This is a genomic window from Caulobacter sp. DWR2-3-1b2 (assembly GCF_049896345.1).
Lineage (GTDB): Bacteria > Pseudomonadota > Alphaproteobacteria > Caulobacterales > Caulobacteraceae > Caulobacter.
Map to the genome: position 1 here is coordinate 240,760 of NZ_JAFCUC010000002.1, position 56,568 is coordinate 297,327.

Annotated in this window: 50 protein-coding genes (2 of these 50 cut by a window edge); 22 read left to right on the top strand and 28 right to left on the bottom strand. The window is 66.6% G+C overall.

The window, feature by feature from the left end; genetic code table 11:
- Both ACP694_RS07520 and ACP694_RS07525 read left to right on the top strand, forming a co-directional pair.
- Window positions 1-128, top strand: the 3' portion of a protein-coding gene (locus tag ACP694_RS07520) for a DNA glycosylase AlkZ-like family protein (protein ID WP_426011515.1). The gene continues 583 nt to the left of window position 1, outside the view; the window shows 128 of its 711 coding nt (coding positions 584-711); the start codon falls outside the window, past its left edge; its stop codon occupies window positions 126-128.
- 109 nt (window positions 129-237) lie between these two features.
- On the top strand, window positions 238-2,337 hold the full coding sequence (locus ACP694_RS07525; protein WP_426011516.1) for a DEAD/DEAH box helicase: 2,100 nt from the start codon (window positions 238-240) through the stop codon (window positions 2,335-2,337).
- A gap of 1,109 nt (window positions 2,338-3,446) precedes the next feature.
- On the opposite strand, the gene ACP694_RS07530 is transcribed toward ACP694_RS07525, so the two are convergent.
- The gene (locus ACP694_RS07530) at window positions 3,447-4,904 is read right to left on the bottom strand and encodes a coniferyl aldehyde dehydrogenase (RefSeq protein ID WP_426011517.1); all 1,458 of its coding nucleotides are present in this window, start codon (window positions 4,902-4,904) and stop codon (window positions 3,447-3,449) included.
- Window positions 4,905-5,081: 177 nt separating this feature from the next.
- Between ACP694_RS07530 and ACP694_RS07535 the strand changes: the two genes are divergently transcribed.
- Together ACP694_RS07535 and ACP694_RS07540 are read left to right on the top strand one after the other, a co-directional pair.
- Window positions 5,082-6,143, top strand: coding sequence for a diguanylate cyclase domain-containing protein (locus ACP694_RS07535; RefSeq protein ID WP_426011518.1), 1,062 nt, complete (start codon window positions 5,082-5,084; stop codon window positions 6,141-6,143).
- 71 nt (window positions 6,144-6,214) lie between these two features.
- Entirely contained in the window at window positions 6,215-7,018 is an 804-nt protein-coding gene (locus ACP694_RS07540; protein WP_426011519.1) for an enoyl-CoA hydratase/isomerase, read from the top strand.
- A gap of 5 nt (window positions 7,019-7,023) precedes the next feature.
- On the opposite strand, the gene ACP694_RS07545 is transcribed toward ACP694_RS07540, so the two are convergent.
- Window positions 7,024-7,419 carry a DUF6165 family protein gene (locus ACP694_RS07545; RefSeq protein WP_426011520.1) on the bottom strand — a complete coding sequence of 132 codons (396 nt, stop codon included), beginning with the start codon at window positions 7,417-7,419 and terminating at the stop codon, window positions 7,024-7,026.
- Complete coding sequence (locus ACP694_RS07550) at window positions 7,419-8,396, bottom strand: glycosyltransferase family 9 protein (protein WP_426011521.1); 978 nt, start codon at window positions 8,394-8,396, stop codon at window positions 7,419-7,421. The genes ACP694_RS07545 and ACP694_RS07550 overlap by 1 nt, the downstream gene beginning before the upstream one ends.
- 95 nt (window positions 8,397-8,491) lie before the next feature.
- On the opposite strand from ACP694_RS07550, the gene ACP694_RS07555 reads away from it, so the two are divergent.
- The 3 genes from ACP694_RS07555 to ACP694_RS07565 are packed head-to-tail and all read left to right on the top strand — an operon-like array spanning window position 8,492 to window position 10,158.
- Entirely contained in the window at window positions 8,492-9,052 is a 561-nt protein-coding gene (locus tag ACP694_RS07555; RefSeq protein ID WP_426011522.1) for a TetR/AcrR family transcriptional regulator, read from the top strand.
- Between the two features lie 12 nt (window positions 9,053-9,064).
- The gene (locus ACP694_RS07560) at window positions 9,065-9,844 is read left to right on the top strand and encodes a lysophospholipid acyltransferase family protein (protein ID WP_426011523.1); all 780 of its coding nucleotides are present in this window, start codon (window positions 9,065-9,067) and stop codon (window positions 9,842-9,844) included.
- Window positions 9,841-10,158 carry a hypothetical protein gene (locus tag ACP694_RS07565; RefSeq protein ID WP_426011524.1) on the top strand — a complete coding sequence of 106 codons (318 nt, stop codon included), beginning with the start codon at window positions 9,841-9,843 and terminating at the stop codon, window positions 10,156-10,158. Before ACP694_RS07560 ends, ACP694_RS07565 begins: the two co-directional genes overlap by 4 nt.
- A gap of 203 nt (window positions 10,159-10,361) precedes the next feature.
- Here ACP694_RS07565 and ACP694_RS07570 read toward each other — a convergent pair whose 3' ends face one another.
- The 9 genes from ACP694_RS07570 to ACP694_RS07610 all read right to left on the bottom strand — a co-directional run bounded on the left by ACP694_RS07570 (window position 10,362) and on the right by ACP694_RS07610 (window position 17,833).
- Window positions 10,362-10,769 carry a HesB/IscA family protein gene (locus tag ACP694_RS07570; protein ID WP_426011525.1) on the bottom strand — a complete coding sequence of 136 codons (408 nt, stop codon included), beginning with the start codon at window positions 10,767-10,769 and terminating at the stop codon, window positions 10,362-10,364.
- A 160-nt stretch (window positions 10,770-10,929) separates the two neighbouring features.
- Window positions 10,930-11,274 (bottom strand): SUF system Fe-S cluster assembly protein, encoded by a 345-nt coding sequence (locus ACP694_RS07575; RefSeq protein ID WP_426011526.1) that lies wholly within the window; start codon window positions 11,272-11,274, stop codon window positions 10,930-10,932.
- Between the two features lie 5 nt (window positions 11,275-11,279).
- Window positions 11,280-12,494, bottom strand: a complete 1,215-nt coding sequence (locus ACP694_RS07580) for an aminotransferase class V-fold PLP-dependent enzyme (RefSeq protein WP_426011527.1) — start codon at window positions 12,492-12,494, stop codon at window positions 11,280-11,282.
- Window positions 12,494-13,522, bottom strand: coding sequence for a Fe-S cluster assembly protein SufD (sufD, locus tag ACP694_RS07585; RefSeq protein WP_426011528.1), 1,029 nt, complete (start codon window positions 13,520-13,522; stop codon window positions 12,494-12,496). Before sufD ends, ACP694_RS07580 begins: the two co-directional genes overlap by 1 nt.
- A gap of 148 nt (window positions 13,523-13,670) precedes the next feature.
- Window positions 13,671-14,417 (bottom strand): Fe-S cluster assembly ATPase SufC, encoded by a 747-nt coding sequence (sufC, locus tag ACP694_RS07590; RefSeq protein ID WP_426011529.1) that lies wholly within the window; start codon window positions 14,415-14,417, stop codon window positions 13,671-13,673.
- Window positions 14,417-14,737 carry a hypothetical protein gene (locus ACP694_RS07595; protein ID WP_426011530.1) on the bottom strand — a complete coding sequence of 107 codons (321 nt, stop codon included), beginning with the start codon at window positions 14,735-14,737 and terminating at the stop codon, window positions 14,417-14,419. Before ACP694_RS07595 ends, sufC begins: the two co-directional genes overlap by 1 nt.
- Complete coding sequence (gene sufB / locus ACP694_RS07600) at window positions 14,734-16,203, bottom strand: Fe-S cluster assembly protein SufB (RefSeq protein WP_426011531.1); 1,470 nt, start codon at window positions 16,201-16,203, stop codon at window positions 14,734-14,736. Before sufB ends, ACP694_RS07595 begins: the two co-directional genes overlap by 4 nt.
- Window positions 16,203-17,336 carry a cysteine desulfurase family protein gene (locus ACP694_RS07605; RefSeq protein ID WP_426011532.1) on the bottom strand — a complete coding sequence of 378 codons (1,134 nt, stop codon included), beginning with the start codon at window positions 17,334-17,336 and terminating at the stop codon, window positions 16,203-16,205. Before ACP694_RS07605 ends, sufB begins: the two co-directional genes overlap by 1 nt.
- Window positions 17,333-17,833, bottom strand: a complete 501-nt coding sequence (locus ACP694_RS07610; protein WP_426011533.1) for an Rrf2 family transcriptional regulator — start codon at window positions 17,831-17,833, stop codon at window positions 17,333-17,335. Before ACP694_RS07610 ends, ACP694_RS07605 begins: the two co-directional genes overlap by 4 nt.
- Window positions 17,834-18,034: 201 nt before the next feature.
- Between ACP694_RS07610 and ACP694_RS07615 the strand changes: the two genes are divergently transcribed.
- Window positions 18,035-18,688 (top strand): alpha/beta hydrolase, encoded by a 654-nt coding sequence (locus tag ACP694_RS07615; RefSeq protein ID WP_426011534.1) that lies wholly within the window; start codon window positions 18,035-18,037, stop codon window positions 18,686-18,688.
- 326 nt (window positions 18,689-19,014) lie between these two features.
- Window positions 19,015-20,295 carry an NAD(P)/FAD-dependent oxidoreductase gene (locus ACP694_RS07620; protein WP_426011535.1) on the top strand — a complete coding sequence of 427 codons (1,281 nt, stop codon included), beginning with the start codon at window positions 19,015-19,017 and terminating at the stop codon, window positions 20,293-20,295.
- Window positions 20,296-20,593: 298 nt separating this feature from the next.
- Here the strand turns inward: ACP694_RS07620 and ACP694_RS07625 are convergent, their stop codons facing one another.
- Complete coding sequence (locus ACP694_RS07625) at window positions 20,594-21,712, bottom strand: anhydro-N-acetylmuramic acid kinase (protein WP_426011536.1); 1,119 nt, start codon at window positions 21,710-21,712, stop codon at window positions 20,594-20,596.
- A 192-nt stretch (window positions 21,713-21,904) separates the two neighbouring features.
- Here ACP694_RS07625 and tyrS point away from each other — a divergent pair, with 192 nt between their 5' ends.
- The 4 genes from tyrS (at window position 21,905) to ACP694_RS07645 (ending at window position 25,579) form a co-directional block, all read left to right on the top strand.
- A complete protein-coding gene (gene tyrS / locus ACP694_RS07630; RefSeq protein ID WP_426011537.1) occupies window positions 21,905-23,233 on the top strand; it encodes a tyrosine--tRNA ligase in 1,329 nt (442 codons plus the stop codon).
- A 54-nt stretch (window positions 23,234-23,287) separates the two neighbouring features.
- Complete coding sequence (locus tag ACP694_RS07635) at window positions 23,288-23,749, top strand: peroxiredoxin (protein ID WP_426011538.1); 462 nt, start codon at window positions 23,288-23,290, stop codon at window positions 23,747-23,749.
- A 203-nt stretch (window positions 23,750-23,952) separates the two neighbouring features.
- Window positions 23,953-25,107 (top strand): peptidoglycan DD-metalloendopeptidase family protein, encoded by a 1,155-nt coding sequence (locus ACP694_RS07640; RefSeq protein WP_426011539.1) that lies wholly within the window; start codon window positions 23,953-23,955, stop codon window positions 25,105-25,107.
- Window positions 25,088-25,579, top strand: a complete 492-nt coding sequence (locus tag ACP694_RS07645) for a bactofilin family protein (protein ID WP_426011540.1) — start codon at window positions 25,088-25,090, stop codon at window positions 25,577-25,579. The genes ACP694_RS07640 and ACP694_RS07645 overlap by 20 nt, the downstream gene beginning before the upstream one ends.
- Before the next feature lie 36 nt (window positions 25,580-25,615).
- Here ACP694_RS07645 and ACP694_RS07650 read toward each other — a convergent pair whose 3' ends face one another.
- From ACP694_RS07650 to ACP694_RS07665, 4 genes are all read right to left on the bottom strand, one after another.
- Window positions 25,616-26,005 carry a VOC family protein gene (locus ACP694_RS07650; RefSeq protein WP_426011541.1) on the bottom strand — a complete coding sequence of 130 codons (390 nt, stop codon included), beginning with the start codon at window positions 26,003-26,005 and terminating at the stop codon, window positions 25,616-25,618.
- A gap of 73 nt (window positions 26,006-26,078) precedes the next feature.
- Window positions 26,079-27,192, bottom strand: a protein-coding gene (gene prfB / locus ACP694_RS07655) for a peptide chain release factor 2 (RefSeq protein WP_426011542.1) whose coding sequence is annotated in 2 segments (ribosomal slippage) — window positions 26,079-27,122 and window positions 27,124-27,192 — 1,113 coding nt in all. Because the reading frame shifts where the segments join, the coding sequence is not laid out codon by codon here.
- Between the two features lie 75 nt (window positions 27,193-27,267).
- Window positions 27,268-29,637: a penicillin-binding protein 1A gene (locus ACP694_RS07660; RefSeq protein ID WP_426011543.1), complete on the bottom strand. Its 2,370-nt coding sequence runs from the start codon at window positions 29,635-29,637 to the stop codon at window positions 27,268-27,270.
- A 182-nt stretch (window positions 29,638-29,819) separates the two neighbouring features.
- Window positions 29,820-31,019 carry an N-acetylmuramoyl-L-alanine amidase family protein gene (locus ACP694_RS07665; protein WP_426011544.1) on the bottom strand — a complete coding sequence of 400 codons (1,200 nt, stop codon included), beginning with the start codon at window positions 31,017-31,019 and terminating at the stop codon, window positions 29,820-29,822.
- A 417-nt stretch (window positions 31,020-31,436) separates the two neighbouring features.
- Between ACP694_RS07665 and ACP694_RS07670 the strand changes: the two genes are divergently transcribed.
- From ACP694_RS07670 to ACP694_RS07685, 4 genes are all read left to right on the top strand, one after another.
- Complete coding sequence (locus ACP694_RS07670) at window positions 31,437-31,655, top strand: hypothetical protein (RefSeq protein WP_426011545.1); 219 nt, start codon at window positions 31,437-31,439, stop codon at window positions 31,653-31,655.
- Window positions 31,579-34,293, top strand: coding sequence for an Rne/Rng family ribonuclease (locus ACP694_RS07675; RefSeq protein WP_426011546.1), 2,715 nt, complete (start codon window positions 31,579-31,581; stop codon window positions 34,291-34,293). The genes ACP694_RS07670 and ACP694_RS07675 overlap by 77 nt, the downstream gene beginning before the upstream one ends.
- A 147-nt stretch (window positions 34,294-34,440) precedes the next feature.
- A complete protein-coding gene (locus ACP694_RS07680; protein WP_426011547.1) occupies window positions 34,441-35,871 on the top strand; it encodes a M48 family metalloprotease in 1,431 nt (476 codons plus the stop codon).
- Between the two features lie 24 nt (window positions 35,872-35,895).
- The gene (locus ACP694_RS07685; RefSeq protein ID WP_426011548.1) at window positions 35,896-36,630 is read left to right on the top strand and encodes a DsbA family protein; all 735 of its coding nucleotides are present in this window, start codon (window positions 35,896-35,898) and stop codon (window positions 36,628-36,630) included.
- A 682-nt stretch (window positions 36,631-37,312) separates the two neighbouring features.
- Here ACP694_RS07685 and mfd read toward each other — a convergent pair.
- The 3 genes from mfd to ACP694_RS07700 form a co-directional block, all read right to left on the bottom strand.
- Window positions 37,313-40,780, bottom strand: coding sequence for a transcription-repair coupling factor (gene mfd / locus ACP694_RS07690; protein ID WP_426011549.1), 3,468 nt, complete (start codon window positions 40,778-40,780; stop codon window positions 37,313-37,315).
- 164 nt (window positions 40,781-40,944) lie between these two features.
- Window positions 40,945-41,238: a succinate dehydrogenase assembly factor 2 gene (locus ACP694_RS07695; protein ID WP_426011550.1), complete on the bottom strand. Its 294-nt coding sequence runs from the start codon at window positions 41,236-41,238 to the stop codon at window positions 40,945-40,947.
- Window positions 41,239-41,283: 45 nt separating this feature from the next.
- On the bottom strand, window positions 41,284-41,955 hold the full coding sequence (locus tag ACP694_RS07700) for a hypothetical protein (protein WP_426011551.1): 672 nt from the start codon (window positions 41,953-41,955) through the stop codon (window positions 41,284-41,286).
- A 122-nt stretch (window positions 41,956-42,077) separates the two neighbouring features.
- On the opposite strand from ACP694_RS07700, the gene ACP694_RS07705 reads away from it, so the two are divergent.
- The 4 genes from ACP694_RS07705 (at window position 42,078) to mazG (ending at window position 47,300) form a co-directional block, all read left to right on the top strand.
- The gene (locus ACP694_RS07705; RefSeq protein WP_426011552.1) at window positions 42,078-43,538 is read left to right on the top strand and encodes a cobyric acid synthase; all 1,461 of its coding nucleotides are present in this window, start codon (window positions 42,078-42,080) and stop codon (window positions 43,536-43,538) included.
- Window positions 43,539-43,616: 78 nt separating this feature from the next.
- Complete coding sequence (gene nhaA / locus ACP694_RS07710; protein ID WP_426011553.1) at window positions 43,617-44,813, top strand: Na+/H+ antiporter NhaA; 1,197 nt, start codon at window positions 43,617-43,619, stop codon at window positions 44,811-44,813.
- A gap of 272 nt (window positions 44,814-45,085) precedes the next feature.
- Complete coding sequence (locus tag ACP694_RS07715) at window positions 45,086-46,477, top strand: MFS transporter (RefSeq protein WP_426011554.1); 1,392 nt, start codon at window positions 45,086-45,088, stop codon at window positions 46,475-46,477.
- Window positions 46,437-47,300 carry a nucleoside triphosphate pyrophosphohydrolase gene (gene mazG / locus ACP694_RS07720; protein ID WP_426011555.1) on the top strand — a complete coding sequence of 288 codons (864 nt, stop codon included), beginning with the start codon at window positions 46,437-46,439 and terminating at the stop codon, window positions 47,298-47,300. Before ACP694_RS07715 ends, mazG begins: the two co-directional genes overlap by 41 nt.
- A 16-nt stretch (window positions 47,301-47,316) precedes the next feature.
- Here mazG and ACP694_RS07725 read toward each other — a convergent pair whose 3' ends face one another.
- From ACP694_RS07725 to ACP694_RS07755, 7 genes are all read right to left on the bottom strand, one after another.
- Window positions 47,317-47,811 carry a hypothetical protein gene (locus ACP694_RS07725; protein ID WP_426011556.1) on the bottom strand — a complete coding sequence of 165 codons (495 nt, stop codon included), beginning with the start codon at window positions 47,809-47,811 and terminating at the stop codon, window positions 47,317-47,319.
- 79 nt (window positions 47,812-47,890) lie between these two features.
- Entirely contained in the window at window positions 47,891-48,436 is a 546-nt protein-coding gene (locus ACP694_RS07730; RefSeq protein ID WP_426011557.1) for a lysozyme, read from the bottom strand.
- Between the two features lie 81 nt (window positions 48,437-48,517).
- Window positions 48,518-49,858: a GTPase HflX gene (gene hflX, locus ACP694_RS07735; protein ID WP_426011558.1), complete on the bottom strand. Its 1,341-nt coding sequence runs from the start codon at window positions 49,856-49,858 to the stop codon at window positions 48,518-48,520.
- A gap of 47 nt (window positions 49,859-49,905) precedes the next feature.
- Window positions 49,906-50,154, bottom strand: coding sequence for an RNA chaperone Hfq (gene hfq, locus ACP694_RS07740; RefSeq protein ID WP_012286640.1), 249 nt, complete (start codon window positions 50,152-50,154; stop codon window positions 49,906-49,908).
- Between the two features lie 136 nt (window positions 50,155-50,290).
- The gene (locus ACP694_RS07745) at window positions 50,291-51,154 is read right to left on the bottom strand and encodes a D-amino-acid transaminase (RefSeq protein WP_426011559.1); all 864 of its coding nucleotides are present in this window, start codon (window positions 51,152-51,154) and stop codon (window positions 50,291-50,293) included.
- A 5-nt stretch (window positions 51,155-51,159) separates the two neighbouring features.
- Window positions 51,160-52,548 carry a sigma-54-dependent transcriptional regulator gene (locus ACP694_RS07750; protein ID WP_426011560.1) on the bottom strand — a complete coding sequence of 463 codons (1,389 nt, stop codon included), beginning with the start codon at window positions 52,546-52,548 and terminating at the stop codon, window positions 51,160-51,162.
- Window positions 52,545-54,788 carry an ATP-binding protein gene (locus ACP694_RS07755; RefSeq protein WP_426011561.1) on the bottom strand — a complete coding sequence of 748 codons (2,244 nt, stop codon included), beginning with the start codon at window positions 54,786-54,788 and terminating at the stop codon, window positions 52,545-52,547. Before ACP694_RS07755 ends, ACP694_RS07750 begins: the two co-directional genes overlap by 4 nt.
- Before the next feature lie 360 nt (window positions 54,789-55,148).
- On the opposite strand from ACP694_RS07755, the gene ACP694_RS07760 reads away from it, so the two are divergent.
- Window positions 55,149-55,727 (top strand): hypothetical protein, encoded by a 579-nt coding sequence (locus ACP694_RS07760; protein ID WP_426011562.1) that lies wholly within the window; start codon window positions 55,149-55,151, stop codon window positions 55,725-55,727.
- A 140-nt stretch (window positions 55,728-55,867) separates the two neighbouring features.
- On the opposite strand, the gene ACP694_RS07765 is transcribed toward ACP694_RS07760, so the two are convergent.
- Window positions 55,868-56,568, bottom strand: the 3' portion of a protein-coding gene (locus tag ACP694_RS07765; RefSeq protein WP_426011563.1) for a sigma 54-interacting transcriptional regulator. 721 nt of this gene lie beyond the right edge of the window; 701 of the gene's 1,422 nt are visible here — the last part of the coding sequence; the start codon falls outside the window, past its right edge; its stop codon occupies window positions 55,868-55,870.

Genomic DNA, 56,568 nt, shown 5'->3' on the forward strand with positions numbered 1-56,568 from the left:
CCGTCCTGGCCGTCGAACTGAGATTGATGGCCCGCTGGCTCGGCCTTGCTGGGGTCGCGGTTGCGACCAGCGGCGACCTCGCCCCCAGCCTGGCCTTGGCCCTGGCCGACGAAATCGCCAGCGATTGACTTTGGCCGGCCAGAGCCTATTTATCCCAAACTTCTGGAGCAGGTCTGGCGAATCCGCGCCGCCCGTTCGCCCAAACACGGGCGGCTCTGGACTTCAGACCAGCGTGATATGACAGAATTTTCCGAACTCGGGCTTTCGCCCACGACCCTCCAGGCGGTCGCAGACACCGGCTACACCACGGCCACCCCAATCCAGGCCGCCGCCATTCCAGTGGCCCTGGCCGGTCAGGACGTGCTGGGCATCGCCCAGACCGGCACTGGCAAGACCGCCGCCTTCACCCTTCCCCTGATCGACAAGCTGATGACCGGCCGCGCCAAGGCCCGCATGCCGCGCGCCTTGGTCATCGCCCCGACCCGCGAACTAGCCGACCAGGTCGCCTCCAGCTTCGAGAAGTACGCCAAGGGCACCAAGCTCTCGTGGGCGCTGCTGATCGGCGGCGTGTCGTTCGGCGACCAGGAAAAGAAGCTGGATCGCGGCGTCGACGTGCTGATCGCCACCCCTGGCCGCCTGCTCGACCATTTCGAGCGTGGCAAGCTGCTGATGACCGGCGTGCAGTTCCTGGTCGTCGACGAAGCCGACCGCATGCTGGACATGGGCTTCATTCCGGACATCGAGCGCATCTTCAAGATGACGCCGCCGAAGAAGCAGACCCTGTTCTTCTCGGCGACCATGCCGCCGGAAATCACCCGCCTGACCAAGCAGTTCCTCAAGGATCCCGTGCGGATCGAGGCCACGCGCCCGGCGACGACCAATGTCAACATCACCCAGTTGATGGTCAAGGTGCCCTCCTCCGACCCCAAGGCCAAGCGCCTGGCGCTGCGGGCCCTGATCGAGAACGCCAAGATCGAGACCGGCATCGTGTTCTGCAATCGCAAGACCGAGGTCGATGTCGTCGCCAAGTCGCTGCGCTCGCATGGCTTCGACGCCGCCGCGATCCACGGCGACCTGGACCAGAGCCAGCGCATGAAGACCCTGGCGGCCTTCCGCGACGGCTCGCTGAAGATCCTGGTGGCCTCCGACGTCGCCGCGCGCGGCCTGGACATCCCGGCCGTCAGCCACGTGTTCAATTACGACGTCCCGCATCACGCCGACGACTATGTCCACCGCATCGGCCGCACCGGCCGGGCCGGGCGCTCAGGCGTGACCTACATGCTGGTCACTCCCGCCGACGACAAGGGCTTCGACAAGGTAGTCAAGCTGATCGGCTCGACCCCGGTCGAAGAGAAGCTGGAACTCGACTATTCCGGCGCCGTGACCGTCAAGCGCGAAGGCGACAAGCGCGGCGGCGGTCGCGACCGTGATCGTGCCCCCCGTGGCGGCGAACGGGGTGGCGGCGGTGGTGGCCGTGACCGTGACCGCAACCGCGCGCCCACCGAGCCCTCGGACGTCGCCGCCGCCAATCTGGAAGCCGCCATCACGGGCGTGCCCGCCGCGCCGGTCGCCTCGACCGTTACCAGCGACCCGGTCGTCAAGCGTCCTGCCCGCGTGCGCAAGCCGCGCGGTGGGAAGGCCGAAGCCGCCCTCGCTATCGACGCTGTCGCCGACGCGCCCGCGGTCCAGGCCGAAGCGCCCGTGGCCGTGGCGGCTCCCGCCGCGCCGGACACCGAAACCGGCCGTCGCGATCGCGGCGGTTCGTCGCGCGATCGGGGTCGCCAGCCGCAGGCAGAAGGCGCCGACGACGACCAGCCGCAGGTCGAGGCCGAACGCGCGCCGCGTCCCGATCGGACTGAAGGCGAGCGCTCCGGTCGTGGCCGCGATCGTGGCCGTGGCCGTGATCGCAACCGCGGCGCGGAACGCACCGAGCAGCCCAGCGTCGAGGCCGTCGAACAACCCTCGCCGCGGGTCGAGGCCGAGCGTGCGCCGCGTCCTGAACGCGCGCCCGAACGCCCCGCCGAACGCGTCGAAGGCGACCGTCCCCCCCGCGAACGCGGCCGAGACCGTGGCCGCGATCGTGATCGTCGTCCCGAGCGCGCCGAACAGCCGCGCCCGGAACAGCCCCGTGTCGAAGCCGAACGCGCCCCCGCTCCACGCAGTGAGCCCGACAGGGCTCCCGTTCGTGGCGCGCCGCTGCCGGTGCGCGGCGTCCAGCCGATCCGCGGCCGTGAAGACGACGACGACCGCCGCGTGGTCGGCTTCGGCAACGAAACCCCCGCCTTCCTGATGCGCGCCCCGCCGCGCCTGCCGCCGGCCAGCGACACGGAAGACTAGAGCATCGCGCGGAAAAGTGGCCACCGGTTTTCCGCAAAAGCGATGCGAAAACAAAAGTCTAGAGCAAGCCGTGCGATTCCTATATCGCGCGGCTTGCTCTAGGCCCGGCCCAACCGCCCAAGATCACGCCCGCCGCTCCAGACCGGAGCGGCGGGCTTTTTCGTGTTGGGCGGACGCGCTTGACTAGAGCATTTCCCGACCTGACTGCGTCAGGCCGTGAGCTCTAATCTTTTGTTTTGACGCACTTTTCTTCACGCGAACCGGAACCACTTCGCTCGAAAAATGCTCTAGCCCACAAAAGGTCCGCTTTTCGAGCCGCTGCGTGTTTCTGCTTTCGAGCCGTTGTGGACCTTGCGGCGCCGCTGACCTTGACCCTCTGCCCTCTGGGAGAGGGTCCAAGAAAAGCGGGCTTACGGGGATCGCCTGCGCTCCATCCCCATAAAAGGCCTCCCCAAACCTCAACAATTCCAACGCCCTATAAAATAATCAGCGTCACGACCGCTGGCGCACCCACAACCGCCTCATACTAACCCCGTCTCCGTCGCGGAGGAGGGCGCTTGGTACCGACCCGAAGCGGCGATGGAGGTGGAACCGAGCGGGGCCGTGCAGGGCCACGCGCGAGGCAGGTGTGGGTTGTCGGAGAAATCCGCCGCCCATCAAAACCTCGCCGGGATCTGCGCGGGTCGACGGGGCCGGGAGTCAAACCGGTCTGTTCCAGGATCTGTCGGAGTCGCTGACGGCCCCTTCCGGGCGACTTTGATCCTGCCCGTCCGAGGGGGAACGACGATCGGGATGAAACAAGCCCTCAATCGCCGTCCCTCGAGACAAACGGTTTCGCGGAGCGGTCGGTCCACGCCGAAACGCAAACTCTACCTCACGGTCATCCGGGCTTGGCCCGGCCGCTCCGCGCCTCCTCAACCCCTTCAGCGGTCGTCCGCGTGAAGCGGCGAAACCGTGCGTGAACAAGGTCCTCCCCCCGTGGGGGAGGTGTCGGCGAAGCCGACGGTGGGGGGAGTGATCGGATGACGGCCGGACCTGCGATCGACGATCCAAAACCTCCCCCCACCGATGGCTGCGCGATCGCCTCCCCCACAGGGGGAGGGCCTTTCTTACCGCTTGATCTGGCCCGCCAAATATTTACGGATTGCCGCCCCGTAAGGCGGCCGAAGCGCCAGCATCGGGCCGATGTCCTTCTTCAGCTGCTGGAACACCGCCTTTTTGTGGCTGAACTCCATGAAGCCGTCGCGGCCGTGATAGCTGCCCATGCCGGCAGGGCCGACCCCGCCGAACGGCAGGTCTTCCTGGGCGACATGGAAGATCACGTCATTGATCGTCACCCCGCCGCTGGTGGTGCGGTTCAGCACCATGTCGCGTTCGGCGTCGTCGGTGCCGAACCAGTAGAGACCCAGCGGCCGGTCATGGCTGTTGATATAGTCCACCGCCTCCTCAACCTTGCCATAGGTCTTGACCGGCAGCAGTGGGCCGAAGATTTCGTCCTGCATCACCGTCATGTCATCGGTCGGATTGAGGATCAGGGTCGGCGGAATCTTGCGATGCTCCTGCTGGCTGAGGTCTTCGCCGGCCGGGTTGATTTCGACGATCGTCGCCCCCTTGGCCCGGGCGTCGTCGACGTGGCCCTTGATGCGGTCATAGTGACGCTGGGCGACCACAGCGGTGTAGTCGGGATTGTCCTTCAGGGTGGGGAAGCTGCGGCCCACGGCGGCCTTGGCCTCGGCCACGAAGCTGTCGATCTGGTCGGCCGGGGCCAGCACATAGTCGGGCGCAAGGCAGATCTGGCCGGCGTTAAGGGTCTTGCCCGCCATGATGCGCCCGGCCGCCACGGCCATGTCGGCGCCGCGCGACAGGATCACCGGGCTCTTGCCGCCCAGTTCCAGGGTCACCGGCACCAAGTTCTCGGCCGCCGCCCGCATCACGTGGCGCGCCACCGAGGTGGCGCCGGTGAAGATCAGGTGGTCAAACGGCAGGCTGGTAAAGGCCTGGCCGATGTCGGGTCCGCCGGTGATTACCGCAATCTCGTCTTCGCTGAACGCCTTGGCGAACATCGCCTTCATCAGCTCGGAGGTGATCGGCGTGAATTCCGAGGGCTTGATCATCGCCCGGTTGCCGGCCGCCAGCACCCCGGCCAGCGGCGCGAAGGTCAGGTTGATCGGGAAATTCCACGGGCTGATGATCCCCACCACGCCCTTGGGCTGGTACTGGACCTCCGCCTTGGCCCCAAACAGGCCGAGGATCGCTGGCGTGGTCTTGCGCTTTTCCGGGCGCATCCACTTGGTCAGGTTTTCCTTGGCGTGTTTGAGCGGGCCGATCGAGGCAGCGATGTCGGTCAGGCCCGTGGTGTCCTTCGAACGCGACCCGAAATCGGCGTTCAGCGCATCAGCGATCTCGCCCTGGTGATCGACCAGCAGTCCGATGCAACGGTCCAGCCATTCGATGCGACCTTGCGCCGTTGGGGCGCCTTGTCGCAGGTGCGCGGCCCTCTGCAAGTCCAGCGCCCGCGACAGCGTGGCTTTGTGAGATTCAAGGTCGAGGTTGGCGGGCGCATTCACGGTCAGGTTCCTCCAAGCGGCCGAACGGCTCATCTTATCAGCGTTCACCATGGCGGCGACACGAAGAACACGCAAGTGAACGTCGTTCGTTCTTAACGGCTCGTTTGAACTCTTCAGCTTAGATGGCTGCACTTGGCGCGCGTCCGGGGCGGACGCCGCGCTATTCGAGGATAAGAAATGTCCGACGTCGAGATCACACTGCGCGGCCCAGAGGCCTATAAGATCGCCGGCCGTGCGCTTGCCCTGATGGAACGTCACCAGGTTTGGCCGACCGCTCTGAATTTCGAACTGTGGACCCACTATGTCGCCGATCCCGATGGCGCCCTGGCCCGGGAATTGACCCGACTGATTTCGCTGGGCGAGCCGCTGACCGAACTGCTTAGCGAGGAACTGGCCGCCGCCTACCTGCCCAAGGCCAAGCTGAACGAACAGATCCGCGACGCCGGCGACCTGCTGAGCAAGGAACTGGAGTCGGTCTCCAAGGCCATCCAGAACGCCCAAAGCTCCAACACCGCCTACTCCAAGACCCTGGCCACCGCGACCAAGACCCTGGACGGCTCCGACGACCTCGACCGCATCAAGACCGTGGTCACCGACCTGTCGGAAGCCACGCGCCGGGTCCAGAAGGAAAACGAGTCGCTCGAGACCCGCCTGGCCGAATCGACCGCCGAGGTCGATCGCCTGCGCGAGCATCTGGAACAGGTGCGCCGCGACGCCACGACCGACGGTTTGACCAATCTGGCCAACCGCAAGGCCTTCGACGAAGAGTTCGAACGCGCCTGTTCGGAGGCCGACGAAGCTGGCACCACCATCTGCCTGGCCGTGCTCGACATCGACCATTTCAAGCGCTTCAACGACACCTGGGGCCACCAGACTGGCGACCAGGTCATCCGCTATGTCGCCAGCGTCATCGGCCGCGTCGCCGCCCCGCCCCGCTTCGCCGCCCGCTACGGCGGCGAGGAGTTCGCGATGATCTTCCCTCGGGAATCAGCCTCGATCGTCGCCGGCACCCTGGAAGACATCCGCGTCGAGGTCTCCTCGCGCATGCTCAAGCGCCGCTCGACCAACGAGGACCTGGGCGCCATCACCATCTCGTCAGGCTTCTCCGAGCGTCGTCCGGGCGAGACCGGCCACTCGGTCATGGAGCGGGCCGATGCGGCGCTCTACACCTCCAAGCGCGGCGGCCGCAACCGCGTCACCGCCGCCGAGGCCAAGCAGGAATCCGCCAACGCGGCGTAATTCCGCTGGTGTTCCCCAAGGTTAGTCGCGCCTAGACTCAGGTCAACAAGTGACAGCCTTGGGAGGACGCCATGACCTACGAGAAGATCCGGCTTGAGGCTGCCGATGGCGTGGCCGTCGTCACCCTCGCCGATCCCTCCACCCTGAACGCCGCCAGCCTGGACATGGCCCGCGAGTTGGCCCACGCTTTCGGCTCAATCGCCGCAGGCAGGGTTTCGGCCCGCGCCGTGATCCTGACGGGCGAAGGCCGCGGCTTCTGTTCCGGCGCCAACCTGTCTGGCGGCGGCGCGGCGGGCCGCGAGGCCGACGTCGACGGCAAGCCCGACGCTGGCTCGGCGCTGGAAAGCACCTACAATCCGCTGGTCACCCTGCTTCGCGACTTCCCATTGCCGATCGTCACGGCGATCAATGGCCCAGCGGCCGGTGTCGGCTGCTCCATCGCCTTGCTCGGCGACATCGTCGTGGCGGCGCAGAGCGCCTATTTCCTGCAGGCCTTTCGCCGCATCGGCTTGGTGCCTGATGGCGGCTCGACCTACCTGCTGCCGCGCCTGGTGGGCAAGGCGCGCGCCATGGAGATGATGCTGCTGGGCGACAAGATTCCGGCCGCCAAGGCGCTGGACTGGGGTTTGATCAATCGCTGCGTCCCTGACGCCGAACTGATGCCGACCGCCGCCGCCATCGCCCAGGAACTGGCCGACGGCCCGGCCGCCCTCTCGGCGATCCGCAAATTGGTTTGGGATAGTCTCGACGCAGACTGGGTGGGCCAACTCCACGCCGAGCGCCACGCGCAGAAGGCTGCGGGCAAGACCGATGACTTCCTGGAGGGGGTCGGCGCGTTCCTGCAAAAGCGCCCGGCGGCGTTCAGGGGGACGTAGGCGCCCTAATTCGCCAGATATGGCTTATGGCTCTTTTCCTCGACGATCTCGGACCCGGCCAGGGCGTTGATATCGCGCTTCACGGCGGCGCGGCGGTCGTTGTCGATATAGACCCGGCGCGCCAGCTGGACGAAGTCCGGGCCGAAATCCTGGCGGCGCTCGCAGTCGCGCTTGCCATCCTCGATGTCCCACAAGGCGGCGTTTATCTCGGTCAACTCGGCGGTCAAACGCTTCAGTTCCGCCGAGGCCGGCAGTTCCCGCGTCGCGGTGGCTTCCAGCAGGCCCAACTCGGCCCTGACATTGGCCTCCTTGGCCGCGTCGCCGATCCGCGTCGCCTTGACGCGCAGGATCGTGATCTTGTCGATCAGTTCGCCGGCCGAGACGGGCGCGAGAATGGGCATCAAGAAACTCCGGCGATCAGGCGCTGCAGGGCCGCGTCCACAACATCGAGCGGCAAAGCGGCCATGCCCTGTCCGTAGTCTTCCGCGACGAGCAGCTCAAGCCGCTGAGCCGCGGGGCGGAATTTCACCGCCTTGCGGTGGTCCTGCTGCAGAGACAGGAGGGGTACGCCGCCAGCCGCCAGCATGTGACCTGGGCCCGCGTCATTGGCCACGGCGGCCGTGAGCCGTCCCGCTAAAGCGATGGCCAACAATGGCCCCTTCACGGTCGGATAGGCGTCGGTGCGGTTCCATTCGGGCATCAGGGCTGTGGGTATGGCGTGACGAGCAACCTGGGCGTCGGCGGCCTCGTCGGGACCGAAGAACAACACCGCCTTGCGTCCCGAGGCCTCGAGGTTTCGCGCCAACTGCACATAGCGATCCAGCGGCCAGCGTCGGTCCTTGCCGCCGGCGCCCGGCGCCAGGCCGATATAGGTCGGGCCCTCTGGCAGCAAGGCCTTGGCGGCGGCCAGAGGGTCGGGGTGGCTTAGGACCAAGGGGCGAGGCGCGCCGGAGCCGTCGGTGGCCAGGGCCAGCAGTCTCGCCAGACGATCAACCACGGCGACGGGCCAGCCGGCCTTGCGCGCCTGGACTGCGGCCGAGACGAAGCGTCCGCCGCGCGACGCCCGCCGCGCCACGAGGCTGCGCCGCAGGTTTTCCTGGGTGTCGATCACCAGGTCGAAGGTTCGGCCGCTGAACGGCTTGGCCCAGGGCAGCAGGTCCGCCAGCTTCGCGCCGGTGCGACCCGTGGTCAGGATCTCGTCGAGATAGCCATCGACCACAGCTTTTAGCGGGCCGGCATAGACCGTCTCGCCCTTGCCGGCGCACCAGGTGATCCGGGCGTCCGGAAAGGCCGCGCGCAGGCCGGCGATGAAAGGCAGCTTGATCAGCCCGTCGCCGATCACCTCGCCCATCGAATAGATCAGGACCGTTTGAACCATCGCCCGGCTTAGGCCGGGCCGCCCGCCCCGGTCAATGTGCGGCGTCAATGTGAGTAATCACTTGCGTCAAGTCGCTGCCATGTTAGCTTCGGCCCATGAACGCCAAGCCCAAGATCGAACGCGCCGCCCTCGAGGTCTTCGTCGAGCGCGGTGTCGATGCGGCCACCACCAAGCTGATCGCCGCGAAGGCCGGGGTGTCGGAAGGTGCGATCTACCGCCACTGGAAGAGCAAGGACGAGCTGGCCCTAGGCCTGTTCATGGCCACCCACCGCCGACTATCGGACCTGATCACCGTCAACGCCGACCTGGCCGTCGGCATTCAGGCCAAGGCGGCCGCCGTGGTCCGAGCCTATTGCACGGTGGCTGACGAGGACTGGCTGCTCTTTTCGTTCCACCTGCTGCAGCTTCACCATTTCCTGCCCTACTACCAGGAAGACGGTCGCGACCCGGTGACCATGGTCGAGGCCCTTATCAAGCGGGCGATGATGGACGCGCAACTTCCTCCGGCCGACCCGCGCGTCATCGCCGCCATGGCCATCGGCGTGATCACCCAGACCGCCCAGAACAAGGCCTATGGCCGGCTGGGTGACGACGCCCTCTCCGCCCACGCTCCCCTGATGACCGCGGCCGTCCAGGCCGTGCTGTCGGCTCGCTAAGGATCAAGACCCATGCGCAGCGCGCTGTTCAATATCTACTATTGGGTTCTGTCGATCTTCTACGGCCTGTCGGCCGCCCTCTCCGCCCTGCTCCCGGGCCGCAAGCCGGTCGCCTTCGCCCTGCGGCTCTACAGTCAGCGCATGATCTGGGCGCTGCGCGCGATCGCCGGCGTCAAGATCGACCTCAAGGGCCAGGAGAACCTGCCCCAGGGCGCCTTCATCATCGCCGCCAAGCATCACAGCTGGGGCGACGGCTTCGTGATGTTCGCCAATGTCGAGAACCTCAGCTTCGTCACCGGCGACCACCTGGAGAAGTTCCCGCTGGTGGGCGCGATCCTCAAGAAGCTGGGGGCCATCGTCGTCGACAGCTGCGGTGGGCCGGAAGCGCGCAAGGCCCTGTCGGACAGCGCCGCCCAGGTCGCCGCCGAGGGCCGCCGCATCCTGATCTATCCGGAAGGTCACCTGGCCGCGCCGGGCGAGCGGTTTCGCTACCGCACCGGCGTCTACCATATGAGCCAGGATTTCGGCCTGCCCGTCGTGCCGGTGGCGACCAATCTGGGCTGTTTCTGGAAGCAACAGGACAAGGCCAAGACCGCCGGCCAGGCCACGGTCGAGTTCCTGCCGCCGATCCTGCCGGGGCTATCGAAGGCCGAGTTCATGGCGCGGATGGAGGAGGTCATCGAGACCCGCACCAACCAGCTGATCGCCCAGGCGTGCGGCGAGCCTGTGAGGTCGTCGGTACTGGTGGAGTGGAATGGGCGGAGGAATGTGTCGGTGGCGACGACCGCATGATCGCTCCTAATCCCAACTGGTACAGAACCCGTCTATTGGCCGGTCCCTACGGCGCCGCCGCGATGCTTTTCGCTGTAACCTGGTTGGGCGGCGGGCTCATCGGCGCGGATACCGAACCAAACGCTCGCACTTGGATACTGGCGGCTATCGTAGTGCTGACCTTCGTTGGCTGGGTGGCGGCAATGATCACCGTGTTCCGACGTCTGGGAAAGTGGGGTCTGATCGCCGCGCCTAGCGCCCTGCTCGTGGGGCTAGTCGCGACAGGCATCCCACTGCTCGCCGGCGCCTGTGCGCTGGCTCAAGCCTGTATCTGAGGCCTGGATTTCAACCGGACAGTTTACCGGGACCGCGACCAACATCCCCTCAGTCCGCCGCTTGGCGAAGTGCTTCTGGGCGCACGGCGCCGAGCAGATGAGACCGGTGTCCGACCAGTAAAGCGGCGCCTCGTCCTCGTGGCGAAACGCCAGCGCGCCCCAGGCCAGGCGGCGTTACACGCAGAACGGGGTCTTGGCCAGCATCAGTCCAGCCCCTCGGCCGCCGGCTGGATCGTCACGCTCTCGCCGCAGCCGCAGGCGTCGGTTTCGTTCGGATTGTTGAACACGAACTTCGACGACAGCTTGGTGGTCTCGTAGTCGATCGTGGTGCCGATCAGGAACAGCACGGCCTTGGGGTCGATCAGGATGGTGACGCCCTGGTCCTCGACCACCTCGTCGATCGGCCCCTGCTCGGCGGCATATGCGAAGATGTATTCCGAGCCCGCGCAGCCGCCGTTCTTCACGCCCACCCGCAGGCCGGCATAGGGCTTGCCCGGCTCTTCGACCGACTTCCGGTCCATGATCTCCTTGACCCGCGCGGCCGCGGCCGGGGTCAGGGTGACGACCTTGGGGCGGGGGCGACGGGGTCGGAAAGAAACAGCGGCTTCCATATCGCGATCCTACTCTATCCGCTCATCCCGGCGAATGCCGGGACCCAGATCCCAAAACGCTGGGCTGACTGGACGAGCTCTGCGTTTCTGGCGCTAGTCTCAAAGCTATTCCATCTGGGTCCCGGCATGCGCCGGGATGAGCGGTGTTTGAAGGCTAACCTCAGAACATGTTCAGTTGCAGCTTGGCCTCGTCGCTCATCCGCGAGGGATCCCACGGCGGCTCGAAGACCAGGTCGACATGGCACGACTTGATGCCTTCCAGCTCCATGACCGCGTCGCGCACCCAGCCCGGCATCTCGCCGGCCACCGGGCACCCTGGGGCGGTCAGGGTCATGTCGATGGCCACGTCGCGCTCGTCGCTGACGTCGACCTTGTAGATCAAACCGAGTTCGTAGATGTCGACCGGGATTTCCGGGTCAAACACCGTCTTCAGCTTCTCGACGAGCTGGTCGGTCAGTCGATCGAGCTCGGCCTGGGGGATCTTGGAGACAGCTTGGTCGGTCATGTCGCTCAACTGAAGAAACTGCGGGCCTTGGCCAGCGCGCTCACGAACGCGTCGGCCTCGGCCTCGGTGTTATATAGGGCGAAGGAAGCTCTGGCGCTCGACGTCACGCCAAATCGCGTCATCAGCGGCTCGGCGCAGTGGGTGCCGGCCCGCACGGCGACGCCGTAACGGTCCAGCACCTGGGCCACGTCATGGGCGTGGGCGCCCTCGATCACGAAGCTCAGCACCGCCCCCTTGCCGGGCGCCGTGCCGAGGATCCGCACGCCATTGACGCCGTCCAGCTGGTCGATGACCCTCTGGTAGAGGGCGTGTTCGTGGACGAAGGCCGCGTCGCGGTCGATGCCGTTCAGCCAGTCGATGGCCGCGCCAAGCCCGACGGCCTCGAGGATAGCGGGCGTGCCCGCCTCGAAGCGGTGCGGCGGGTCGGCATAGGTAATGCGGTCCATCGAAACCGAGCCGATCATCTCGCCGCCGCCCTGGTACGGCGGCAAGGCGGCCAGCCGCTCGGCCTTGCCGTACAGCACGCCGATGCCGGTCGGGCCGTACAGCTTGTGGCCGGAAAACACGTAGAAGTCGGCGTCCAGCGCCTTCACGTCGACCTTGGTGTGGACCACGCCCTGGCAGCCGTCGATCAGGGTCAGCGCCCGGGCTGCATGGGCCAGATCCACGATCCGCCGCACGTCATTGACCGTGCCCAGCACGTTCGACATGTGGGTGACGGCCACCATCTTGGTCCGCTCGGACAGCAGGCCTTCATAGGCCGCTAGATCCAGCCGGCCGTCGTCGGTGACCGGAATGAACTTCAACACCACGCCATAGCGTTCGCGCAAGAAGTGCCACGGTACGATATTGGCGTGGTGCTCCATCTCGGAGAGCACGATCTCATCGCCGGCCTTGAGCGAGCGGCCGAAAGTGTCGGCGACCAGGTTGACGGCCTCGGTGGCGCTCTTGGTCCAGACGATTTCCGACGGCTCGGCGTTGATGAACCTGGCCACGGTTTCCCGCGCGTTTTCATAGGCCTGCGTCGTTTCGTTCGCCAGGGTGTACAGGCCCCGATGGACATTGGCGTAGCTGGTGCGGGCCAGGTTCATCATGGCGTCCAGCACCGCGTCCGGCTTCTGGGCGCTGGCGGCGGTGTCCAGATAGATCAGCGGCTTGCCGTGCACCTGGCGCGCCAGAACCGGGAACTGGGCGCGGATGGCTTCGACGTCGAAGGCCATCAGCCCGCCCTCCCCAGCCTGGCGGCCACCCAGGCGGCGGCCACGGCGCGCGCACCCTCATGCGCGATGCGCTCGACCACTTCGCCCAGGAAGGCCTCCGTCAGCATGGCCCGGGCCTCGGCCTCGGGAATTCCCCGCTGGCGGGCGTAGAAGATCGCCTCGTCGTCCAGGGCGCCGATGGTGTTGCCGTGGGCGCAGGAGACGTCGTCAGCGAAGATCAGCAGCTCGGGCTTGGCGTCGACCTCGGCCATGTCCGACAGGATCAGGGCGTGGTGACCCATGCGGGCGTCGGTCTGGTCGGCGCCGGGCTGGACAACGATCCGGCCCTGGAAGACGCCGCGCGCCTGATCGGCGACGACGCCCTTGGTCAGTTGGTTGGTGACGCCGTCAGCGCCGCCGTGGGTAACCACGGTGGTCTGGTCAGCGTGGCGCTGGCCTGCGAGGACATAGACGCCGTCCAGCCGCACCTGGGCGTGGGCGCCGGGGTGGTTGATCCGGGTCTCGATCCGCTGGCGACGGGCGCCGGCGGTTAGAACGGTCTGGTGGAAGGTCGCGCCGGGGGCGAGGTCGACCTCGGTGGTGACGATGTTGATGGCCTCGGCATGGTCATCGACCATTATGATGCGCTCGACGCGAGCGCCCTCACCCACCGCGATATCGATCGTGACATCCGACATGTAGGCGTCGGCCCGACCTTCGTGGCTTTCCAGCAGGACGAGGGTGGTGTCGGGCTCGACGACGATGGCGTAGGCGGCCGCGTGGGCCGTGCCGTCGCTCGCCGAGACGAAACGCAGGGCGACCACTTCACCCGCGCCGGTCGCGGCGTGGCGCTTGCGTCCGTTGACGAAGAGGATCTCGCCAGTGGCCAGTCCCTCGAACGGACCGGCGGCGACGTCGCCGTCCACCGCCGGCGAGGCGGGCGGCAAGGCGCGGATCAGGCCGCGCAGGTCGGTCCAGCGCCAGTCCTCGTCGCGGCGCGACGGCAGCTGGGTCAGGTCGCCGGTCTTCAGGGCTGTGGCGAGCGTCATGCGCAGCTCCTCCCCCGGTGGGGGAGGTGTCGGCGCGCAGCGACGACGGTGGGGGGAGTGTTCGGCGGGGTCGGCAAACTCCCCCCACCGATCGCTTCGCGATCACCTCCCCCACGGGGGGAGGCTTGATGTCGCCCAGCGCCCAGCATCACGCCGCCACCGTGTACTTGTCATACCCCTCGGCCTCGAGCTCCAAGGCCAGCTCCGGCCCGCCCGACGCCACGATCCGCCCGGCGGCCAGCACGTGCACGCGGTCGGGTTTGATGTAGTCCAGCAGGCGCTGGTAGTGAGTGATGACCAGCATGCCGCGATCGGGGGCGCGCAGGGCGTTGACGCCCTCCGAGACGATCCTCAGGGCGTCGATGTCCAGGCCCGAATCCGTCTCGTCGAGGATCAAGAACTTCGGCGAAAGCATCGTCATTTGAAGGATTTCCATCCGCTTCTTCTCGCCGCCCGAAAAGCCCACATTGAGGCCGCGCTTTAGCATCTCGAAGTCGATCTTCAGCGAGGCGGCCTTCTCGCGGGCCAGCTTCAGGAAGGCCGGGGCGGCGATCTCGTCCTCGCCGCGCGCCCGGCGCTGGGCGTTCAGGGCGGTGCGGATGAAGGTCAGGGCCGGCACGCCGGGGATCTCCAGCGGATACTGGAACGACAGGAACACCCCCTTGGCGGCCCGCTCATTGGGCTCAAGGGCCAGCAGGTCCTCGCCGTTCAGGCTTGCCGTGCCTTCGGTGACCTCATAGCCGCCCCGGCCGGTCAGCACATAGGACAGCGTCGACTTCCCCGCCCCGTTCGGCCCCATGATGGCGTGCACCTGCCCGGCCGGCACGTCGAGCGTCAGCCCCTTGAGGATCGGCTTGTCGCCGACATTGGCGTGGAGGTTCTGGATGGAGAGCATCAGCGCGGGTACTTTTCTTCGTTCGTCATGTGCAGGCGGAGATGGCGTTGGTCCTCATAGCCGAGAACCACGGCGACCGGATCCCAGTCGAGTTCGAGTTGCGCGACACCGTCGGCGCGCTCGTTAAAGAACAGGATGGTGCCGGTGGTACCGGCGGGCACGATGTAGGGGGACTTTGGGTCGTTCTCAGGCACGATCTCGCGCAACAGAACGACGTCGTCATAAGCGCGCACTGGTTTGCCGTCAGCACCTCGGAACGAACCGTCCTGCGTCCAGCTGGTCGCTTCCTTTTCGATGTCGAAAACGCCCTGCAAGATCACCCGACTGAGCCTTCCAGCGAAATCGCCACCAGCTTCTGGGCTTCGACGGCGAATTCCATGGGGAGTTGCTGCAGCACGTCCTTGACGAAGCCGTTGACCAGCAGGGCCACGGCCTCTTCCTGCGACAGCCCGCGCTGCATCACGTAGAACAGTTGGTCGTCCGACAGCCGCGTCGTGGTGGCCTCGTGCTCGAACACCGATTGGCCGTTGCGGGCCTCGATGTACGGGACCGTGTGGGCCGCGCAGGTCTTGCCGATCAGCAGGCTGTCGCACTGGGTGAAGTTGCGGGCGCCCTTGGCCTTGGGGTGGGCCGAGACCAGGCCGCGATAGGTGCTGGTCGACTTGCCGGCGCTGATGCCCTTGGCGACGATCCGCGAGCGGGTATTTGCCCCCAGGTGGATCATCTTGGTGCCGGTGTCGGCCTGCTGATGGCCGTTGGTCACGGCGATCGAGTAGAACTCACCCGACGATCCCTCGCCGCGCAAGACGCAGGACGGGTATTTCCAGGTGATGGCCGAGCCGGTCTCGACCTGGGTCCATGACACCTTGGAGCGATCGCCGCGGCAGTCGGCGCGCTTGGTGACGAAGTTGTAGATGCCGCCCTTGCCGGTCACCGGATCGCCCGGATACCAGTTCTGGACGGTGGAATACTTGATCTCGGCGTCGTCGAGCAAAACCAGCTCGACCACGGCGGCGTGAAGCTGGTTCTCGTCGCGCATCGGGGCGGTGCAGCCCTCAAGATAGGAGCAATAGGCCCCCTTGTCGGCGATGATCAGGGTGCGCTCGAACTGGCCGCTGTCCTTGGCGTTGATGCGGAAATAGGTCGACAGCTCCATCGGGCAGCGCACGCCCGGCGGGATATAGACGAACGAACCGTCGCTGAAGACCGCGCTGTTGAGGCAGGCATAGTAGTTGTCGGAGGTCGGCACGACGGAGCCGAGATATTGCCTGACCAGTTCGGGATGCTCGCGGATCGCCTCGCTCATCGAGCAGAAGATCACCCCCACTGCCGCCAGCTCCTTCTTAAAGGTGGTGACGACCGACACGCTGTCGAACACCGCGTCCACGGCGTAGCGCGGCGCGCCGACCACGCCGGCCAAGACTTCCTGTTCCTTCAACGGGATACCGAGCTTGGCGTAGATGGCCAGGATCTCGGGATCCACCTCGTCGAGGCTGGCGATGCCGGCCTTCTGGGTCGGGGCGGCGTAGTAGTAGCTGTCTTGGTAATCGATCGCGGGGAAGTCGACCTTGGCCCAGGTCGGCGCTTCCAACTCTAGCCAGCGGCGGTAGGCTTCCAGCCGCCAGTCGAGCATCCACTGTGGCTCGTCCTTTTTGGCCGAAATGAAGCGCACGATGTCCTCGGAGAGGCCCTTGGGGGCGAACTCCTGGTCGATGTCCGAGGTGAAGCCGTGCTCGTATTTCTCAAGCGCGGCGACGGTTTCGACGGTTTCTCTAACTGCGGCCATCAAGCCACCTCCCGGCGACGGGCGCCGATACGCGAATAGGCGGCGAGCCAGGCGTCGCCGCAGGAAATCCAGTGTTGCTCGGTCGTGGCCCAGCCGCCGCTGACGCGCAGCGCGAAGGGGGCCAGGTCGGACCGGCCCATGGCTTCCACCACGCGGCTGGCCTTGACCTTGCCCGACGAGCAGGCGCTGCCGGCGCTGACCATCACGCCCGCCAGATCGAGGCCCATCACCTGAATCTGCGAGTCGAAGCCTTCGGCGGCGAGACAGAGAGTTTGGGGCAGGCGTTGCGCGCCCTCCCCGAGCATCACGCCGCCAGCCGCCTTGACCCGTTCGGCCAGGGCGTCACGCCATGTGCCTTGATCGGCCATCAGGGGCAAGTCCCGGGCAGCCGCGACCGCGGCGGCGGCGAACCCGGCGATCCCGGCGACGTTCTCGGTGCCGGCCCGGCGGCCGCGTTCCTGGCCGCCGCCGTGCTGCTGGCGCACCAGGGTGGCGCGCGTGCCGGCCACCAGCGCGCCGACGCCTTGCGGCCCACCCAGCTTGTGGGCCGACAGGGCCATCGTGTCGGCGCCCAGGGCGGTGAAGTCGATGGCGATCTTCCCGGCCGCCTGGACGGCGTCGACATGCAGCCAGCCGTCAGCGTCGCGCACCAGGGCCGACGCTTCAGCAACAGGCTGGATCACGCCGGTCTCGTTATTGGCCAACATCAGGCAGACGAGCGCGCGGCCGGGTTTGCACAGGGCCTCGCGCAGCCAGTCGAGGTCTGCGACGCCGTTGGTGTCGATCGGCATCACCTCGACCGGCAGGCCGGAGGCGGCGGCGGTCTGGGTGACGGCGTCGTGCTCGCCGGCGCTGACCAGGACTCGGTCGAACCCCGCGAAGGCGGCGCTGCCGATGGCCAGGGCGTTGGCCTCTGTGCCGCCGCTGACGAAGGTCAGCGAGCCCGGCACGACGTTGACCAGCGCCGAAACCTGGGCGCGGGCGGCCTCGACCAGATCCCGCGCGGTCCGCCCAACGGCGTGCACCGACGAGGGGTTACCGCCCAGATCGAAGGCGCGCTGCATCGCCTCGCGCGCCTCGGGGCGGAGCGGCGCGCTGGCGTTGTAGTCGAGATAGACGCTGGGCTTGCTCACGCGACCGCCATCTCCCGCGCCGACTTTTCCGGGTTGGGCGCCCTGTCCTTGAGCTTGCCGTTCAGCACGTCGGCGATCGACACGCTGGCAAGATAGCCGTGGATCTGGCGGCCCATCTCCTCCCACAGGTCATGGGTGAGGCACTGGGCGCCGCCGGCCATGCAGCCCTTTGGAGCGCCCTTGCTCGTCCCGCCAGTCTTTGACAGGCCGCAGCGGGTGGCCCGCAGGGGCTCGTCGACGGCCAGCACAATATCGGCGATGGCGGTGTCGCTGGCCTCGCGGGCCAGGCGATAGCCGCCGCCCGGTCCCCGGGCGCTGACCACCAGTCCCTTGCGGCGCAAGCGGGCGAAGAGTTGCTCCAGATAGGACAGCGAAATCTGCTGGCGGGCGGCGATCTCGGCCAGGGCCACGGCCCGGCCACCCTCGGCCTCCGCTTGGCGGCGCGCGAGGTCGGTCATGGCCATGACCGCGTATCGTCCCTTGGTGCTCAGGCGCATGCGCCTTATCTCCTTGCGGATTGACCGCGCATCGGCTTAGGCGTGTGCTACAAGCCGCGACTTCGCGCCCGGAGGTCTCGATCGAAGACCAAGGCGCGCGGTACGGATTTAGGAAGACCAAGCGCAGCGGTCAAGTATTCCTTCGCTCCTATGAGCGCGAGGAGCCGGACCTCGCGCCCCTTTTTGGATAGGGATCTTAGTATGCCTGACGTGATCTTGACCGGAGCCTCCGGCCGTATCGAGGGCCGCTATTCGCCGGGCAAGACCGCCAACGCGCCGATCGCCCTGATCCTGCACCCCCACCCCAAGGCGGGCGGGCACATGAACCATCCGGTCTCGGTGCAGTTGTACCACCTGTTCATGAAGCGCGGTTTCGCGACCCTGCGCTTCAATTTCCGCGGCGTGGGCCGCAGCCAGGGCGAGTTCGACGCCGGCATCGGCGAGTTGGCCGACGCGGCCACGGCCCTGGATTGGCTGCAGTCCAACAACCCGGCCGCCGCCCAGACCTGGGTCGCGGGTTACAGCTTCGGCGCCTATATCGGCATGCAGCTGCTGATGCGCCGTCCCGAAACCGATGGCTTCATCTCCGTGTCGCCGCCAACCAACATGTACGATTTCAGCTTCCTGGCCCCCTGCCCGGCCTCGGGCCTGATCCTGACCGGCGCGGCCGACACCGTCGTGCCGCCGGTCGAGGTCGAGCGCGTGGTCTCCAAGCTGCGCACCCAGAAGGGCATCGTCATCGACTATGAGGTGGTCGACAAGGCGACCCACTTCTGGGCCGAGCACCTTCCCAGCGTCGAGCGGAGCGTCGGCGACTATCTCGACAAGCGCCTGGCGATGACCCCGATCCCTTAGGCCTTGCGCCAGGTAACCACAGGTTACCGGTACCACGGCGCTTGCGTCTCCGGACAACTCACCTTCATTCTTCGCCGAACGACGTTTGCGGAGAATGACGGTGAGCCTAACCATCCGACCGCTTTTGGGACTGCAGAACGGCGCGGCCGGACCGGCCGTGACCTCCCATGCCTGCCGCTTCCCAAGGAGCGAACCTCGACATCGCCCGCCACAGGGCCGCTGCTCGCGTGAGCCGCGTCAGGTTCGACGCCTCGTGCTGACCTGGCCTGACATCCGTCCAGCTTGACCTTATATTCACCAGCTAAGGAATTACTGGGATGGCGGGCATGCACTACGACATCGTCATCGTCGGCGGCGGGGCTGGCGGGCTGGAACTGGCGGCGCGTCTAGGACGCAAGCTCGGGCGCCAGGCCGGCAAGGAACGGGTGCTGCTGATCGACCGCTCCAGCTATCATATCTGGAAACCCACCCTGCACGAGGTGGCCGCCGGCACGCTCGACGCCCACCAAGAGGGCCTGTCCTATTCAATCCTCGGCCGCAGCAATCACTTCAGCTTCCTGCTCGGCGAACTGAACGACTTCGACCCCATCGCCAAGCGGCTGTCCCTGAAGCCCATTCTCGGCGAAGGCGGCAAGGTGCTGGTGGATGAGCGGAGCGTCACCTTCACCTGGGGCGTGCTGGCGATCGGCAGCGGCTCCAACCTGTTCGGCACGCCGGGCGCCGAGCAGGCCCATCTGTTGGAGCGCACCGAAGACGCCGAGGCCTTCCACACCCGCCTGCTGGCCGCCTTCATGAAGGCCTCGTTCTCGCCCGAGAAGATCATGAGCGTGGCCATCGTCGGCGGCGGCGCCACCGGGGTCGAGCTGTCGGCCGAGTTGATCGAGGCCCACCGTGAGCTGCTGGAAAGCATCGGCGCCGAGCAGCGCTTCCGATTGGACATCGCCATCGTCGAGGCCGCGCCGCGCATCCTGGGCGGCCTGCCCGAGAAGATCTCCGACCAAGCCACCATCGCCCTGGAGCGCAAGGGCGTGCGGGTGCTGACGGGGGCCAAGGTCCTGGCCGTTCATGCGGATCGATTGGAGACCAGCCTGGGCGAGACGTCGGCCGACCTGATCGTCTGGGCGGCCGGGGTCAAGGCGGCCGACACCAATACCGCCTACGGCCTGGAGACTAATCGCGGCAACCAGTTCGTGGTCAATGACCACTTGGAGACCTCGGTCGCCGACGTATGGGCGCTGGGCGACTGCGCCGCCGCGCCTTGGGTCGACGGAAAACTGATCCCCGCCCGCGCCCAGGCCGCGCACCAGCAGGCCAGCTACCTAGCCAAGGCCCTGATCGCCCGCCTCGGCCAGCGACGGATCGAGACGCCGTTCATCTACAGGGATTTCGGCTCGCTGGTGTCGCTGGGCGAGAACAGGGGGGTCGGCGCACTGATGGGCGGGCTGGGCGGCCCCAACTTCTTCGTCGAGGGCTTGATCGCCAAGTGGGCTTATATCTCGCTGCACCTGGATCATCATCGGGCGATCATGGGCACGCCCAAGACCGTTGTCTTGGCCATGGCCCGGTTGCTGCAGCAGCGGGTGGCGGGACGGTTGAAGCTGCATTAGGACGCTGCGAGCTTGACCTTCGCGACCGGCAGGCCGGGGGTGCGAGGCTCCAAGCCCCGCGCAGCGCTCGGGCTCGGGCTCGTCGAAACGGGACTAAACTCACACACTCCGGACGTCGTCCGGCGCTCCGCGACCCATTCCATCTCTTCAGCGGCAGCCCGCGTGAAGTTCTCCCCCGTGGGGGAGGTGTCGGCGAAGCCGACGGTGGGGGAGCGATCGGATGACGGCCAGACCTGCGATCAAAGACCCCAAACCTCCCCCACCGACCGCCTCCCCCACGGGGGGACAACCTTATGGGCTAAGGCCGAACGATCCGTCCGCCCGTCATCGGGCTTGCCACCCCGGTGGTCCCCGGAAAGCTGATCGGCAGGCCCCGCGCCGTCCGGGCCGCCAGGAAGGCGAAGGCTTCGGCCTCGATGGCGTCGCCGCGCCAGCCCAGGGCGTCGGCCGAGACCACCTCGGAGACGCCGGCGAGGGCTTCCGACAGGCCCAGCATCATGTGCGCGTTGTGACGTCCGCCGCCCGCCACGATCAACCGTCTCGGCCGCGCCTCGACCGGCAGCCAGTCATAGGCCCGCGCCACGCTGGCGACGGTGAAGGCGGTCAGGGTCGCGGCGGCGTCCTCCAAGGACAGGACATCGACGATCTCGACCGGGAAGTCGAAGCGGTCCAGCGACTTGGGCGGCCTGGAGGCGAAATAGGGTCGGGCCAGCAAGGCCGCGAGCACGTCCCGATGAACCGTCCCGGCCATGGCCAGCCGCCCACCCTCGTCGAACCGCCCTGCCCCACGGGCCTGGACCACCAGGTCGATCATGCCATTGGCCGGTCCGGTGTCGAACGCCAGCAAGTCGCCATCCGCCTTCACGAAGGTGACATTGGCCACCCCGCCCAGGTTCAGCGCCGCCACTGGCGCGGCCAGGCTCGAGGCCCGGGTCCGGGCGGCGTGATAGATCGGGGCCAGCGGAGCCCCCTCCCCGCCGGCCGCGACGTCGGCGGTGCGGAAGTCGAAGGCCACCGGCCGGCCGCTGACCTTGGCCATGTGCTCGGCGTCGAGCAGTTGCACCGTGCGGCCAATCCGTTCGGCTGTCGGCCGTTCGTGCAGCACGGTCTGGCCGTGGACGCCCAGCAGGTCGAAATTGGTCCAGGTGAGCCCGTGCTCGGCGAGAAAGCTCTCGGCGGCCTGCAGGTGCTCGTCGGAGACGGCCCGCCGGGCCTCCGCGAAGATCGAAGGCTCGGGCTCATCCCGCGCCCAGCCGCGAGCGATCGCCGTGGTCTCCAACAGCAGCTCGCGGGTCGCCTCGCGCAACTTGCGCTCGCCGGCCGGGCCGAAGGCCTGGATGTCCTCGCCGTCGGTGTCGAGCACCGCCATGTCGACGGCGTCGAGCGAGGTGCCGGTCATGAATCCCAGGATACGCATGGGCTGGTTGACTGCCACGGGTCGCGGCGGCTAGCTAGACCCCATGATCACCCCGCGCCTCACGACCCGCGCCTATTATCGCCCGCTGTCCTAGCGGGAACGCCGACCGATCACGTCGATGCGCCCGCCTCACCCGGCGACGCGTCAGCCCAAGGCGAACGTCTCCGGATCAAAATCCCAGGAGACCCGCTGATGAAACCCTCGCCACAGAACGCCGCGCCCGTGCTAGACGCGCGGTCATCAGAATTAGAGAGTCGAGCCATGTCCGCCGCCGCGTCCTTCAAGTCGGAATTCCTCCAGACACTGCAGGCGCGCGGCTACATTCACCAGATCACTCACCCGGACGAATTGGACGCCGCGGCCGCCGGCGGGATCATCACGGCCTATGTCGGTTTCGACGCCACGGCTTCGAGCCTGCACGTGGGCAATCTGATCTCGATCATGATGCTACGGCGCCTCCAGAAAACCGGCCACAAGCCGATCGTGCTGATGGGCGGCGGGACCACCAAGGTCGGCGACCCTTCGGGCAAGGACGAAAGCCGCAAGATGCTTAGCGATGACGGCATCCAGGCCAATATCGCCAGCATCAAGCGCGTCTTCGAGAAGTTCCTGACGTTCGGCAAGGGTCCGACCGATGCAGTGATGGTCGACAACGACGAATGGCTGAGCAAGCTGGGTTATATCGAGTTCCTGCGCGAATACGGCACGCACTTCACGGTCAACCGGATGCTGGCCTTCGACTCGGTCAAGCTGCGGCTGGATCGCGAACAACCGCTGACGTTCCTCGAATTCAACTACATGCTGATGCAAGCCACCGACTTCCTGGAACTCAACCGCAAGCGCGGCTGCGTGCTGCAGATGGGCGGCTCGGACCAGTGGGGCAACATCCTCAACGGGGTCGAGCTGATCCGTCGCGTTGATCAGCAACCGGCGTTCGGCCTCACCACGCCACTGCTGACCACGGCCTCCGGCGCGAAGATGGGCAAGACCGCCGCCGGCGCCGTCTGGTTGAACGCGGACGCCTTGAGCCCCTACGACTATTGGCAGTTCTGGCGCAACACCGAGGACGCGGACGTGGGCCGGTTTCTCAAGTTGTTCACCGACCTGCCGCTGGCCGAGATCACCAGGCTGGAAGCCCTGCCGGGCGCGCAGATCAACGAGGCCAAGAAGGTGCTGGCCGACGAGGCCACGCGAATGGCGCACGGCGAGGAAGAAGCCCGCAAGGCCCGCGACGCGGCCGAGAAGGCCTTCGAGCAAGGCGCGCTGTCGGTCGATTTGCCAACCTTCGAGGTGCCTGTCGCGGACCTCGAAGTCGGCATCGTCCTGGCCAACCTGTTCGCCGACGCCGGCCTGGCCGCCTCGCGCGGCGAAGCCCGCCGCCTGGCCCAAGGCGGCGGCGTCAAGCTCAACGACAAGGCCGAGCCCGACGCCAACCGCCTGGTCACTTCGGCCGACCTGATCGATGGGGTGGTCAAGCTGGCGGCGGGAAAGAAGAAGATCGTGCTGATAAAGCCGGTGTAACAACCCGGAAGCGGCGAGGCCGCTATCCGGGGTGACAGGATTGTGGAGAGACAGATGCTTGAACCCGGCGATAAGGCCCCCGACTTCGATCTGGCCACCGACACCGGCCGCGTCAGCCTGGCGGCCCTGAAGGGCAAGAACGTCGTGCTCTACTTCTATCCGAAGGATGACACGGCAGGCTGCACATCGGAGGCCCTGCAGTTCTCGTCCGAGGTCGAGGAGTTCGCCAAGGTTGGCGCTCTGATCGTCGGGATTTCCAAGGACAGCGCCGCCTCCCACGCCAAGTTCCGCAAGAAGCATGACCTGACCGTCGATCTCGCCGCCGACACCACCGGCGAGATCGTCGAGGCCTACGGCGCCTGGGTGGAAAAAAGCATGTACGGCCGCAAGTATATGGGCATCGACCGATCGACCTTCCTGATCGACCGCGAGGGCGTGGTTCGCCAAACCTGGCGCAAGGTCAAGGTGCCCAACCACATCAAGGCCGTGCTGACGGCGGCGCGGGCCCTGAAATAACCGTGTGGCTTTGGCGCATCAACCGTGCGCTGATCGCAACACTGAGACGCTCAGACGATGACAAGATGTCTCTGACCGCGTTATCACTTGAATTGCATGAGGAATGTCACGCTGCGGGTTCACCCGGGCGCGAAGTGTCTTGCACGCTTCGGCTTTCTCGTTGCATATCGCCGAGACCTTGAAAACGGGGGTTTCCTAGGGCGATGGCGATCACGCGCTTCAAGCGACTGCGACAATCCTTGGAAGATCTGTTTCCGGAACGCCACCTGTACGTGCGCTCCGGCGGCGAGATGCGCGGTTATGTCTTCTCCACCGGCAAGCAGCTGATGTGCGCCACGGCGATCGCCGGCGCGGCCCTCTGGATGGGCGTCTGCACCGCGGCCATGATGGTCAGCGCCCTCTCCGTCAGCTCGACCGACCAGATGGTCATCAAGCAGAAGGCCTATTACGAACGCCTCAACGCCGACCGCCAGGCCCGTTTGAACAGCGCGATGGTTCAGCTGTCGGCCAACAGCGGCTCGCTCGACGAGCTGGCTAATTCCGTTGAGAAGCGACATGCCGCCCTGGCCTTCCTGGTTAGTGATTTCCGAGGCGTGCCCGGCGCGTCCCAGGCGCTGCAGGTCGTCAAGCCGCACGTGCTCGGCGCCTCGCCGATCGAGCGCATCCAGGCAACGCGGATGGATCAGGAACGCTTGATCGACGCCGCCGAGACCTTCGCCAAGAGCCGCGCCGAGCGCCTGCGCCTGGCCATGCGGATGGCCGGCCTCGACGCGGGGTCGTTCACAGGCCGCAACGGCTCGTCGCTGGGTGGCCCGCTGATCGAGGCCAAGGACCCGCGGGCCCTGGCCGCCGTGCTCGATGTTGACGAAGACTTCGCCAGCCGCATCCAGCACGCCGCCACCGACATGTCGGACATGCGCCAGCTCAGCGCCGCCTCGCAGAAGCTGCCATTTTACCGCCCGACCAACAATCCGGCACTGAGCAGCAGCTACGGCGTGCGGTTCGACCCTTTCACCCACCGTCCGGCCTTCCATTCGGGCCTGGACTTCCCGGGCGCCTTCTACACGCCGATCATGGCCACGGCCCCCGGCGTCGTGTCCTTCACCGGCGTGCGCTCGGGCTATGGCAATGTGGTCGAGATCGACCACGGCAACGGTTTCAAGACCCGCTACGCCCACCTCCAGGCCACTTCGGTCAAGGTCGGCCAGCGCGTGGCGATCGGTCAGCGCATCGCGGCCATGGGCTCGACGGGTCGATCGACCGGTCCGCATCTGCATTACGAGGTATGGGTCAATGGTCGGGCTCAGAACCCGAACCGTTTCTTGAAGGCTGGTGAGTATGTTCAGCAAGCAAGCTAAGGCGTCCAAGGGTCCGGCGCGCATCGAGCCGTTGCCCATGTCCATGGCTCCAGCCGCCGAGCCAGCGGCCCGCAAGGCCCCGCCCAAGGTCGCCTCGTTGATCTCTCCCGACATCACCATCGAAGGCGGCATCACCGGGGACGGCGAACTGCAGATTGACGGGATCGTGCGCGGCGACGTCAGGGTCGGTCGGTTGACCGTCGGCGAGACGGGCCACATCGAGGGCTCGATCTATGCCGAAGCGGTGGAAGTGCGCGGCCGGGTGGTCGGCGCCGTCACCGCCAAGCAGGTCCGCCTCTACGGCACCTCCTACATCGACGGCGACATCACCCACGAGCAACTGGCGATGGAAACCGGCGCCTTCTTCCAGGGCCGCAGCCTGAAATTCCAGCGTCCGGCCGCGCAGCCGCAGCCTGCTCCCACGCCCCAGGCGCTCGCCGCTCCTGCGCCGATCGCCAAGCCCGCCGGCTAGAGCATTTCCCGACCTGACTGCGTCAGGCCGTGAGCTCTAATCTTCTGTTTTGAGGCATTTTTCTTCACGCGAACCGGAACCACTTCGCTCGAAAAATGCTCTCGTCAGAGCCTCAGCGGCTGGACAGCACGAAGGTGTCGCCGGTCCAGATCGCGAAACTTGGCGAACGTCCCCCGAGGCTGCTTCTCGGGCGGCCCCTCGAAGACGCCCCCCCTTTTCGCTCATCTTGCGATAGGCGTGCTCGACGTCGTCGCAGGTGAACGAGCCGTTGAAGAACTTGCCGACGCGATCCTCTTGACCGTCCGGCGTGAACAGCGCAAGACCGGCCTCGGCCCCGGGAATTCTCAGCTTTATCCAGTGCTTGCCCGGCCCCACCAGCTGATCGGTGGCGACGCGCAGGCCCAACTTCTCGGTCCAGAAAGCCAAGGCCCGATCTTGGTCGCCGACTGCGACGCTGACAAATCCCGCTGACGCCATGGCGACGCCAGCAGGACTGAGATCAGGCGTCCCGCGTCGCCCCGACCCGCTGAGCCAGGGACGCGCCCATGAACTCGTCCAGATCGCCGTCGAGCACCCCCTGGGTGTCGGACGTCTCGACATTGGTCCGCAGGTCCTTGACCATCTGGTAAGGCTGCAGCACGTAGCTGCGGATCTGGTGACCCCAGCCGATGTCGGTCTTGAGGTCCTCCAACGCCTGCTGGGCGGCTTCCCGCTTCTGCAGCTCGGCCTCGTAGAGCCGGGCCCGCAGCATCTTCCAGGCTTCCTCGCGGTTCTGGTGCTGCGAGCGACCGGCCTGACAGGCCACGGCGATGCCTGTCGGAATGTGCGTCAGGCGAACCGCCGAGTCGGTCTTGTTGATATGCTGGCCGCCCGCGCCTGAGGCCCGGTAGGTGTCGGTGCGCACGTCGGACGGGTTGATGTCGATCTCGATGGCGTCGTCGACCACCGGATAGATCCAAGCCGAGGCGAAGCTGGTATGGCGCTTGGCGGCGGCGTCATAAGGGCTGATGCGCACCAGACGGTGCACGCCGGCCTCGGTCTTCAGCCAGCCATAGGCGTTCGTGCCCTTGACCAGCAGGGTGGCCGACTTGATGCCGACCTGATCGCCGGAGGTCTCTTCCACCAGTTCGACCGTCATCTTGTGGGCGTTGGCCCAGCGGCTGTACATGCGCAGCAGCATGCCGGCCCAGTCGCAGGACTCGGTCCCACCGGCCCCGGAATTGATTTCGACATAGCAGTCGTTTCCGTCGGCCTCGCCCGACAGCAAGGCCTCGAGCTCGGCGCGGCCGGCCGTATCCTTCAGCGCCTTGAGTTGGGCGCGGGCGTCCTCCAGCAGGGCGTCGTCGCCCTCCATATCGGCTAGCTCGGCATATTCCAAGGCGTCCTTCAGTCCGGTCACCAGCACCTGAACGGCCTCGACGCGGGCGGCAAGGGCCGCGCGTTCACGCGACACCGCCTGGGCCTCGGAAGGCCGGTCCCACAGGGTCGGGTCTTCGACCCGGGCGTTCAGTTCATCGAGTTTGCGAAGCGCGACATCCCAGTCAAAGACGCCTCCTGAGCAGTCCAATGGACTGCTCGATGTCAGCCGCTGAGGCCTCGACATCCGGTCTCATCACGTAACTCCGTGACAGTGTTGAAGGGCGCGGGACATAGCCCGCGACAGGAGTCGGCGCAATGACCGACTGGATTTAGTAGAGGCCACCAATGTCTGGAGCCTGGCTCGGCGGCTTGCCGGGTCCCGGCGTCGGTGTCGGGCCGACCTTGCCGTCGGGCCAAGCCGCTCCGTAGGGCTGCGGTCCACTGGCGGCGGTGGGAGCCGTGAACTTCGGCTCGGTGCCGGGTCGAAACGCCTCGCGGACGCCGCGAACCATGGCGAACTTGGCGTTCTTGGGGGCCCTGAACTCGGTCTTCGGCTGGCCTTTCAACGCCTCGCGCATGAAGTCCATGAAGATCGGCACAGGGCCGGTCGCACCCGTCTCGCCCTCGCCCAGCGATCGGTTATCGTCGAAGCCAATGAACACTCCAACCACCAGGCTGGGCGAATAGCCCATGAACCAGGCGCTGCGATACTCATTGGTGGTGCCGGTTTTGCCGGCCAACGGATAACCCAGCGAACTGGCCTGGGCGGCAGTGCCGCGCTGGACCACGCCCTGCAGCATCGAGGTCACCTGGTAGGCGGTGATCGGATCCATGACCTGTTCGCCCAAGGCCGGGATGCGCGGGCTCTCGTCGCCGTTGAAGCCGGCGTCGCAGCGCACGCAGTCGCGCTTGTCGGCGCGGAAGATCACCTTGCCCTCGCGGTCCTGCACCAGTTCGATGAGGTGCGGCTCGACCCGACGGCCGCCATTGACGAAGGGCGTGTAGGCCGTGGTCAGCTTGAAGGGCGTGGTCTCCCCCGCCCCCAGCGCCATGGCCAGCACCGGCGCCATGTCACGGGTGATGCCCGTGCGCTTGGCCATGTCGATGATCTTTCTCATGCCGACGCTCTGGGCCAGGCGCACGGTCATGGCGTTGATCGACTGCTCCAGCCCCTTGCGCAGCGGCAGGGCTCCGTAGAACTTCTTGTGATAGTTCTCCGGGCTCCAATCCTCGCCATTGGCGCCCTTGAAGGTGATGGCGCTATCCACCACGACGCTGGCCGGCGTGTAGCCGTTCTCAAGGGCCGTGGCATAGACGAACGGCTTGAAGGCCGAGCCGGGCTGGCGCATCGCCTGGGTGGCGCGGTTGAAATTGGACAGGGAGAAGCTGTAACCGCCGACCAAGGCGATTACCCGGCCGCTATAGGGTTCCATGGCGACCAAGGCGCCGTTGACGGCGGGGATCTGTCTCAAACGATAGCCCCCGGTGTCGGATCTCTCCACGAACACCAGATCGCCGGCCTTCAAGCCCTTGGTGGCGTTTGCCCAAGCCATGTCCTCACCAACGATCGCCCCCTCGCCGCCGTCCTTGGCCAAGCGCACGCCGCCCGCGGACGAGGTGACCAGCGCGGCGCGCCAGTTGGTCCGTTCGGACGGGGGCTTCAGCTTGATGGCCCTTTCCCAGTCGGTGTCGATCGTCTCGACGTGGCCCCAGGCCCCGCGCCAGCCATGGCGGCGGTCGTACTTTTCCAGGCCCTCCATCAAGGCCACCCGCGCCGCAGTCTGCAGCTTGGGATCCAGCGTCGTACGCATGTAGTAGCCGCCTTCGCTAAGGCGCGGGCCCAGCGTGGCGACGCCGCGTTGCCGGACCTCTTCGACGAAATAGTCGGCGTCGCGATACTTGGCTCGGCTGGGCGCGGCCTGGACGACCAGATCCTCGGCCATCGCCTTGCGAGCGTCGTCCTGGCTGACCCAACCGAGGTCGGCCATCTGCCCCAGGATCCAGTCGCGGCGGGCCTTGGCTTTGCCCTTGTTGCGGATGGGATGATAATTATCCGGTCCCTTGGGCAGGGCGGCCAGATAGGCGCATTCGGCCAGGCTCAGTTCGGGCAGCGACTTGCCGAAATAGTTGTAGGCCGCCGCGCCGACGCCGAACGAGCGGTAGCCCAGCCAGATTTCGTTGAGGTACAGCTCGAGGATCTGCTGCTTGTCGAGCGACTGCTCCAGACGATGCGCCAGGATCGCTTCCTTGAACTTGCGTCCCACCGTCGCATCGCTGGTCAGCAGGACATTCTTGGCCACCTGCTGGGTGATCGTCGAGCCGCCTTCAAGGCGTCGGCCCCGCGCGGCGTTGCCGACATTGTTGAGCATGGCGCGCGAGAAGCCGCTGACATCGACGCCGCCGTGCTTGAAGAAGTTATGATCCTCGGCCGCAAGAAAGGCCTGGGCCAGTTGCGGCGGAATCTGGTCGTAGGGGACAAAGATCCGGCGTTCCTTGGAATATTCGCCGATCAGCGTGCCGTCCCAGGCGTAAACGCGGGTCGCGGTCGGCGGACGATAGTCCTGCAGTTCACCGGCGTCGGGCATGTCGTGGAACAGCCAGGCCGCGTAGATAGCGATAGCGAAGCCGGCCACGGCGATCGCGGACAGCACCGTGACGCCGGCGATGGCGATCCATCGGTCTCTGGGCTTCAGATCCACGCAGCCTCCGTCGGGCGACGCACTTTCGCCCGCTCCGTTCGAATCCTCTAGAGCGCGATCGGCAAAAACGTAAGCGGTTTTGCGGTCGCAGGGCCGGGCCAGGTCCGACGCGTCTTCCCTACCAAGGCTCTAGCGCGCATCGGGCGAGGCGCCAACGGCTCTCGCCATCCTCGCGAACCTGGCTAGCGCGCGGCCAGCCGGGTCTGGGCGGCGAAATAGGACTCGATCGAGCTGGCCACGGCGTCCATCAGTCTGCCACGACCGGCTGGGGTCTGAAGCAACTGCTCATCATCGATATTGGTGATGAAGCCCATTTCGAGCAGGACGGCGGGAATGTCCGGCGCCAGCAGCACGATGAAGCCCGCGTCACGGTGGCTGCGACGCAGCAAGGTCGTCTCTTCCCCGACCGATTGCAGCAGGGTCTCGGCGAAGGCGGCGGAGCGGTTCTTGGTGGCGCGTTGCGACAGGTCCAGCAGGATCTGGCTGACCGCGCGGTCGCGCCCAGGCAGGTTGGCCTTCATCAGCCAGTCGTCCTTCTCGAGCACCCGCGCCACGCGCTCGGTGCCCTTTTCCGACAGGGTGTAGACGCTGGCCCCGCGGGTCGTGGCGTCGGGTCCCGAATCGGCGTGCAGCGAGATGAACAGGTCGGCGTCGGCGCGACGGGCGATCTGCACTCGCGATTCCAAGGGAACGAAGGTGTCGGACTGACGGGTCAGGACCACGGTGTAGCGGCCCGATTTTTCCAGCCGGGATTTCAGCGCCTTGGCGGCGGCCAGGGTGACGTCCTTTTCGGCGGTGGTGGCGCCCGACGAGCCAGGGTCCTTGCCGCCGTGGCCGGCGTCGATGACGATCACCTTCTTCAGGCGGAGGGCTGAGGCCTTGACCGATGCTGACACGAGGGTTGGTCGAAGCGCCGGCGACTGGGCCGCGCCCACTGAATCGGTCGCTTTGAGATCGATGACATAGCGATAGGCCGACGTCCCGTCGCCGGGGGGCAACAGGAAACGGCGGCGAACCTCGGCATTGGCCTTGAGGTCGAGGCGAAGGCGCGCGCCGCCCGCGGCCTCGTCGATCGACCAGCGCTCGACAAGCCCCTGCCCCGTACCCTGCAGATCACCGGCGATGGTGACGTTGGGCAGGCCGATCACCACGCGGCGATCTCCAGTTCCGTCGGCCAGCAGCTTGCCGGAGGCCGCGCGATCCAGATCGATGACGATGCGGGTCTCGTTGCGGTCGCCGCCGAAGCGGACCTTTTGCACGCCTGCGGCCGGCGCGGGCCCCTGGGCCATGGCCACCGCGACGCCAGCCAGCGCCAAGCCGCCGACGATCATCGCCGCGCGCGCCCAACCCGTTCTTGCCGCCGAGATCAAAACCCTAGCCATGCCCGCCCGTTCGCCCCGCGGCGTTCAACCTAACCAAACCACGATATCTGCATCTTCGAGTAGAGAAACCGTTAACCCGCGATGCGACATGGCCGCGCGAACGGCTTCAGTCGAGTGCTTTTCTTTTGTGATGCGTTGTTGCTACACTATGGTCCGCGCGCTGAACGCCCTGATCGTCATGGCGGTAAGCGCGAGTGGTTCCTATCTCGCGGACACTTGCATCCCTTTAGGGTGCAAATCACGTCCGTGGCCGGAATCGCCGGACTGAATTGAGTTTGGGCGCGATTACCAGCGTGAGGCACGAAGCCTTCGTCTGGATCGTCCCGCAGGGCCCGCGTCGGACCCTTAAGCCAACCCTGGCGTCGACGCTCCCTCCGATCCGCGCCCCCCGGCGCGTTTAAGGAACACAGAAACCTCATGGGCTGCGCCGCACCCGACCGCCTCTGGCGACCGACCTTCCGCAACCGCCTTGGCGGTGCGACGGGCGGTGACGTGCGCGCCCTTCATTCATATCGGCGCCCGAGCCCAGCGCTCGCCGTGCGCCGTGGAGATACCCTTTATGTCGAAAAAGATGTTGATCGACGCCGCCCACGCCGAAGAGACGCGTGTGGTGGTCGTGGATGGTACCCGGGTTGAAGAATTCGATTTTGAAAGCCGGACCCGCAAACAGCTCCGAGGAAATATCTATCTCGCCAAGGTGACCCGCGTTGAGCCCAGCCTGCAGGCTGCGTTCATCGAGTATGGCGGCAACCGTCACGGTTTCCTGGCCTTCAACGAGATTCACCCAGACTATTACCAGATTCCGGTCGCTGACCGCGAGGCGCTGATGCGCGACGATTCTCACGACGATGAGGATGACCATCACCATGGCCGTGATGGCGGCAACGAAGGCGACGCCGTCGATGACGAGGACGACGCCGTCGAGGAAGAACTGGCGCGCCGCAAACGCCGCCTGATGCGCAAGTACAAGATCCAGGACGTGATCCGCCGCCGGCAGATCATGCTGGTTCAGGTCGTCAAGGAAGAGCGCGGCAACAAGGGCGCGGCCCTGACCACCTATCTGTCGCTGGCCGGCCGCTACGGCGTCCTGATGCCCAACACCGCCCGCGGCGGCGGCATCAGTCGCAAGATCACCACCGTCACCGACCGCAAGCGTCTCAAGAGCGTCGTGCAGGGGCTGGACGTCCCGCAGGGCATGGGCCTGATCGTCCGCACGGCCGGCGCCAAGCGCACCAAGGCCGAGATCAAGCGCGACTACGAATATCTGCTGCGTCTGTGGGAAAACATCCGCGACAACACGCTGCACTCGATCGCCCCGGCGCTGATCTACGAGGAAGAAGACCTCGTCAAACGCGCCATTCGCGACATGTATGACAAGGAGCTGGAAGGCATCTGGGTCGAGGGCGAGGCTGGCTACAAGGAAGCGCGCGAGTTCATGCGCATGCTGATGCCCAGCCAGGCCAAGAAGGTGTTCCCGTATCGGGAGCCGGCGCCGCTGTTCGTCAAGCACAAGATCGAGGACCATCTGGCCCAGATCTATTCGCCAACCGTGCCCCTGCGGTCGGGCGGCTATCTGGTGATCAACCAGACCGAAGCCCTGGTGGCCATCGACGTCAACTCGGGCAAGGCGACCCGCGAGCGCAACATTGAAGCCACCGCGCTGAAGACCAACCTGGAAGCGGCGGAAGAAGCCGCCCGCCAGCTGCGTCTGCGCGACCTGGCCGGCCTGATCGTCATCGACTTCATCGACATGGATGAAGGCAAGAACAACCGCGCCGTTGAAAAGGTCCTGAAGGACTCGCTCAAGGACGATCGGGCCCGCATCCAGATGGGCAAGATCAGTGGTTTTGGCCTGATGGAAATCAGCCGCCAGCGCCGCCGCACCGGCGTGCTGGAAGGCACCACCCACGTCTGCGAACATTGCGACGGCACCGGCCGCGTCCGCTCGGTCGAGTCCAGCGCCCTGGCGGCGCTTCGCGCTGTCGAGGTCGAGGCCCTGAAGGGCGGCGGCGCCGTCACCCTGAAGGTCAGCCGCCCGGTCGGGATCTACATCCTGAACGAAAAGCGCGCCTATCTGCTGCGCCTGCAACAGACCCACGCGCTGTTCGTCACCGTGCTGGTCGATGACGCCCTGCACCAGGCCGAGCACGATATCGACCGCACCGAGCTGGGCGAACGCCCGGCCCCGCAGATCTTCGCCCCGATCGAGCCGGACCCCGTCTATGAGGACGAGGCGTTCGACGACGAGGAGGACGAGGACGAAGAAGAGATCGAAGCCGAGGTCGAGCCTTCGGATGAGGAGAGCGCCGAGCCGCGCCCTGCCCGTCCGGCCCGCGCCGAACCGGCCGAGGATGACGCCAACGGCCGTCGCGGTCGTAAGCGCCGGCGTCGCGGCGGTCGTCGCGACGAGGCTGACGAAGCGCCTGTCGAAGCGGCCGGCGCCGAGGACGATGAGGACGCCGAGGGCGTCGAACGCGGCGAGGGCGATATCGAGGGTGAGGACGAGGAATCGCGTCGCCGTCGTCGCCGCCGCGGTCGTCGTGGCGGCCGTCGGGGTGGTCGCGAGGACGGCGATCGTCCGGCCGACGCCTTCACCTGGACCCGGCCGCGGGTGCCGTTCGGCGACAACGCCTTTGTCTGGCACGATCCCGAAACCCTGGATGGCGGCCGCGGCGAGCGTCGCCCTGAGCGAGCCGATCGTCCCGAGCGCATAGAGGCTGCGGAAGCGGTCGCCGCGCCTGTCGCGGAAACCGCCGCGCGTCCCGAACGCGCCGAACGCGGTGGTCGCCGTGGGCGAGGCCGTGGCGAACGCACCGAACAGGTGGCCGACGCCTCGAGCGTCGAACGGGCTCCCGCTCAACGGGTCGATGTCGCCGATCTGGAGCCGGCGCCGCTGGCCCCGGCCGTGATCGAAGGTCCGCCGGCCGATATCTGGGTCGAACTGCCGCCGCAGGAAGACGCGCCGAAGAAGGCGCGCCGTCCGCGCAGCCGGGGTCGCAAGACCACCGACGAGGTCGTTGAAACCGTGGAGGCCGAAACCGTGGAGGTCGAAGCCGTGGCGGAAACGCCGGTCGCCGAAGCCACCCCGATCGCCCCTCCGGTGATCGAGGACACGCCGATGGTGGCCGCCGACGTCGAGGTCGTCGCTCCAACCCCAGAGCCCGAGCCGGTCGCTATCGAGCCCGCCGAGACGCCTGTCGCGGTCGAGCCCGATCCGTCCGAGATCCTGACCCCGCCTGAAAAGCCCAAGCGCGGCTGGTGGCGTCGCGGCTGATAAGCCGTGATGAAGGTCGGCGGGGCCCTGGTCCCGCCGACCTTCACCACTATATCCGTGGGGGACTCGATTGACCGCTGTTCCCAGGTCGCCGAGAACCGCGTTAGACTGCTGTTTGAGCGCGGGGGCGCGATCAGGAGAGCTTCGATGACCTCCCGCAGTTGGGCGGCTTCCGGCAAGAACGGTCTGCGAACCGGCTCGGCGCTTTCGGCGCTGATCCTGCTCGTGGCCACGCTGACGCCGGCCACGCCGGCTAGCGCCCAGAACGGCGCCTCCCTGATCCGCGACACCGAGATCGAGGAAATCCTGCACCGCGACGCCGACCCGATCTATGCGGCGGCGGGCCTGGACCCAAAGACGGTGCGTATCCTGCTGGTCGGCGACAAGGAACTGAACGCCTTCGCCACCCAGGGCCTGATGATGGGTCTCAACACCGGCCTGATCCTTCAGACCGAGACGCCCAACCAGTTGAAGGGCGTCATTGCCCACGAAACCGGCCACCTGGCCGGCGCTCACCCGCTGCGCTCCGACGAGATGATGAAGGCCGGCCTCAAGCCGATGATCCTGACCATGGGCCTGGGCGTGCTGGCCGCCTTGGCCGGCGCCCCCGACGCCGGGGCCGTGCTGATGGGCAACGCCCAGTATTTCGGCGCCCTGGGGGCCCTGGGCTACAGCCGCGACCAGGAGTCCCGGGCCGACCAGGCCGGCGCGGGCTTTCTGGAGGCCACCGGCCAGTCGGGTCGCGGCCTGGTCGAGTTCTTCGACAATTTCCGCTATCAGGAGGTCTTCGACCAGTCGCGGCGCTTCGCCTATTTCCGCAGCCACCCGCTGTCGGGCGACCGGATCGACGCCCTGCGCGGCCGGGTCGAGAAGCAAGCGCATTACAACGCCGTCGATGATCCGGAGTCCCTGGCCGAACACGAGATCATGAAGGCCAAGCTGGAGGGCTTCATCAATCCCGGCGTGGCGATCGTCAAGTACAAGGAAAGCGATCGCGGCTTTCCAGCCCGCTATGCCCGGGCCATCGCCTATTACCAGATGAAGGAGCCCGACCGGGCCCTGAAAATCCTGGAGGGCCTGATCGCCGAGAACCCGAACAATCCCTATCTCTGGGAGCTCAAGGGCCAGATCCTGTTCGAGTTTAACCGTGTCAAGGAGGCCGAAGAGCCCCAGCGCCGCTCGGTGGCGCTGAAGCCTGACGCCGCCTTGCTGCGGGTCAATCTGGGCCAGACCCTGATCGGCCAGAGCGACCCCAAGAAGGTCGAGGAGGGCATCGCCGAACTGAAGCGCTCGCTGATCGACGAGAGCGACAATTCGGTGGCCTGGCGCCTGCTGGCCCAGGCCTATGACCAGCGCGGCGAGGACGGCGAGGCCCGCCTGGCCACCGCCGAGCAGTATTTCAACATGGGCGCCACCCAGGAGGCCCGCGTCTTCGCCATGCGAGCCCGGGAACTGCTCAAGAAGGACAGCGTCGAATGGCGTCGCGCCACCGACATCGTCCTGACCTCCAACCCTTCCAACCAGGACCTCAAGGATCTGGCCAAGGAAGGCGCCGTCACCTCGGGCCTGCGCCGCTAGTCGCCGCCCTTTCCAGAGACCTCCATGCCCTTTCAACGTCCGCTGGCGCTGGCCGCCGCGTCCCTCGCCGCCCTTTCCCTTATCGCCTGCGGCCCGGCCAAGCCGGACAAGGCTTTCGGCGACAAGGTCCATGCCTATCTCCTGGCCAATCCCGAAGTGCTGATGGAGGTCAGCGCCAAGCTGCAGGAAAAGCAGGCCGGCCAGGCCGCCGAGAAGGCCAAGGACGTCATCGGCAAGTATCGCCAGGCGCTGGAGCGCGATCCACGTGACTTCGTGGCCAATCCGAATGGCTCGATCACCGTGGTCGAGTTCTTCGACTACCGCTGCGGCTACTGCAAGCTGGCCGCGCCGCAGGTGGTGGCGCTGATCCAGCAAAACCCCGACGTGCGGTTCGTGTTCAAGGACTTCGTGATCTTCGGCCATGATTCCGAGGTCGCCGCCCGCATGGTCCTGGGGGCCAAGGACCAGGGCAAGACCATCGCTCTGCATCAGCGCCTGATGGCCGAGAAGAGCCTGGACGCCGCCGCCGTGATCCGCATCGCCGGCGAGGTCGGCATTGATGTCGCCAAGGCCCAGGCCGTGGCGACCAACGCCACCACCACCCAGCACCTGGCCGACACCCACGCCCTGGCCGAGGCCCTGGCCATCGAAGGCACGCCGGCCTTCTTTGTCGGCGACAAGATGATCGCCGGAGCCGACATGGAAGCGCTGAAACTGGCCATCGACAATGTCCGGGCGGGACGGGCGAAGAAGGTTTAGGGGCTCACCCACTTGCCCCCACCTGACCGCTTCGCGGTCTGTCCGCCCCCATAGGGGGCGGAGCCTTGCGCGACTGAGCTCCGCCCCCTCGCCGCGACAGGCGACGAAGTCGCCAGGTGGGGGCAAGTCGGTGTGATCTCACGCCAATCTGGCTGTGAGGCGAATTGGGAAGGGTGCGAAGCGCCCGGGCCTCGCCCGGAATAGCTTTGAGTAGATGTACCGTTTCGACAAGGTCGGACGCTTCGCGTGGCCTTCAGACGGGAGCCATCGACGCGCGGGGTCTTAACCCGCTTTCGAAGTGGGCCCCCGGCGGGCGGAAGGGCGGCTAACCCTTCCGGACCGTGCGGGCGATTTCAGCCCGCACCTGTCGGCCTGCCCGCCTACCCCGGGCGCCAGAGTTTTGTCACCAAGGGTGAACCTGCTCCGAACCGACCTGGGGCGCTCCTTGTGAGAGCACGGCGGACAAGCCTTCCCGCTCGACCACCCCTGAAAGCCGCCTCGGTCGCCGTACGTGCGCCCTCCCCGTGCTCTCAGGTGAGACCAGTATGCGGGCGGTCTGACAGGGGGAGCATCAAATCAGGTCGAGAAAATTCAACGCGTTGAAATCGCGAGACTTTGCTTCCTATCCACCGAGCATTGACGTCTGCTGACGGGGGACATGCGCATGTCCCCAATCGCCGGCTCAGGCGTCCTTGGCCAGCTTGACCAACTGCACGAGGATTTTCTCCGCCGCGTCGAGCCGCCTGGCGGGCGTGTCCCACTCGCCCTTGATCACCACCTTCTGGTCGGGACGCACCTTCCAGACGATGTTGTTCTTGGCCACGAACTGCATCAGCGCCATCGGATTGGCGTAGATGTCGTTGCGGAAGCTGGCGACCGCGCCCTTGGGGCCGACGTCGATCTTGGCGACATTGGCCTCGCGGCACAGGCCCTTGATGGCGACGACCTTGAGCAAGCTATCCGTCTCGGGCGGCAGCGGACCGAAGCGGTCGATCAGCTCGGCGGCCAGGGCCTCGCGGTCGGCGGACTTCTCGGCTTCCGAAAGGCGGCGATACAGCGACAGCCGCACGTTCAGGTCGGGCACATATTCGTCGGGGATCATCACCGCAGCGCCGGTATTGATCTGCGGCGACCAGCCGCGATCCTCGCTGAGGGCCTCGGCCCCCTGGCGCTGGCGCAGCTCGGCGACGGCGTCCTCCAGCATCTGCTGGTACAGCTCGACGCCGATCTCCTTGATGTGGCCGCTCTGCTCGTCGCCCAGCAGGTTGCCGCCGCCGCGTTGGTCCAGGTCGTGGCTGGCCAGCTGGAAGCCGGCGCCCAGGCTGTCCAGCGACTGCAGCACCTTCAGCCGCTTCTCGGCCGACAGGGTGATGGTCTTCTCGTTGGGCGTGGTCAGATAGGCGTAGGCCCGCGCCTTGGACCGGCCGACCCGGCCGCGGATCTGGTAGAGCTGAGCCAGGCCGAACATGTCGGCGCGGTGGACGATCAGGGTGTTGGCCGAGGGAATATCGAGCCCACTCTCGACGATCGTCGTCGCAAGCAGCACGTCGTACTGGCCCTCATAGAAGGCGGTCATCACGTCTTCCAGCTGGGTCGGGGCCATCTGGCCGTGGCCCACCACATATTTGACCTCGGGCACCTGGACGCGGAGGAACTTCTCGATCTCCTCCAGGTCCTTGATGCGCGGCACCACATAATAGGCCTGGCCGCCGCGATACTTCTCGCGCAGCAGGGCCTCGCGCAGGGTCACCGGATCGAAGGGGCTGATATAGGTGCGCACCGCCAGGCGGTCGACCGGCGGGGTGGCGATGATCGACATTTCCCGGATGCCGCTGAGCGCCATCTGCAGGGTGCGCGGGATGGGCGTGGCGGTCAGGGTCAGCATGTGGACGTCGGCCCGCAGCTCCTTGAGCTTCTCCTTGGCCTTGACCCCGAAATGCTGCTCCTCGTCGACGATGACCAAACCCAGGTCCTTGAACGACACCTGCTTGGACAGGATGGCGTGGGTGCCGACCACGATCTCCAGCTGGCCATTGGCGAGGCCCTCGCGGGTCTCGGCGGCCTCCTTGCCGGTGACCAGGCGCGACAGGCGAGTGATCTTGACCGGCCAGCCCTGGAAGCGGTCCTTGAAGGTCTTGTAGTGCTGGCGGGCCAGAAGCGTCGTCGGGCAGACGATGGCCACCTGCTTGCCGCTCATCGCCACCACGAAAGCCGCGCGCAGGGCGACCTCGGTCTTGCCAAAGCCCACGTCGCCGCAGATCAGCCGGTCCATCGGCTTGCCCGAGCCGAGGTCCTCCAGCACGTCGGCGATGGCCGACAACTGGTCGTCGGTCTCCTCATAGGGGAAGCGGGCGCAGAACTCGTCGAACACCCCGTGCGGCGGCTCAGTCTCTTCCACCGACTTCAGCTGGCGGGCGGCGGCGATCTGGATCAGGCCTTCGGCCATGATCCGCAGCCGTTCCTTGGCCTTGGACTTGCGCCCCTGCCAGGCCGCGCCGCCCAGCTTGTCCAGCTGGACGTTCTCGCCGTCGGCCCCGTAGCGGGTCAGCAGGTCGATGTTCTCGACCGGCAGATACAGCTTGCTCTCGCCGCCATACAGCAGGTCCAGGCAGTCGTGCGGCGCGCCCTGAACATCGAGGGTCTTGAGGCCTTCGTAGCGGCCGATGCCGTGGTCGATATGGACGACCAGGTCGCCAGGGGTCAGGGCGCTGGCCTCGGCCAGGAAATTGGCGGCGCGACGCTTCTTGCGCGGCCGGGCCAGGCGGTCGCCGAGGATGTCGGTCTCGGAGATCACGACAAGCGTGTCGGTCTCGAAACCGTTGTCGAGCGGCAGGACCACGCGCTGCGGGACCTTGGGATCGGCGGCCTTGGCGGCCTGCCAATAGGCGGCGAAGTGGATCCTGGTCAGGCCATGATCGGCCAGCATCATGCCCAGGCGCTCGGACGAGCCTTCCGACCACGACGCGAACAGCACGCGTTTCCCCTGCCCGGCCAGGGTGGTGGCGTGTTCGGCGGTGGCCTGGAAGAGGTTGACGCTGTCCTGGGCCCGCTCGGCGGCGAAGGTGCGACCGAGCTTTGCGCCCATGTCGATGACGTCGAGCCCTTGAGGCTGGAAGGGCGTGAACTTGCGGTTGGGGCGGCCGTCGATCGCCTGATCCCACTCGGTGGCGGTCAGGTAGAGGGCGTCGGGCTTTAGCGGGCGATAGGCCGACTTGCGGTCGGCCGAGGCGCGGGCGTCATAGGCGTCGGCGATCATCGCCAGGCGCTCGTCGCGGCTCTCGGTGACCTGGTGGTCGACCCCGACCAGGGCCCCGTCCGGCAGATAATCGAACAGGGTCGCCATCCGCTCATAGAACAGCGGCAGCCAGTGCTCGAGGCCGGCCCGGCGGCCGCCTTCGCTGACCGTTGCGTAGAGGGCGTCGTCGCCCGGCGCGCCGAACTCGCGGATATATCCGCCGCGGAACCGCGAAATGCCCGCCTTGTCGAGCAGGGCCTCGCTGACCGGCAGCAGCTCGACGGTCTTCAGCGACTTGGTCGAGCGCTGAGTCTCGGGATCGAAGGCCCGGATGCTTTCCAGCGTGTCGCCGAACAGGTCCAGTCGCACCGGCTCCTCGGCGGCCGGCGGATAGACGTCGATCACCCCGCCGCGGATCGCGAACTCGCCGCGCTCCGAGACGGTCGAGGCCCGCACATAGCCGTTGATCGCGAAATAGCGCTCCAGGTCGGCCACATCGACCACGCCCCCGACCTTGGCCCCGTAGCTGGCCCGTTGCAGCACGGCCTTCTCCGGCACGCGTTGCAGCAGGGCCGGCGCGGCGGTGACCAGGATGGCCGGCTTGTCCTTGCCCAGGCCTTGGGCCAGGCGGTGCAGGGTGGCCATCCGCGTGGCGGCCACGCCGGCCGAGGGGCCGATGCGGTCATAGGGCAGGCAGTCCCAGGACGGGAACAGCACGGCCTCGATCTCGGGGGAGAAGAACTTCAGGGCGTCGATGAAGGCGCTGGCCCGCGCGGTGTCGCGGGCCACGAAGACGGTCAGCCCGCCGCGCGCCCGGGCGATGTCGGCCATCACCAGGGCGTCAAACCCCTCTGGCGCCCCGGCCAGGGTCAGGCCCCCGGCGGCCTTGGCGATCTGTTTGGCGTCGTAGGCCATGCAACTCTTCAAAGATTGATCAGCGACAACGCCGCCGGTGTGACTGCTGTTACTCAAATTCCGCTCATCCCGGCGAATGCCGGGACCCAGATTCGTCCGGGTCGGCATATGGGTTTCACCTGGGTCCCGGCATTCGCCGGGATGAGCGGTTTAAAAAACTAGGTTCAGGCCCCGTCCCCAACCGGCCGCACGGCGTGGGCTTCATACCGGAAGGTCTTGATAAGGGTCAGGACATCGGTGTCGAACCTGGCCGGCGTCGCTTCCTGACCGACGATCCAGGCGTAGATCTCGCGATCCGACTCCTCCATCAGGGTTTCGAAGGTGTCGAGCTGCTCAGGCGTCAGGTTCGGCCCATGAATATCCGCGAACGGCCCCAGAATGAGGTCCGCTTCCCGAAATCCGCGGTGCCAGGCCCGGAACTTCAGCCGCCGGAGGCGGGAGTCGTGATCGATGGTCATGTGACCGGGGATATAGAGGGGTCCAGGCGTTGGCGCCAGCTATGGTCAGCGATAGATGCCGGTATAACTGAGGCTGCCGCCGCATTGGCATTCGCCAATTTGCGTGACTGTCCACAACCCATTCTTCTGGATCTGGATATCGAAGCCGTTCCCCTCGGAACCCCGATAGCGTGTCTTACCATCCACCATCTCGGCGACGAACATTTCAAGACCCTCATAGAATCCTGGGACGACCCCGCTATCCGGCGGTGATTCAGGAAGAGGTCCGTTGTCGATGTCGAACTTGAAGACCCTCCAGCCACCGCCTAAATCCCGGCTCCAGATCGTCGCACGCGGATAATGGCCGACGCGATGCAGAGACCTGCCGTGGGATAAGGGGAACGGCGCGCCTTGCACCACCTCGTCAAGGCGGTCCTGGTAGCGATAGCGAACGCACTTTGCGTCCTGACACTTCATGAGCTCTATTCGTAGGTCATTCTCGCTCGCGATCGAGACCCATTCATCCACGCGCCGCTGATCGACAAAGGTCTTGAAGACAGCGCGTTCGAGGCCTGCGAGGGCGGAATCGGCGCAAACCCAACCTTCGACCTGCTTCGGGATAGCTCGGCCCGCCAGATAGCGATCGTGACAGCTGGTCGGCGTGACCGCCCCCGCTGGCCGCGCCCCAAGGCTCGCTGACGCCAGCATGGCCAGCGCCAACAACAGATATCGCTTCAACGAGCTCTTCCCAGCAGGCTAGCAACGGAAGCTTCACTAGGCATGGGATGTACGCCCGTCGCAACCCTTGATACGTCCTGCCAGCCGCCATACCGGCCGAGTCACGAAGGTAGCCGACAGCCATGGCGTCGCTGATGATCCAGGGCTGTGGTTCGGACGTGGGCAAGTCGACCCTGGTGGCGGGGCTGTGCCGGTTGTTCGCCAATCGCGGGCTGATCGTGCGGCCGTTCAAGCCGCAGAACATGTCCAACAACGCCGCAGTGACCGGCGACGGCGGCGAGATCGGCAGGGCCCAGGCGCTGCAGGCCCTGGCCTGCCGCACGCCCGCGACCGTGCACATGAACCCGGTGCTGCTGAAGCCGCAGAGCGATGTCGGCGCCCAGGTCATCGTTCGCGGCCGGATGGCCGGGACCTATAAGGCCCGCGACTTCCAGGGCCTCAAGCCCGACCTGCTGGCCACCACGGTCGAGAGCTACCGCCTGCTCGCCGCCGAGGCTGATCTCGTGCTGGTCGAAGGCGCGGGCAGCCCGGCCGAGACCAACCTGCGGGCCGGCGACATCGCCAATATGGGGTTCGCCCACGCCGCCGACGTGCCGGTGGCCCTGGTGGGAGACATCGACCGGGGCCACGTGATCGCCGCCTTGGCTGGGGCGCACCTGGTGCTCGACGCCGCCGACCGCGACCGCATCAAGGGCTTCATCATCAACAAGTTCCGGGGTGATCCTTCGCTGTTCGACGAGGGCCGGCGGGAGATCGTGGCGCGCACCGGCTGGCCGGACCTGGGCATGGTTCCCTGGGTCCACCCCGCTCGGGCCCTGCCCGCCGAGGACGCCGTGGTGCTGGAGCGCCGGGCCCGCGCCGACGGCGACAGGCGCGCGCGGATCGTCGTGCCGATGCTGTCGCGGATCGCTAATTTCGACGAGTTCGACCCGCTTCGCGCCGATCCTGACATCGACTTTTCCTTCCTGCCGCCCGGAACACCCGTGCCCGGCGACGCCGATCTGGTGATCCTGCCCGGCGCCAAGGCCACCCTGGCCGACCTGGCCTTCCTTCGCGCCCAGGGTTGGGACATCGACATCCTGGCCCACGTCCGGCGCGGCGGCCGGGTGCTGGGCGTCTGTGGCGGATACCAGATGCTGGGGCGGACCGTGTCCGACCCCGAGGGTATCGAGGGCCCGCCCGGCGCGGCGGCGGGTCTTGGCCTGCTCGACGTCGAGACCGTGCTGCTCGGCGACAAGGTGCTGCGGGCGGCTTCGGGACGGTTGCTGGACGGCGACGCGGCCTTCTCCGGCTATGAGATGCACATCGGTCGCACGACCGGTCCGGGCGTGGCGCGGCCGATGCTGGTGTTCGACGGCGGGGTGGCGGACGGCGCGGTGTCGGCCGACGGCCGGGTGGCGGGGGCCTATGTCCACGGCCTGTTCGAACGCGGCGACGCCCGCGCGGCCCTGCTGGCGCCGCTGGGCGTGGCGGTATCGCCAGGCGACCATGCGTGCAAGGTCGACGCGGCCTTGGACGAGATCGCGGAGGTGCTGGAGCGATCGCTGGATATCGACGCGATTGGGCGGATCGCGGGGTTGTAGCCGTTCGAGGGACTGTTGGCTGGCCACGTCGTTCCTACGCCCCCAAGATCACGCCGTCGATTCTCGCGAGGCCCGCCGATGCCGACCGCTCTCCCCCGCTCCGCCCTGCGGGCCTTTCTTCAGACCGGATCCGCCGGCGGTCTGCTGCTGATGGGCTCAGCCGCCCTGGCTCTGCTCGTCGCCAACTCACCGCTGGCCGACGGCTATTTCCACGCCCTGCATGTCGATATCGCCGGGCTGAGCGTGGCCCACTGGGTCAATGACGGCTTGATGGCGGTGTTCTTCCTGCTGGTCGGGTTGGAGATCAAGCGCGAGATGGTCGACGGCGAGCTCTCGACCTGGTCGCTGCGCGTGCTGCCCGGCGTCGCGGCCCTGGGGGGCATGGTCGTGCCGGCCCTGATCTATGTGGCCATCAATCGCCATGCGCCTTACAACCTGCGCGGCTGGGCCATTCCCGCCGCCACCGACATCGCCTTCGCCCTGGGCGTACTGTCGCTGCTGGGGTCGCGCGTTCCGGCCTCGCTGAAGATTTTTCTGGCCGCCCTGGCGATCATCGACGACCTGGGCGCCATCCTGATCATCGCCATATTCTACACCGATCACCTGACCCTGTGGGCGCTCGGCGGGGCAGCGTTGGCCCTGGGGGTGCTGGTGGCGATGAACCGGCTCAAGGTCGACAGGCTGTGGCCCTATCTGCTGGTCGGGGCGGTGCTGTGGGTGATGTTCCTGAAGTCCGGGATCCACGCCACCCTGTCAGGCGTGATCCTGGCCATGACCATCCCGATCACCCAAATCTCCAGGAAGGGGTCGCCGGCCCGGACCGAAGACCGACAGTCGCCGTTGCACCGCCTGGAGCATGGCCTGGCGCCGTGGGTCGCTTATCTGGTCGTGCCGGTGTTCGGTTTCGCCAACGCCGGAGTCGCCTTGGGCGGCATTGGCCCGGCGGCTTTGGTCGCGCCAGCCACCCTGGGCGCTGCCCTTGGGCTGTTCGTCGGCAAGCAGATCGGCGTTTTCGGCTTCAGCCTGGCGGCCATCAAGCTGGGCTGGGCCCAACGCCCGAGCGGCGCGTCGATGCTGCAGCTCTATGGCGTCGCCGCCCTGTGCGGCATCGGCTTCACCATGAGCCTGTTCATCAACAACCTGGCCTTCAAGACCCCCCTCCTGCAGGACGAGACCAAGATCGGCGTGCTAGCCGGCTCCATCCTGTCGGCCCTGCTGGGCTGGCTGCTGTTCAGCCTCGCCCGTAAGCCCGCGGCCGACGACACGCGGGGCTGAGACCCATCTCCAGCGAGGATGTCGATCCGGCCGGCGGGCGCACGCCGATCGCCTATGACTGGCACGAAGGCGACATCCGCTGGTCGCGCTATGGCGGAACATGGCGGGACGCAGAGACAGCCTTAGACAGGCTGGCCGTGCGTCTTTCCGCGGATCAGTTCGGTGAAGTGCGCTGAAACGCCCGTTTCACACGCGACTTGCCAGGGGCGCCGACACGGCGTCTGATCGGCGATCATAAACGCGGGGCCAAACCCGCTGCGTGGCGAGGAAGCATGACCGGACGGCGCTCATCCTGGACCCTGGCGGCCTTCGCCGCGCCCTGCCTGCCGCTGGCGGCCCTGGGCCTGCCGCTGGTGGTCTACCTGCCCGAATACTATGTCAGCGAGCTTGGCCTATCGCTGTCGGTGGTGGGCTCGGCCTTCCTGCTGGTGCGGCTGGCCGACATCATCTTGGACCCGATCCTTGGCGGGATGATGGACCGCACGCGCACGCGCATCGGGCGCTTCAGGCCCTGGCTGGCGGCCGGCGCGCCGGTGCTGATGATCGCCGCCTTCGCTCTGTTCATGGCCAAGCCGGGGGTCGGGCCGCTCTATCTGTGGCTTAGCCTGCTGGTCTGCTATCTCGGCTATTCCATGGCCGTGCTGTCGCACACCGCCTGGGGCGCGGTGCTGTCGCCCGACTATCAGCAACGCTCGCGAGTCTATGGTTGGTGGAGCGCCGGCAATGTGGTCGGCATGATCCTGGTGCTGCTGTTGCCGCCACTGCTGGCGATCGCCTTCAAGGGCGACCATGCGGCCGGCATCCATGCCATGGGCTGGTTCATCATTGTCCTGCTGCCCCTGACCTTCGTGCTGGCCATGACCGTGGTCGGCGAGAAGAACGTTCCGCCGGTCAAGCACGAGGCCGGCTTCAAGCAGTATCTGGGCCTGATCAAGCGCCCGTCGGTGCAGAAACTGCTGCTCGCCGACCTGCTGATGGGCCTGGCCCCCGGCATCAGCGGCGCGCTGTTCTTCTTCTTCTTTGAGCGCATCAAGGGGTTCGACAAGGCGACGGCCGGCATCATGCTGCTGGTCTATTTCGTCGCCGCCTTGGGTGGTTCGCCGATTTGGCCGGCCCTCGCCAAGAGGCTTGGCAAACACCGAGCCCTGGCCATCGCCGCCGTGGTCTACGCCGTCTTCCAGGTGGCTTCGGTGTTCATTCCTCGCGGCTTCAGCGTGGTTGGCGTGGTGTCGCTGATCCTGGCCGGCCTGCCCTATTCGGCCGCGCCGCTGCTGGTGCGCTCGATGATGGCCGACATCGGCGACGAGGAGCGGCTGGCCAGCGGCGTCGACCGCACGGGCCTGCTCTACGCCGTCGTCAACGGCACCGTGAAGCTGGGCCACGCCCTGGCGATCGGCGTGTTCCTGTTGCTGGCCCAACTGGGGTTCGACCCCAAGGCTCCCAGCGCCCAAGGCGATGCGGCGCTCATCGGTCTCTTCGGCTTCGTGCCGGCGGTGCTGGCCCTGCTGGTGTGCGCGATCATCCTGCGCTATCGCCTGGACGCGACCGCCCACGCCGAGATCCGCCGTCAGCTCGACGAACGGGACGCGGCCGAGCCCCTCCCCAGCCCGAGCCCGGAACCGCATGTCTCACCCCTCCTCGCGCCCAAGCCCGCCGCTGAATGACTCTCCGCGTGATGAGGGGCACCCGCTCTTCACCCTGATCGACATCATGGCCAAGCTGCGCGATCCCGACGGCGGCTGTCCGTGGGACCAGGAGCAGACCTTCGCCACCGTCGCGCCCTATACGGTGGAAGAAGCCTATGAGGTGGCCGACGCCATCGAGCGCGGCGACCTGGCCGACCTGAAGGAAGAGCTGGGCGACCTGCTGCTGCAGGTGGTGTTCCACTCGCGCATGGCCCAGGAGCAAGGCGCCTTCGACCTGGCCGGCGTGGCCACGGCGATCAATGACAAGATGATCCGCCGACACCCCCACGTCTTCGGCGACCATGCCTATGCCGACAAGGCCGACCAGAACGCCGGCTGGGAGGCTTTGAAGGCCCAGGAGCGCCAGGCCAAGGCCCAAAAAGCCGAAAGAGCGGGTGGCGTGCTGGACGACGTGCCAGCCGGGCTCCCTGCCCTGACCCGAGCCGTGAAGCTGACCAAGCGCGCCGCTCGCGTCGGTTTCGACTGGCCGTCCACCGACGAGGTGCTCGACAAGCTGGCCGAAGAGGTCGCCGAGCTGAAGGTCGAGATCGCCGCCGGCGACAAGGCCAAGGCCCGCGAGGAACTGGGCGACATCCTGTTCGTCATCGCCAATCTGGCCCGCAAGCTCGATGTCGAGCCCGAGGACGCCCTGCGCGCCACCAACGCCAAGTTCGTCCGCCGCTTTGGATTCATCGAGGCCGAGCTGGCCAAGGATGGCCGCTCGCCGGATCAGTCGGACCTGGCGGAGATGGACGGGTTGTGGAACGCGGCCAAGGCGGCGGAGAAGGCCACGCGCGGATGAGCTGGAGCTCCGCGTCCTAGAACCTGATCCGATTGCAGACCTTGTCGCCTTCCTTGGTCGCGCAAAAGCCGGTCTCCTGCGAGCCTTCCTTTACCACCAGCCAATGGTCCTTCATGCAGGGCTCGAAGGCCTCTTCGAACGCCGCGATCCCGGTGTCGAACTTCAGGACCGGCTGGCGATCGACGGCGTAGAACCGGACCATGCCGGTCTTGCCGCCGAAGCTGCCCTTGCCGTTGACCACGCCGCACAGCTGGCGATCATGGGTGGCCCAGACCTGGCCGACCTCGATCGGTCCCGCCTGATGCAGTCGGTCGGTGAGCGCCTGGCGCACGGCCTTCCAGTCTGCCTCCAGGGCGGGCATCGCCTTGGTCTGGTCGAAGTGATCCTTCAGGGCCAAGCCGCCCAGCACCAACGGAATGGCTAGCAACAGACCCACCACCAGCCAGCGAAACAACACCCAGCCGCGCTTCGGCGGCGGCGTCGAGGCCCAGGCCTTGCCTTCAACGATCAACGCCTATCCTCCCACGCGACACAGACTCTAAAGATCACAAGCGTAATCTTTTGCAAGCCCGTCTCGCGGGGAGCATGGATCAGAACGCCGGCCAGTCGTCCAGCGAGTCGATCTCGCGCCAGGCGCGGACGATGGCGTTGACCGGATCCTTGCCCAGGAAGATCGCCGCCTCGGCCCAGCGGCGACGCAGCAGGCCGACCAAGGGCTTGCCCTCCTGGTTGATCCATTTTCGCATTTCCAGCGGCACGGCGGCCTTGTCGCCGGCGTTGATCTTGCGCAGCATGGTCGAGGCCCCGAGATTGCCGGCGCCCAGATTATAGGTCCAGGAGATCAGGCCCGCAGCCTCCCAGACCAGCAGATCCACCTTGACCCGATTGTGAACGTCCTTGGCCGCGCCCGTCATGTCGCGCAGCAGCAGCTTGACCGCCTGGGCCTCGGTGATGTTCGGGGTGGTGGGCGTCACCGGCTTGTTGGCGCCGTCCCGGATAGAGCCATAGCCTATCGTCCAGGTGCCCCCGGCGATCGCGCCGTTGTCGTCATAGGGGTGGGCGACGAAACCCTCGATCTTCTTGACCACCACGGTCGCCGCATCCGGCACCGACACCCCATCCCAATTCGTGCTCATGACTCGCCTCTCGATTGCAAAGCGCAGAGCTTTCACCGAGACCGCGAGACAGGCAAGCCCCGGAAGAACGGCGTTCGACGATTAGTCGCTGGTGGCCATGATCCAGACGTCGGGAAACTGACGCTCGAAACGACCCAGGGCCTGGGCGTCGAGACGCGCGATCAGGCGCACGCCACCCTCAGACTCGTCATCGCGGCTCTCGACCCGGCCATTGCGATAGATCCAGGCCAGGGCTTCGCCGTCCGCCGCCGCCAGTCGCACCGCGACGGGCGGCGTGTCGTCGATCAGGGTTCCGATCCGCTTGAGCAGTTCGGCGCAGCCTTCCCCGGTGACGGCCGAAACCGCCGAAGCGCCGACGCGGCGCGCCTGGCCATCGAGGATCTCGCGAGACTCGCCGTCGACCAGGTCGATCTTGTTCCAGACCTCGATGATGGTCTTGCCGTCCTCGGCCGTGACTTTCAGCTCGGCCAGCACCGCCTGGACGTCGCGGGCCTGGGCGTCGGTGTCGGGACTAGCCACATCGCGCACGTGCAGAACCACGTCGGCCTGCTGCACCTCCTCAAGGGTGGCGCGGAAGGCTTCGACCAGCTCATGCGGCAGGTCTGAGATGAAACCGACGGTGTCGGAGAGGATCGCCGGCCGGCCGTCGGGAAGCTTGACGTTGCGCAGGGTGGGATCCAGCGTCGCGAACAGCATGTCCTCGGCCACGACGGTGGCATGGGTCAAGCGGTTGAACAGGGTCGACTTGCCGGCGTTGGTGTAACCAACCAGGGCTACGGTCGGATACGGGACCTTCTTGCGCTGAGAGCGGTGCAGGGTGCGGGTGCGACGCACCTCGTCCAGCTCGCGCTTCAGCTTGATGATGTTGTCCTTGATCAGACGACGGTCGAGCTCGATCTGGGTCTCGCCGGGGCCGCCGGTGTTGCCGGTGCCGCCGCGCTGGCGCTCAAGGTGGGTCCAGGTGCGGACCAGGCGCGAGCGCTCGTAGTCCAGCCGGGCCAGTTCGACCTGCAGCTTGCCCTCGCGGGTGCGCGCCCGGCGGGCGAAGATCTCGAGGATCAGGCCCGTGCGGTCCACGACCTTGACGTTGAGCGACCGCTCCAGATTGCGTTGCTGGACGGGTGTCAGCTGGTCGTCGAACACCGCAACGTCGATCTTCTCGACCTCGCAGATCGCCGCGAACTCCTCGATCTTGCCCTTGCCGAACAGGGTGGCGGGGGTGACCAGGCGCAGGGGCGCGATCATCGTCTCGACGACGTTGAGGTCCAGCGCCAGCGCCAGGCCGACGGCCTCCTCGAGGCGCACGTTCGGATCGCGCGCCTCGAGAGCCGACTGGCCGCGCGTCGGACGCACGGGATGGATGACGAACGCCCTGAGGACAGGCGTCGCGTGGTCGATGGATTTGGTGGTGGATTTGGTCAAACGGTCCTAAATCAAATATTGGAGCGCGGCGGGCCACGCTCCGGGTATCAGTCGTCTTGATCAGCGCTCGGCTCGTACAATTGCACGGGCTGGGCCGGCATGATCGTCGAAATGGCGTGCTTGTAAACCAGTTGAGACTGGCCATCGCGGCGGAGCAGAACGCAGAAGTTATCGAACCAGCTGACAACGCCCTGCAGCTTCACGCCGTTCACCAGGAAGATGGTCAGCGGCGTCTTAGACTTGCGCACGCTGTTCAGGAACGTGTCTTGAAGGTTTTGTTTTTTCTCGGTCGACATGGGGATTCCCCTCTTATTGTTTCGGAGGGCAAAGCGCCCCCCACACAAACAAGTTCAGACTAGAGCATTTTTCGCCGGTTGGTATGACCAATCCGCGAAGAAAGTGCGCTAACGCCCCGAAAGCTAGATTTCAAATCTAGATCGCCGCAGCCTTGGCGCGCTCGATATAGAGACGCCGCAACCGCGTTGCTATGGGGCCGGGCTTTCCATCGCCAATTTGCGCGCCATCGACGCTGACGATCGGCAGGACAAGCGTGCCAGCGCCGGTGATGAACGCCTCGCGGGCGGCCTTGGCCTCTTCCACCGTGAACGGCTGCTCTGCGATCGGCAGGCCCGCGTCGGCGATCACCTCCAGCAGGGTCGATCTGGTGATCCCGCGCAGGATGTTGGCCTGGGTGTCGCGGGTCCGCAGGCGGCCCTCGGCGTCGACGATCCAGGCGTTGGATGAGGCCCCCTCGGTCACCAGGCCCAGCTCGTCGACGAACCAGGCCTCGACCGCGCCACGCTCGCGGGCCGCCTGCTTGGCCAGGGCGTTGGGCAGCAGTCCGATCGACTTGATGTCACAGCGGCCCCAGCGGTTCTCGGCGACGGTGACCACCGACTGGCCTTTGGCGGCCTTGGCCTCGGCCGCCACGCGGTCGACGCGCTTGGCGGTGATCACCACGGCCGGCGGCACAGCGGGATTGGGGAAGGCGTGGTCGCGCGAGGCGACGCCGCGACTGACCTGCAGATAGACCATGCCCTCGACCACCCGGTTGCGGCGGATAGCCTCGCGCAGCACGACGGTCAGGGCCGCCTCGCTCATCGGACGGGAGATCTGAAGCGCGTCCAGGCTGCGCCAGAGACGGGTGAAATGGCCCGCCGCGTCGGCCAGCTTGCCGCCGAACACCGCCCACACCTCGTAGACGCCGTCGGCCAGCTGATAGCCGCGATCCTCGATATGCACGACGGCCTCGCCGTGACGCACGAACCGGCCATTGACATAGGCGAAGCGCGACATCTGCCCTATTCTTCCTCTTCCACCCGTGCGCCCGCGACACCGAGAGATTTGAGTTTCCGGTGCAGGGCCGAGCGCTCCATCCCGATGAAGTTGGCGGTCCGCGAGATATTGCCGCCGAACCGCAGGATCTGGGCGTTCAGATACTCCCTCTCGAATAGCTCGCGGGCCTCGCGCAGCGGCAGGGCGATGATCCGCTCGGCCCCGATGGCCCCGGCATTGCCGCCCGTTGGCTGCTCGTGGGTGTTGAGCATCTCGGCGGTGATCAGGTCGCCCGGCTCGCCTGACGCCAGGATCAGCATGCGCTCGACATTGTTGCGCAGCTGGCGGACATTGCCCGGCCAGGCCTGGACCTGCAGGGTCGCCAGGGCGTCCTCGCCCAGCTTGCGACGCTGCATGCCGGTGGCCTCGGCGATGCGCTCGACGAAATAGGCGATCAGCTCGGGGATGTCTTCGCGACGCTCCGATAGACCCGGCACGCGCACCGGCACCACGTTCAGGCGGTGGAACAGGTCCTCGCGGAACCGTCCGGCGGCGATCTCCTCGCGCAGCTCGCGGGAGGTCGATGAAATGACCCGCACATCCACCTGCACGTCGGTGTCGCCGCCGACCCGGCGGAAGCGCTGCTCGACCAGCACCCGCAGGATGCGGCTCTGGGTCTCGCGCGGCATGTCGGCCACCTCGTCGAGATAGAGCGTTCCGCCGTGGGCTCGCTCGAACACGCCGATCTTGCGCGGCCGACCGCCCTCGCCTTCCTCGCCGAACAGCTCGACGTCGAGACGTTCGGGCGCCATGCCCGCGGCGCTGACCGCCACGAACTCGTTGCGTAGTCGCGCGCTGGAGCCGTGGATCAACCGCGCCACCAGCTCCTTGCCGGAGCCGGGCGGGCCCGAGACCAGCACCCGGCTGTTGGCCGGGGCGACCTTGGCGATCAGCTGGCGCAGGGCCTGGGCCGCCGTCGACTTGCCCATCAGGCCATCGGAGCTGAAGCTCTGCACCCGCAGACGGCGGTTCTCGCGCTTGAGGTTGGCCGCCTCCAGCGCCCGCTCCACCACCAGCAACAGGCGGTCGGACTTGAACGGCTTTTCCAGGAACTCATAGGCGCCGCGCTTGATGGCGCTGACGGCGGTCTCGATGTTGCCGTGACCCGAGATCATGATCACCGGCAGGTCGGGATCCAGGCCCTTGACCATGTCGAGCAGTTCCAGCCCGTCCATGCCCCCGCCCTGCATCCAGATGTCGAGCACCAGCAGAGCGGGTTTGCGAGCCCGTAGCGCGGCCAGGGCCTGGTCGCTGTCAGCGGCCACGCGGACGGCGTAGCCCTCGTCCTCGAGAATGCCGGCCACCAGTTCGCGGATATCGACCTCGTCGTCGACCACAAGCACGTCAGCGCTCATATCATCTCCTCTACGCCACTCAGTGCGTTGGCGGCGGCGAGCCGCGCGGTCGTGGGGAACCTCAGTATGACCCGGGCGCCGGTTCCATGCAGCGCGTCGGTCAGGACCAGCTCACCCTCGTGGTCCTCCATGATCCGCTTGACGATCGCCAGGCCAAGGCCTGTGCCCTTCTCGCGGGTCGTGACATAGGGTTCGGTCAGCCGATCGCGGTCGCGGGCCGGCAGGCCCACGCCGTTGTCCTCGACCACCAGGCAGAGATGCTCGTCATCGGAGATCAGGCTGGCGACGATCCGCCCGCCCGGCTCTGGCGTCACCAGACGACGCGCCCCAACCGCCTCGCCGGCGTTCTTGAGAATGTTGGTCAGGGCCTGACCCACCATCCGCGCGTCGCAGCTGATCCAGACGTCCTCGCCCGGCTCCTCGATCATCACGTCGGTCTCGTTATCGACGATGCGCTGGGCGAACACCGCCTGGCGCAGCATCTCGGCCAGATTGGCCGGCGCGAAGCGCGGGGCCGGCATGCGGGCGAAGGCCGAAAACTCGTCGACCATCCTGCCGATGTCACCGACCTGACGGATGATGGTCTCGGTGCAGCGGTCGAAGGTCTCGAGATCGCTGGTGATGTCCTTGCGATACTTGCGGCGAATGCGCTCGGCTGACAGCTGGATCGGGGTCAGCGGGTTCTTGATCTCGTGGGCGATGCGCCGGGCCACGTCCTTCCACGCGGCGTTGCGTTGGGCGGCCACCAGGCGGGTGATGTCGTCGAAGGTCAGCACCAGGCTCTCGGCCGCGTGGCCGGCCCCCCGGAAGCGCAGGCGTCGGGTCTCACCGCCGCGGATCACGTCGATCTCGACCTCGGCATTGGGGCGCCCCCCGCTGATCTCCTGCACGACCGGCTCCAGCTCCGCCGCCACCTCGGCCAGGGATTGGCCCACGGCGCTGTCGTCGAGCGCCAGAAGGTCGCCGGCCCGGCGGTTCAAGGCGGTGATCCGCCCCTCGGCGTCCAGGCCCACCACGCCGGCGCTGACGCCTGAAAGCACGGTCTCGATGAACTGCCGGCGCGACTCGGCGTCCAGGCTAGCGACGCGCAGCGCCGCCTGCTGCGCCTGCAGGTCAGTGGTCATCATGTTGAAGGCCACGGACAGGGCGCGGATTTCCTCGGGCCCGATCTCGACATCGACGCGGGCGTCCAGATCCCCCGCCGACACCCGTCCAGCGGCCTGGACCAGGCCGGAAACCGGGGCCGCGATCGAGTTGGCGGCCGCGATGCCGACCCAGACGGCGGCGACCAGGACCAAAAGCGCGGTCTCGATATAGCTGAGCCCGAAGATCACCTGGATGCGATCCTGGTTCTTCGCCGCTTCGCGATAGGAAATCAGCGACTCCTCGGACTCGATCAGGTGGGCCAGGATGCCCTTGTCGATCGGCCGGGCCACGTAGAGATAGGCGTCGGGAAAGCCCTTGAGGCGGTAAAGCGCCCGGAACAGATCCTCCGTGACAAAGCGCTGTGAGGTGATCTCGCCGGTGTCCGTCCATTTGAAGCTCGACGGTGGCGGGGCCAGGAACGGCGGCGCGTCATCGCTCTCGGCGCGCGCCAGGATGCGGCCGTCGCGGTCCAGCACATAGGCGGCCGAGAAGCCGTTGTCGTCCGCCAGGCTGCGCAGGAAGTGGCCGAAGGCGACAGGCGAGTCGGCCAGGGTCGGCGCCGCCTCGTTCAGCGTGCCGGCCATCGGCCCGACATGCTGGCTGATATAGGTGATCTGCTCGGCGACATAGGAGCGCGCCACGGTGGCGGAGTTTTCGACCACTGTGCGCACGCGTTGGCTGAACCAGGCGTCGACACCGCGGTTGACCAGCACGCCGAAGAACAGGGCCACGATGACGGCCGGGGCGACGGCCGCGACGGAGAACAGGCCGACGAAGCGCAGATGCAATCGCGCGCCAGCGTCGCTGGCTCGCGCATCAACCAGGTCCAGGAGCCGCCAGCCGACAATGCCGGCCACGCAGAGGATCAAGGCGAGGTTGAAGCCCAGCACCGCCAGGATGACCGTGGTGGCCGGTCCGATCGGCCCGGTGGTCGGCGGCGACGAGGCCAGCCCCACCGCCGTGGCGGTCAGGGCGACGGCCAGCCCGTAGGCCCCGCCGAGCGTAAAGCGCGATCGCAGTAGCTCGCGCCACCAGGCCCGGCTGAACCGGGTCGGCGGTCCTTCGAACTCCAGCACGGATGGAACGGACGCCATTCAACAAGTTTAAGGGGAGGTGTGCCCCAAACTCAACAGGTATGTGCCAATTAAGCGTCAGCGGTGTGTGCTTGGTTCGATGCAACCGATTGCGTGACCTACATCGGCGCGAGGTGTTTGCGCTGCGATACGGCCATTGACGCAACTTCGATGCGGTGCGCAACCAATGCAATACGCTTTCCAGCCAAGAGTGGATTCGTTCGCCACTGGAGTGCAGATTTATTGGATCCGCAAAGATCGGCGAGCCAATATTGGCCTAGAGCGCAGGAGTTGGTGACAATGAGTACGCCAGTCAGGTGTGACAACTGCCTGCATTTATGGCCATCGCACGGCATGGTAATAAGGAATGCCCGAGCTTCCATGAGCGGGAACAAAGAAGGGCCATGCCCAAGGTGTGGAGGAGTTGGCTCAGTACAAGACGGAGAATATATTTACGGGTCTGATGCTTCTGCTACCCTTTCACGCGGACCAGCATCGAGCTTCGCCGCTTTTAGAGAACTGTACGGAGCTTTCACAGCGCCTGATGTTCGGCGAACCGATCTTGAAGCAATCGAACTTTTGGCAAAATCCGCCAAAGCCGGCACCCTCGCGCCGGACGAAATTGCCGAAGCCGTCGCGGCAATCAATCCAAACATCGCCGAGACGATACGGAGCGATGCGGTTGCCTGGGCCAGCCTCGTTGTTGCGATTCTGGCGCTGCTCTTCGCGGTGTGGACTTGGTACGACGACAAGGCTGATAACGCGAGCCAGGTGGAACGAGATGAACGGTCGATTGCCGTTCTAAAAAGCATCCAACAAGCGCTCGAGGCTCAGGGCGTTGTAGCCAGCCAGGCTCCACAGGAACCAGTCGCTCCAAGTTCATCTCGTCAGCAGAGACGCCTGATCGCAAGAAAGGCAGAAAAGGCGGCTAGGAAGCAGCCTCGCCCAATTCCCAGCTAGTAGTGAGCGTTGGGCGTAGGGGCTTAGTTTGAACTACGCGCCAAAACAGCCCGTCTGAGCTGCGGCACCTCCCCTGCGCAGGTGCCCGGGAACAGGAATGCGGCCCGGCAACCACTAGCCGGTGGCACCACGCCCGCGCCTTATCGGCGCCCCCGCGTCATCTCGACGCCCAAATCCTGGATCTTCTTGCGCAGAGTGTTGCGGTTGAGGCCGAGGATTTCCGCGGCGCGCACCTGGTTGCCGCGCGTGGCCGACAGGGTCAGCTGGATCAGCGGTCGTTCGACCTCCTGCAGCACGCGGTCATATAGCCCGGCCGCCGGCAAGCCATCCGGCTGATCGGCGAAGTGCGACGACAGGTGGCGCTCCACCAGGCTGGCCAGGGTGACGGGGCCCTCGTCGGCATGGGCGGTGGGGGTGTGATCCTGCAGCTCGCGATCGACGATGCGGGCGGTGATCAGCTCCTCGGCATAGAGGGCGCACATCCGGCGGATCAGGTTTTCCAGCTCGCGCACATTGCCCGGCCAGGCGTGGGTCTTCATGCGGTCCAGGGCGCTGGAGTCGATGGTCTTGGAGGGCAGGCCTTCGCGGGCGGCGCGCAGCAGGAAGGTGCGGGCCAGGTCCGGAATGTCCTCGGTGCGGTCGCGCAGCGGCGGCAGGCGCACGGGGGCCACGTTGAGGCGGAAGAACAAGTCTTCCCGGAAAAGCCCTTGTTGGATCAGGCCGCGCAGGTCTCGGTTGGTGGCGGCGATGATCCGTACATTGGGCCGGCGGCCGGTCTTGGGGTTGAGCACCGGCTCAGTGCCGTCGATCACCCGCAGCAGGCGTGTCTGGGCGTCCAGCG

What these genes read in the sequence shown, in the direction of transcription:
- ACP694_RS07525 (WP_426011516.1), top strand. Translation starts at nt 238, where the DNA reads ATGACAGAATTTTCCGAACTCGGGCTTTCGCCCACGACCCTCCAGGCG.
- tyrS (WP_426011537.1), top strand. Translation starts at nt 21,905, where the DNA reads ATGAAACCCTCGCCACAGAACGCCGCGCCCGTGCTAGACGCGCGGTCA.
- ACP694_RS07575 (WP_426011526.1), bottom strand. Translation starts at nt 11,274, where the DNA reads ATGACCGACCAAGCTGTCTCCAAGATCCCCCAGGCCGAGCTCGATCGA.
- ACP694_RS07625 (WP_426011536.1), bottom strand. Translation starts at nt 21,712, where the DNA reads ATGCGTATCCTGGGATTCATGACCGGCACCTCGCTCGACGCCGTCGAC.
- ACP694_RS07560 (WP_426011523.1), top strand. Translation starts at nt 9,065, where the DNA reads ATGCGCAGCGCGCTGTTCAATATCTACTATTGGGTTCTGTCGATCTTC.
- sufB (WP_426011531.1), bottom strand. Translation starts at nt 16,203, where the DNA reads ATGGCCGCAGTTAGAGAAACCGTCGAAACCGTCGCCGCGCTTGAGAAA.
- mazG (WP_426011555.1), top strand. Translation starts at nt 46,437, where the DNA reads ATGTCTCACCCCTCCTCGCGCCCAAGCCCGCCGCTGAATGACTCTCCG.
- ACP694_RS07750 (WP_426011560.1), bottom strand. Translation starts at nt 52,548, where the DNA reads ATGAGCGCTGACGTGCTTGTGGTCGACGACGAGGTCGATATCCGCGAA.
- sufC (WP_426011529.1), bottom strand. Translation starts at nt 14,417, where the DNA reads ATGCTCTCCATCCAGAACCTCCACGCCAATGTCGGCGACAAGCCGATC.
- ACP694_RS07730 (WP_426011557.1), bottom strand. Translation starts at nt 48,436, where the DNA reads ATGAGCACGAATTGGGATGGGGTGTCGGTGCCGGATGCGGCGACCGTG.
- ACP694_RS07760 (WP_426011562.1), top strand. Translation starts at nt 55,149, where the DNA reads ATGAGCGGGAACAAAGAAGGGCCATGCCCAAGGTGTGGAGGAGTTGGC.
- ACP694_RS07715 (WP_426011554.1), top strand. Translation starts at nt 45,086, where the DNA reads ATGACCGGACGGCGCTCATCCTGGACCCTGGCGGCCTTCGCCGCGCCC.
- ACP694_RS07550 (WP_426011521.1), bottom strand. Translation starts at nt 8,396, where the DNA reads ATGGTTCAAACGGTCCTGATCTATTCGATGGGCGAGGTGATCGGCGAC.
- mfd (WP_426011549.1), bottom strand. Translation starts at nt 40,780, where the DNA reads ATGGCCTACGACGCCAAACAGATCGCCAAGGCCGCCGGGGGCCTGACC.
- ACP694_RS07675 (WP_426011546.1), top strand. Translation starts at nt 31,579, where the DNA reads ATGTCGAAAAAGATGTTGATCGACGCCGCCCACGCCGAAGAGACGCGT.
- ACP694_RS07745 (WP_426011559.1), bottom strand. Translation starts at nt 51,154, where the DNA reads ATGTCGCGCTTCGCCTATGTCAATGGCCGGTTCGTGCGTCACGGCGAG.
- ACP694_RS07695 (WP_426011550.1), bottom strand. Translation starts at nt 41,238, where the DNA reads ATGACCATCGATCACGACTCCCGCCTCCGGCGGCTGAAGTTCCGGGCC.
- ACP694_RS07665 (WP_426011544.1), bottom strand. Translation starts at nt 31,019, where the DNA reads ATGGCTAGGGTTTTGATCTCGGCGGCAAGAACGGGTTGGGCGCGCGCG.
- ACP694_RS07640 (WP_426011539.1), top strand. Translation starts at nt 23,953, where the DNA reads ATGGCGATCACGCGCTTCAAGCGACTGCGACAATCCTTGGAAGATCTG.
- ACP694_RS07540 (WP_426011519.1), top strand. Translation starts at nt 6,215, where the DNA reads ATGACCTACGAGAAGATCCGGCTTGAGGCTGCCGATGGCGTGGCCGTC.
- ACP694_RS07620 (WP_426011535.1), top strand. Translation starts at nt 19,015, where the DNA reads ATGCACTACGACATCGTCATCGTCGGCGGCGGGGCTGGCGGGCTGGAA.
- ACP694_RS07610 (WP_426011533.1), bottom strand. Translation starts at nt 17,833, where the DNA reads ATGCGCCTGAGCACCAAGGGACGATACGCGGTCATGGCCATGACCGAC.
- ACP694_RS07680 (WP_426011547.1), top strand. Translation starts at nt 34,441, where the DNA reads ATGACCTCCCGCAGTTGGGCGGCTTCCGGCAAGAACGGTCTGCGAACC.
- ACP694_RS07645 (WP_426011540.1), top strand. Translation starts at nt 25,088, where the DNA reads ATGTTCAGCAAGCAAGCTAAGGCGTCCAAGGGTCCGGCGCGCATCGAG.
- ACP694_RS07545 (WP_426011520.1), bottom strand. Translation starts at nt 7,419, where the DNA reads ATGCCCATTCTCGCGCCCGTCTCGGCCGGCGAACTGATCGACAAGATC.
- ACP694_RS07685 (WP_426011548.1), top strand. Translation starts at nt 35,896, where the DNA reads ATGCCCTTTCAACGTCCGCTGGCGCTGGCCGCCGCGTCCCTCGCCGCC.
- ACP694_RS07570 (WP_426011525.1), bottom strand. Translation starts at nt 10,769, where the DNA reads ATGGAAGCCGCTGTTTCTTTCCGACCCCGTCGCCCCCGCCCCAAGGTC.
- ACP694_RS07535 (WP_426011518.1), top strand. Translation starts at nt 5,082, where the DNA reads ATGTCCGACGTCGAGATCACACTGCGCGGCCCAGAGGCCTATAAGATC.
- ACP694_RS07670 (WP_426011545.1), top strand. Translation starts at nt 31,437, where the DNA reads ATGGGCTGCGCCGCACCCGACCGCCTCTGGCGACCGACCTTCCGCAAC.
- hfq (WP_012286640.1), bottom strand. Translation starts at nt 50,154, where the DNA reads ATGTCGACCGAGAAAAAACAAAACCTTCAAGACACGTTCCTGAACAGC.
- ACP694_RS07580 (WP_426011527.1), bottom strand. Translation starts at nt 12,494, where the DNA reads ATGGCCTTCGACGTCGAAGCCATCCGCGCCCAGTTCCCGGTTCTGGCG.
- sufD (WP_426011528.1), bottom strand. Translation starts at nt 13,522, where the DNA reads ATGACGCTCGCCACAGCCCTGAAGACCGGCGACCTGACCCAGCTGCCG.
- ACP694_RS07555 (WP_426011522.1), top strand. Translation starts at nt 8,492, where the DNA reads ATGAACGCCAAGCCCAAGATCGAACGCGCCGCCCTCGAGGTCTTCGTC.
- nhaA (WP_426011553.1), top strand. Translation starts at nt 43,617, where the DNA reads ATGCCGACCGCTCTCCCCCGCTCCGCCCTGCGGGCCTTTCTTCAGACC.
- ACP694_RS07755 (WP_426011561.1), bottom strand. Translation starts at nt 54,788, where the DNA reads ATGGCGTCCGTTCCATCCGTGCTGGAGTTCGAAGGACCGCCGACCCGG.
- ACP694_RS07615 (WP_426011534.1), top strand. Translation starts at nt 18,035, where the DNA reads ATGCCTGACGTGATCTTGACCGGAGCCTCCGGCCGTATCGAGGGCCGC.
- ACP694_RS07565 (WP_426011524.1), top strand. Translation starts at nt 9,841, where the DNA reads ATGATCGCTCCTAATCCCAACTGGTACAGAACCCGTCTATTGGCCGGT.
- ACP694_RS07705 (WP_426011552.1), top strand. Translation starts at nt 42,078, where the DNA reads ATGGCGTCGCTGATGATCCAGGGCTGTGGTTCGGACGTGGGCAAGTCG.
- ACP694_RS07635 (WP_426011538.1), top strand. Translation starts at nt 23,288, where the DNA reads ATGCTTGAACCCGGCGATAAGGCCCCCGACTTCGATCTGGCCACCGAC.